The following is a 55,866-nucleotide window of genomic DNA, read 5'->3' as shown; positions in this document are numbered from 1 at the left end:
TGGCCGCATCCGCATCCGACGAGACGAAATCGCCGGTCAGGACGCGAAATTCCTCGACGGCCTTCGACATCGGCACCAGGCGCCCGGCAGACAGGTCGCTCGCACATGCGTCGATGACGCACAAAAGATCGATGAGTTCGAAATTATGCATGGCGGCCTCCGCCTGCGCCATCCCTTCGCTCAATCAACGGTACGAGGCGCGGACTGGTTCCCTCGCCTGCGTTCGGCGGATGGCCTGACGGGCGCAAGCTTGAGATCGAAGCGAGTAGGTAGGCATGGCTCGGCACAGGCCTTGCGCACCGATCTGGTGGCCATCGTGTCGATCGGAAGAAGGACCACCATCTGGGCATGGCGTTGTGGCCAGAGCGGCCTGCCGAAGAGGAGGAAGACGCCGCCGATCAATCCCGCCAAAAGCAGCGCGGCAAACAGGTTCGCGATCACGTTGCCGGGTTGCACGGCCAGCAACTCCAAGAGAGTTTCCAGGGCGAAAGGAATGCCCGCCATATCGCAGGAATGGCGGGCACCCATCGTCAACCGCCGATGAAGGGACTTTGTCCGGCGGCTTGCTAGCCAATGAAATGGGGCCGTTGTTGTTTCCCGGAAATCGGCGCCTCGGGCCTCTGCGTTCGGCGGGTGAGACTTCGGTCCGAACATGACCCGGGACCGTTGCCCGAAGCGCGGCCTTTAGCCAGCCGCGGCCCTTATTACATTAGCAATACCTTATGATAAGGCGTATGAATGAATGGGATAGCGGTCGCCGACGATCGCAACGTCGGGCTCCGCTTTTACAAGGGAGGATGCCATGGCCGAAGCTGCAATGCAGGTGACAAAACTCGAATCCAAATCGCACAACACTCCCGACGAGGTCCGCGCGCCCGCCAAGACGCGCGTCGAAATCGTCCGGCTGCCCGGTTATTCCCTGGCGCGAATGAACATGCAGCCGGGCTGGAAATGGTCCGAATGCGTCAAGCCGGTGGTCAAGACCGACAGCTGCCAGGTCTCGCATGTCGGCTACGTCGTGTCCGGATCGATCACCGTGCGCATGACCGATGGCACGCAAAAGACCTTCGAGGCCGGCACGTCCTATACCATCCCGCCGGGCCATGACGCCTGGGTGGAAGGCAATCAGCCCTTCCAGTGCATCGAGGTGCTGAGCGCCGAGCAATACGCCAAACCAGCATAGGCCGGATCCAGCCGATGGGCGGCTATGAAGCTGCACCAGCCAAGCTGCGGGATCAAGGCGACGTCACCTTGATCCCGTTCGCAGGTGCGATCGCCGCCTCATTCGAATGAATGAGGCAGGCTCATTCATTTGTATGAAGACACAGAAAGCAGGCTCATAGGGGCCTTGACACTAGACTGCTTTTGTTCTCTTTATGTTCCCTAAATCAGCCTTTTCCAACAGAGAAATCTAATACTGCACCGCGGCAAAGCGGGCACTGCAGACGGGAGCGCAGGATGCTCGCTAAGGACGCCGCTGCCGCCACCATCCTGCATGCCGATCTCGATGCCTTCTACGCCTCCGTCGAGCAGTTGCTCGATCCGTCATTGCGCGGCAAGCCGATCGCCGTCGGCGGCGGCGTGGTGCTGGCGGCTTCCTATGAGGCCAAGGTCTTCGGCGTGCGCGGCGGCATGTCCGGCCGCAAGGCGCGCGAGCTCTGCCCGCAGCTCATTTTCGTCGGCGGCCATTTTTCCGAATACCAGCGTCTCGGCGATGCGGCGATCAAGGTGCTCGACGATTTCACGCCGGTGGTCGAACGCATCTCGATCGACGAGGCCTTTGCCGACGTCGCCGGCTGCACGCATCTGTTTGGCCCTCCGCAAGAGATCGCGCGAAAAATCCGCGCGCGGGTGAAGGCCGAGCTCGGCCTGCCGATCTCGATCGGCGTGGCGCGGACAAAACATCTCGCCAAGATCGCCTCGCAGGTCGCCAAGCCAGACGGATTGGTGGTGGTCGAGCCCGGCACCGAGCTCGCCTTCCTGCACGATTTGCCCGTCACGCTGATGTGGGGCGTCGGCCCCGCGACCAAGGCCAGGCTCGCGGAAATCGGCGTCGAGACGATCGGGCAATTGGCGCGCACGCATAGCGGGGCGCTGGAGCGGCTGATCGGCCATGCCGCCGGCCAGAAGCTTGCCGCGCTTGCCTGGAACCGCGACCCGCGCAAGCTCGAGACGCATCGGCGCGCGCATTCGGCCGGCGCGCAATCGGCGCTGGGCAGGAAGCCGGCGCTGCCGCGCGTCTTCGTGCCGACGCTGCTCCATCTGGCCGACCGCGTCGCCAGCCGCTTGCGCGCCAAGGACCGGCCGGGGCGCACGGTCACGGTGCGCGTGCGCTTCGCCGACATGCGCGCGGTGAGCCGCTCGATTACGCTCGAGCAGCCGATCCACGCGACCGCGATGCTGGCCGAGATCGCCGAGGAGCTGGTGCGCGGCGTGCTGGCCGCCCATCCGGGTGAGCGCGACATCTCGCTGCTCGCCATCTCGGTCTCGCATCTGGAGGAGCATACCGAGCTGCAGCTCGAATTGCCGCTCGGCCTGGCGGACGAGAAGCTCAAGCCCGGCAGCCGAAAAGGTCTCGCGCGCTTCGGCGCAGACCGCGCCATCGACAAGATCCGGCAGCGCTTCGGCAAGGAGGCCGTCGGCTACGGCACGGTGGCGCTGGAAGGCGCGCGCTCGGTGCCGGACGGGTTCAGGGAACTGGCGGAGAAGGAGTTGTAAAGGGGCCTGCGCCCAGCTCCACCCAATCCAGCCGCATCGTCACACTCATCGTCGCCCCATCATCGAGCACCGTCAGCCCCTGGCCATGATGCGCATCGACCGGGTGCGACACCGGCTCGAAGCAGAAGAAGCCGGCATCATGCGACGGGGAATAGAGGATGAACACGTCCAGCTCCGGCGAGGCTGCCAGCTCAAGCACAATCCCCTGCGCCGGCTGGACGATGGTAGCGCGACGATCCCAGCCGACAAAGGCGTTGTTTACCCAACCCGCCGGCAAAAGCGAGAGCCGCGAGAAATCCCACCACGGATGCTCAGCAAGCGGCGCGACGCCCGTTGGCAAATGGCGCTCATCCTCCAGCCAAACCCGCCCTGCCTTCGCCTTCAGCGTGGTCCTGGCGCCGCGCGGAAACCAGGGATGGAAACCGAGGCCATAGGGCAAGCGCATGCCGGCACGGTTCTCCACCGTAAGGTGGGCCTCGAGAGCGCCGTCGTGTAGCGAGTACACAACGGAGGCCGCGTAGCGGTAAGGACCGATCGCGCCGTCATCGAGCATCAGCTCGGCTTCGGTGTCGGTATGGCGGGCAAGCCGCCAGGGCTTCTGGAAACCGTCGCCGTGGATCGGAAAGGCTTCACCGGGCACATTCGGCCTGATGGCATGGAAGCGGCCGTCGAAGGTGAAGCCGCCGCCGGAGATGCGGTTCGACCACGGCACGAGGAGTTGGCAACCGGACGCGCCGGCGCCGTCCCCTGCCCGCAAAAGCGGAACCCGCGCACTGCCGACAAGCGCATCATAACGGGCGATCGCGCCACCCTTGTCGGGCGCGAGCACGAGCCGCGCGCGGCCATCGCGAAGCTCAACCATGCCAGCCCTCACCAGCCGCCGTCGACGGCGATGTTCTGGCCGCTGATCATGTCGGAGGCAGGCGAGACGAGGAACAGCACGAGATCGGCGACGTTGCCCGGCTCGATGCGCTTCTTCAGGCTCTGGTTCGCGAGAATCCAGTCATTGTATTCCTTCAGCCGATCGCCGAAGACGCGCTCTTCCGCCTCCGAGACCACCGCGCCCGGCGATACGGCATTCACCCTGATGCCATGCGGCCCAAGCTCGCGCGCCAGCGATTTGGTGAGGCCGAGCATGGCGCCTTTCGACGCGACATAGGGCACGTAGCCGTCCCAGCGGCCGTTGAGCGTGATCGAGCAGAAGTTGACGATCTTGCCGTGACCCTTGGCCTTCATGCCTGGAGCGCAGGCCCGCGCCAGCGCGAAGGCGGCCGAAGAGTTGACGCGGATCTGGTCCTCATACTCGGCGAGCGAGAATTCCTCGAACGGCCGGTTGATGATCAGCGCCGCGTTGTTGATCAGGATGTCGATGCCGCCTTCCTTCGCCGCAAGCGCGGCAACCGCCGCTTCCGCCTCGGCCAGCCGGTTGAGATCGCAGCCTATGAAGGCAATGTCGCCTGCGGCCTCGCCGGCCAACCCGGCGACTATCTCCCCCGCGCCCGTGGCATCAGGGCGGTCGAGCAACAGCACGCGCGCGCCGGCTCGCGCCAGTGCCACCGCCTGGGCCCGGCCGAGCGAGCCCAGCCCGCCCGTCAGAAGCACCTTACGACCAACGAGCGCCTTCATCGCCTATTCCTCACAGCACGGAATGGACTTCGTCGATCGAGGTATCCTCGATACGCTTGTCCAGCACCACCTCGCCGCGCGCCATAGCCACGATGCGGTCGCAGCAGTCGAAGACGTGATGCATGTTGTGGCTGATGAAGACGCCTGTCACCCCCTGCTCCTTCAGGCCGCGCACGAAGCCGATCACCTTGTTTGTCTCCTTGACCGAGAGATGGTTGGTCGGCTCGTCGAGGATCATCACCTTCGACTTGAAATGCATGGCGCGCGCGATGGCGACGCCCTGGCGCTGGCCGCCGGAGAGCTCACCGACCAGCGCCTCGGGCGAGCGCAAATGCAGATCGACATTGGCGATGGCGCGGATGCTTTCCTCTGCCATCTTCTTCTGGTCGAGGATGCCGACGCCGAGGATCGAGAAGCGGGTCGGCTCGCGGCCGATGAACAGGTTCCTGGCGATCGACATGGTGGGGACCATGGAGTTGTACTGGTAGATGGTCTCGATGCCGAGATCCATGGCGTCGCGCGGCGTGGCGATGCTGACCGCCCTGCCCTCGACCTGGATTTCGCCCTGGTCGGCACGGTGGACGCCGGACAGGATGTTGATCAGCGTGGACTTGCCGGCGCCGTTGTCGCCGACAAGGCCGAGCGCCTCGCCGCGCTTGAAGTCGAGCGAGACGCCCTTCAGCGCATGCACGCCGGAATACCATTTGTGCAGGTCGCGCACCGAGATGATCGCGTCGCCCACGGCTCAGCCCTCCATCTTGATCGCCTTAGCGCGTTTTCGCATCCAGGCATTGGCGACGACGGCGAAGATGGTGAGGAAGCCGATGGCGAACTTGAACCAGTTGGCGTCGACGTGGCTGAGCACGAGCCCGTTGTCGATGACGCGGATCAGCGTCGTGCCGATGATGCCGCCCATCACGGTGCCGATGCCGCCGGTGAGCGAGGCGCCGCCGATGACCGCGGCGGCGACCGCCTGCAGCTCCATCCCCTCGCCGATCGATGGCAGCGGCGAGCCCAGCCGCAGCACCTGCAGCATGCCGGCGAAGCCGGAAAGCACCGAGCACAGCATGAAGCAGACGATCTTAACCCTGGCGGTCGGGATGCCCATCGAGGCGGCGGCCGGCAGGAAGCCGCCGGTGGCCTTGATCCAGTTGCCGAAATTGGTGCGCGACAGCATCAGCGAGGTCAGCACCGCGACCGCCACGAACCACAGGAAGGACATGCGGAACATGTTGCCCGGCCCGACGAAGGAGGTGAACAGCCAGTTGGGCAGGTCGGCGGGCAAGAGCGGCGGGAAACCGCCGGAGACCACGACCGTGAGCGAGCGCGCCATGAACAGCATGCCGAGCGTGGTGATGAAGCTGGGGATGGCGAAGCGGATGGTGATATAGCCGTTGATGAAGCCGATCGCCGCCGCGACCGCCAGTCCGGCGAGCAGCGCCAGCGGGAACGGCCAGCCATGCACCATCAGCACCGCCATCGACATCGGCATCAGCGCGAACACCGACCCGACCGAGAGGTCGAACTCGCCGCTGATCATCAGGATGGTGACGCCGATGGCGACGAGGCCGGCCTCCGGCAGGATGCCGAGTATGCCGCGCAGATTGTCGGCGTTCAGAAACACGCCGTGCGAGCGCACCTGGAACAGGACGATGAGCAGCACCAGAAGGATCAGCCCGGCCAGCTCCGGTTTTTCGAGATAGGTCTTGAACAGGCGCTTCAACGAAAGGCTCCGGGGTTCGGGATTAAGACGCATCGGCGACGGCTGGCGCCGCCGACGCGGGTCTCGCTGTTGGGGAGCTTATCTCAGTCCCTGGGCGGACAGCGCCATGATGCTGTCGGCTTCCTTCGGCCGCACGATACCCTGGCCGGTGTCGATATCCGACGGAGCAAGGCCGATCTTCTTGTTCAGATAGGCCTCCATCACCGGCATGAAGCCCTGCATGTAGGGCTGCTGGTCGACCAGCGCCTGGACATAGCCCTTCTGCATCTGCTGCAGCACTTCCGGAACGAGGTCGAAGCCGCCGAGCAGCACCTTGCCGGGCGCCACGCCACGATCGGCCAGCACGCGCGCCACGCCGGCGCACCAGAAGCCGGTGTCGAAATAGGCCGTGGTGTCGGAATGGGCGTTCAGATAGGCGCCGACGCGATCGGAGGTGATGGCGAGATCGGTGCCACTGTCGATGCGCTCCCACGACACGTCACGGTCTTTATGCGCGGCCTTGTACTCATCGAGGAACTGCATGATGCCGGCGCCGCGGCTTTCCGACCAGTTCTGGCCGGGCGCCGAAATGCCGACCAGCACCTTGATCGGGCCGTCCTTCGGGAAGCTCTCGGAAATTGCCTTGGCGAGCGAATAGCCGGCCGGCTTGAAACCCTGGCCGACGAAGGCCTGCCGGGTATTGCCCTTTGCGCCCTCGGTGTCGTCGACATTGACGGCGATCACCAGCACGCCCGCGTCGCGCGCCTCCTTGATGACGTCGTCCAAGGCGTGGTCGTCGACAATGGAGGTCAAAAGCGCGTCGGGCTTGGCGGCAAGCGCGGCGCGCATGTTCGCGACCTGCTGCTCGACCGAGCCCTCGGTCTGGGTGAAGACCATGTTGCAGTTCGCTTCGACCTTGGCGCAGGCATCGTCGAAACCCTTCTTCACCGCCTGCCAGAACGTGTTCGAGGCCGACGAATGGTGGGTGAAGATGATGTTGAGCCCGTCGGCGCGGGCCACGGTCTGGCCGCCGATCAGGGCGACGCCGAGCAATAGCATTGCGGTGAGTTTCTTCATGTCTGTTCCTCCCTTTGGATTTTTCAAATGTTTGTCCCGTCGCTGACGCGACGATGGACGGTGTAGACGCGGCCGAGGTCCGGACTGAGCGCCAACCCCAGCCCCGGCCCGGGCGGCACGGTGATCATGCCGTCCTTCACTTCCGGCAGCGCGGTGACCAGATCGCGGTACCAGGTGCGGTAGAAAGCGCGCACGCTTTCCTGGACGAGCGCATTGGGCGCGTTGAGCGAAAGATGCGTCGAGGCGGTGAGCACGACTGGACCGGTGCAGTCATGCGGCGCCACCGGCAGCCGCCAGGCCTCGGCCATCGAGGCGATCTTGCGCGCTTCCGACAGGCCGCCGCACCAGGAGATGTCGAGCATGACGATGCCGGCCGCTCCCGTCTCCAACAGGTCGCGAAAAGCCCAGCGGCTGCCCAGCGTCTCCGAGGCCGAGATCGGCGCCGGGCTTGCCGCGGCGTAGCGCCTGAGGTCGCCGAGGCTGTCCATGCGGATCGGATCCTCGTGCCAGTAGGTGGCGTAGGGTTTCAGCGCTTCCGCGATCCTGATGGCCGGCAGGAGCTGCCACATGGAGTGGAACTCGACCATGATGTCCATCTTGTCGCCGACGGCTTTGCGAATCTTTTCAAACGGTTCCAGTGCCGCCTTCAGGTCGGCGGCGGAAATGTCGTTGCCACGCGTCTTTTCCGCGGCGTGGTCGAACGGCCATATCTTCATGGCGGTGATGCCGTCCTCCAGCAGTTCCCCGGCCAGGTCGCCGGCGCGGGTGAGGAAGGCGTTGAGGTCGTCATAGTCGCGCCCGGCGCCGATACCGTAATTGGCCGTCGTCTGGCCCTTGGCGTCCTTGATGTATTCGGTGCCGGCGCAGGTGTTGTAGGTGCGGATCGAACGGCGGCTGAAGCCGCCGAGCAGTTGCGCGACCGGCTGGCCGGTGGCTTTGCCGAAAATATCCCACAGCGCGATGTCGAAGGCCGAGTTGCCGCGCACTTCGGCGCCGCTGGAGCGGAAGCCGAGATAGCCGACGAGGTCGGCGGCCAGGAGGTCGATTTGCAACGGGTCGCGGCCGATCACACGCGGCGCGACATATTCGTGCAGATATTCCTCGACGGTGCGCGACAGGAAGAAGGTCTCGCCGAGCCCGGTGATGCCCTCGTCGGTGTGAACCTCGACCCAGAGCAAATTGGGCCGCTCCTCGATGCGGACGGTTTCGATGGCGCGGATCTTCATCAGGCAATCCCCGCGTCGAGCAGCGCCTTGACGCTCTTGTCGAAATGCTCGGCCATGTGCTCGGCCGCCAGCCGTGGATCGCCCTTGAGGATGGCGTCGGCGATGTCCTCATGGCCCTTGATCATCTTGAGCTGGGCCTCGCCGGACGAGCGGGTCCGCCAGCCTATCACCCAGGTGCGGCGCGTGACACCGCTGAATGCGGTGACGATCAGCGAAAAGACCGGGTTGTGCGAGGCCGCCGCGATCGCCTCGTGGAAGGCGATGTCATGTTCCATGACGGTCTCCGGGTTCGTGAAATTCTCGCGCATCAGCCGGGCCGACCGGGCGATCGCCTCGGCCTCCTGGTCGGTACGGCGCAGTGCGGCAAGCGCAACCGTGCGCATCTCGATGGTGCGCCTGACGTCATAGACCTGCTGGACGCTTATCTGCTGGGTGGTGATGCCGTGCTCGATGACCATCGACATGGCGCCGGTATCGAGCTTGGCGACGGTGGCGCGGCGCCCAGCGCTCATGTCGATCAGGCGCATCGCCGACAGCGAGCGGAAAGCCTCGCGCACGACGGTGCGGGAGACGTTGAGCTGGCGCGTCATGGCGGCTTCGCTGGGCAGCGGATCGCCCGGCGCCAGGCCTTGCGAGCGGATGTGCTGGGAGATCGCCTGGATCGCCGTGCTGACCAGTCCGGGATTCGGTTCGCCCGGTGGATCTGTCTGCTCCTGCATGCCGCTCCCTCAAAACCTGTATGACAGGTTGTTATTCAATTGCTCATATTTCATGCAAAAGCTATATGTCAAGCCGATTTCTGGAACCCTGCCCCTGGAGAAGCCTCATGCACGAAACGGAAGCCGGCCTGATCTTCGACGCGCGCGACGTGGTCGGCGAGAGCCTGGTGTGGGATGACCGCTGCGGCAGGCTGGTCTGGGTCGATATCATCGGCCGCCGGATCCATCGGCTGAACCCGTCGACCGGAGCGCATGAGAACTGGCCGACGGACGATCTCGTCACCTCGGTCGGCCTGCGCGCCGATGGCGGCGCCGTCGTCGGGTTGCGCAAGGCGATTGCGCTGTGGGATTTCGGCGGGCCGTTCGGGACGCTGGCGACGATCGAGGCCGACCGGCCGGGCACAAGACTGAACGAAGGCGTGGTGGCGCCGGACGGCTCGTTCTGGGTCGGCACGATGGCCAACAATATCGGACCGGACGACGCGCCCTTGGCCATCGCAAGCGATGAGGGCCGGCTCTACCGGGTCGGTTCCAACGGCAAGGCGGCGTCGCTCAGCGAGGACCGCTTCGGCATCACCAACACCATGGCGTGGCTGCCGGACGGCCGCTTCGTCACCGCCGACACGACGAAGAACGCGCTCTACAGCTATGAGTGGGACGAGAAGGCCGGCCGGCTCGGCGAACGCCTGCCCTTCTTCACCGGTTTCGAGCGCGGCCTGCCGGACGGATCCTGTCTCGATGCCGACGGTTATGTCTGGAACTGCCGGGTGGTCGGCGGGAGCTGCCTCGCCCGCATCACGCCCGACGGCAGGCTGGACCGGATCGTCGAACTGCCCTGCAGCTGGCCGACGAGCTGCGCCTTCGGCGGCGCGGGTCTCGACACGCTGTTCGTGACCTCCGCGCGTTTCACGATGAGCGCGGAGCAGCTTGCCGCCAATCCCTCCGAGGGCGGCCTGTTCGCGCTCAAGCCCGGCGTGCGCGGCGTTGCGGCCAACCGCTTCGGATAATCTCGCATCGGCCGGCGCGTGGCCGTCGAAGATGGCGATGAGCGCCTTTGGGGTGTGAGCCAGCGCGCGAACCGCCAATCGCGGACGCCTTGGCGCAATCCAATCCGGTTCATCCCCCGCGCTCCGCATGCTAACAGGATCGCTTTCAACCTAAACACCCAGGATGGATCAGGACATGGCAGTAGAAAAAGTAGCTCTGGTGACGGCGGGGGGCAGCGGCATGGGGGCTGCGGCGGCCAAGCGGCTGGCGGCGGACGGTTTCAAGGTCGGCGTGCTCTCCTCCTCCGGCAAGGGCGAGGCGCTGGGCAAGGAACTCGGCGGCTTCGGCGTCACCGGCTCCAACCAGTCGAACGAAGACCTGAAGCGCCTTGCCGACGGCGCGCTGGAACGCTGGGGCCGCATCGACGTGTTGGTCAACAGCGCCGGCCACGGACCGCGCGCGGAGATCATCGAGATCAGCGACGAGGACTGGCACAAGGGCATCGACACTTATTTCCTCAACGCCGTGCGCCCGACCCGGCTGGTGACGCCGGTGATGCAGAAGCAGAAGTCAGGCGTCATCATCAACATCTCGACCGCCTGGACATTCGAACCGAGCGCGATGTTCCCGACCTCGGCCGTGGCGCGCGCCGGGCTTGCCGTCTACACCAAGATCTTCGCCGACACCTATGCCGCCGACAACATCCGCATGAACAATGTGCTGCCCGGCTGGATCGACAGCCTGCCGACGACCAATGAGCGTCGCGACAGCGTGCCGATGAAGCGCTACGGCACGTCTGAAGAGATCGCCGCGACGATCTCGTTCCTGGCTTCCGATGGGGCCGCCTACATCACCGGGCAGAACATCCGCGTCGACGGCGGCATCACAAGGGCGCTGTAAGTCCACGCCGCAGCGGCCGGCGCCCGGTATTATTGCCGGGCACAACGTCATTTGCGACGGCGAAGATGCAACAGCCAGAGAAAGCCCAACAAGGCAACGACAGCGGCGACATTGCCGAAAACGTTGCTCCAAAAACGCGCCGGGTCGTCCACACACGAAATCCAGCTGAGCCTGCCCCGGATTTCGCCGGTCTTGAGGCCGTAGGCAAGGTTATAGATGGCGAAGGCGGCGAGTGCCGCCACCAGGACAAAGACGGCGTCGTGCTTGTTGCGGTCCATGGAGCACGTTTAGCCGCGCCCGATGAAATTTTGCTTATCGTCGTGTGAAAGGTATGTCGCCTCGGATCATCCGAGCTTACGGGATTTTAGCACGCACAGAACGCACAGGAAGGCTATCGACGCCACCAGGACAATCGAATTGCCGACCACGATGTTCCAGAATCGAGTCGGATCGTCCGCGAGGGCGACCCAATGCAACTTGCCGCGGACTTCGCCTGTCCTGATGCCGCAGGCGATGTTGTAGATCGCGATGGCGGCGAGCGCGGCCATCAGGACAAACAGGTCGTTGTTCTTGTTGCGATCCATGGAAGCGGCTTTTAACAGCGCTTGGTGAAATTTTACTTACCTTGGGTAAGGCGGCGGCCGTTGCACCGGCCGCCGCCCACCACAACTTTACTGGTTGATCTCGGGCTCGACGAGCTTGGCCAGGTTGCGCAGCGATTCCTGCCAGCCGAGATAGCAGGCCTCGGCGGGGATGGCGTCCGGGATGCCGGCCTGGGTGATGTTGATCTCGGTGCCGACCGACACTTTCTTCAAGGTCACGGTCACTTCGATCCGGCCCGGCAGGTTGGGATCGTCGAAGCGGTCGGTGTAGCGCAGGCGCTCGCCCGGAACGAGCTCGACGAATTCGCCGCCGAAGGCGTGGCTGTCGCCGGTGGTGAAGTTGCGGAAGGACATCTTGTAGCTGCCGCCCACCTTGCCCTCGAACTCGTGGACCGTGCAGGTGAAGCCGTTCGGCGGCAGCCACTTGGCCAGCGCATCGGCCTCGATGAATGCGCGGTAGACCTTTTCCGGCTTGGTCGCCAGGACGCGATGCAGGTGGATGGTGCTCGGCATATCTCGGTATCCTTGCTTTGTTGATCGATGCCCCAAGGACGGGCGGCCCCCAGCCGATCCGACAAAGGCTGTCAAATTTTTTGACTAGAGCATAGTGCCGAAACGTGTGAAGCGGTTTTTCGGATGACATCATGCTCTATCTTTTGATCTAGAGTCGGGCGGCTACCGTGCGCCTTCCAATGGAGGGGAGCAGACATGAACGCTTCGATCAGACTCGGTATCGTCGGCGGCGCGGGCTGGCTGGGCAGCGCCATCGCGGATGCTGCGCTTCAGGCCGGCATCGTTCGCGCACAGGACCTTGCCCTCTCCTATCGGAGCGCCAAGCCGGATCGTTTTGCCGGCGCGTTCTGGACCGACGACAACCAGGCGCTTGCCGACCGCTGCGACATCATCATGCTTTCGGTACGGCCGCAGGACTGGCCCTCGCTCGCCATCGACGCCAAGGGCAAACTGGTGATTTCGGTGATGGCCGGCATCCGCCTTGCCGAGATCGGTGCGAAGCATGGCACGCGCCGGGTAGTGCGCACATTGCCCAACGCCGCGGCCGAGGTCGCGAAATCCTACACGCCTTGGATCGCCAGCAGCGATGCCACCAGCGAGGACCGCGCCATCGTGCGCGCGATATTTTTCGCCTGCGGCAGCCAGGACGAGGTCGGCAGCGAGCGCGACATCGACTATCTCACCGGCCTGACCGGATCCGGCCCGGCCTTCCCTGCCCTTTTGGCCGACGCCATGATGCGCCACGCTGTCGCGTTTGGCCTGAAGCCCGAAGTCGCGCAGCGCGCCGTCAACACGGTGCTGACCGGCGCCGGCCGACTGCTCGAGATGAAGGACGCCGCGCCCGCCGACACGGTGGAAGTCTTTCTCGGCTATCGCGGCACCACCGCCACCGCGATCGAGACGATGCGCGAAGCCGGGTTCGACGATGCCGTCGCCAAGGGGCTCGAGGCGGCGTTCAGGAAGTCGATCGCGATGGGCGAGACGTGAGCGGACGCTCCAATCCTAAAGGCCAAGACTCGATTGGCCACCACCTGTGGCTCCGCTGCGACAAACGCATCCATTCGCAGCTGTCTGCACAATCTTTTAGCAGAAAATCTTGCAAAATTAAGTAAATTGAGAATAACTCACGCCATGATTGTATTAGATACCACTTATTCTATCTTCACAAAATATCGATAAAAATGCTGGCAATTTTCTCTGTACTAATTGCTTGTTTTCGGGAACCATAGTCCACGTTGCAAATTGGTTCGAAGTGGTCGTTTGAACCTGCAATGAACCTCCGGGCGGGGCAGCGCGGAAGGATTCTCCGATGAGCTTCGTCGTCAACGCGGTAGGCGTTCCTCTTTACTATAGCGGCGCTTCCAACCATTGGCTTTCGGCGGCCTCGTCCGGACCTGCCTTGTATGGCACCTCCGGCAACGACTCCATCTGGGGCGCCAGCGGTGTCAACGTCACCATGTATGGCGGCTCCGGCGACGACATCTATTACCTCTATTCGGCGAGCAACAAGGTGTTCGAGAACCCTGGGCAGGGCGTCGACACGATCAACACATGGATGAGCTACATGCTGCCGGACAATGTCGAAAACCTCGTCGTCACCAACGCCCACAACTACGCCTTCGGCAACGCGCTGGATAACATCATCACCGCCACGGCGGGCGGCCAGACCCTGGACGGCGGCGCGGGCAATGATGTCCTGATCGATGGCGGCGGCGGCGCCGACACTTTCATCATCGCGAAGGGCAACGGGAGCGATTCGATCGTCAATTTCGCGTCGAACGATACCGTGCGCCTCGATGGCTACGGATTCACGTCGTTCGCCGCCATCCACGAGAACCTGATCCAGGCGGGACCCAATGTGATGCTGAATCTCGGATCGGGCGAGATTCTCGAATTCAAGAACATGACGATCGACAAGCTGCAGCCCAACCAGTTCGAGCTGCCGATCGACAAGTCCGGCATGACGCTGTCCTTCAGCGACGAGTTCAACACGCTGAATCTTCACAACAGCCAGGGCGGCACCTGGGACACCAACTTCTGGTGGGGCGCGGCGAACGGCAGCACGCTCACCCGCAATGGCGAACTGCAATGGTACATCGACGCCAATTACGGCCCGACCAGCTCGGTGCATCCGTTCAGCGTGCAGAACGGCGTGCTCTCCATCACCGCCGCGCAGGCGCCGGCCGACATCAAGCCGCTGATCAACAATTACGAATACACCTCCGGCATCCTGACCACGCATGACTCGTTCTCGCAGACCTATGGCTATTTCGAAATGAAGGCCGACCTGCCGGAAAATGCCGGCGCCTGGCCAGCCTTCTGGCTGCTGCCGGAGGACGGCTCCTGGCCGCCGGAGCTCGACGTGATCGAAAAGTATGGCCAGAACCCGAATTCGCTGCTGATGACCGCGCATACCAACCAGACGGGCCAGCACACGACTGTCGGATCCACGGTGAACGCCATGGACACCGCCGGCTTCCACACCTATGGCCTGCTGTGGACGCCGGACAAGCTGGTCTGGACCTATGACGGCGTGCAGGTCGCCGAAGCGGCGACGCCGTCGGACATGAACAAGCCGATGTACATGCTGGTCGACCTTGCGATCGGCGGCCAGGCCGGCGCGCCGCCGGACCATCTCGCCACACCGGCCGAGATGAAGATCGACTATATCAGGGCCTATACGCTGAACGACTTGCCAAGCCAGGCGGCGGCGCTGACCAGCCACACCGCAAGCAGCACGCAGCAGCATCTCGGCACGGCAAGCGAGCATTCGGCCTGATTCGGACGTTAGGCGACTGCCCGTGATCCGGGTTGGAGAGGGAGTGCGGGAATGACGGGACAGTCGGGATTGCGGCCAGTCTTACGTCGCGCCATCGCCGATGTCGGGCTGTTCTCGCTGCTCATCAACCTGCTGCTGCTGGTGATCCCGCTTTACCTGCTCCAAATCTATGACCGCGTCCTGCCCTCCTCCAGCCTCGAGACGCTTGTCTATCTGTCGGTCATCGCGATCGCGGCGCTCGGCTTCCTCGGCTTCCTCGACGCCATCCGCGCAGTCTACACGCAACGTGTGGCCGCGACGGTCAATGACAGGCTTGGCGCAAGAATGTTCGCCGCTTCGCTCGGCGGCAGGAACGCGCCGTCGCCGCTCACCGACCTCGCCTCGGTCTGCGCCTTCATCCGCTCGCGCGGCGTGGCGGTGCTGTTCGACCTGCCCTTCGCGCCGGTCTTCCTGGCGCTGCTCTACCTGATCCATCCGCTGTTGTTCTGGGTGACGCTCGGCGGCGCGGCGCTGCTCGTCGTGCTGGTCTTCGCCAACCAGTTCGCCATCGGCAGGAACGATGCGCTCTCGGCGGAGCGTTCGGCCTTGGCCAGCCGCGCCGAGCAGGCCTTTGCCCGCAACGCCGAGACGCTGCGCGCCATGGGCATGGTGGAAAACGCCGCGCGCGCATGGGGACGCCATGTGGCGGAGGCGCTTGTCCTGCATGACCGTTCGGCCAGCGCCAACGCCATCTTCAGCGGCGCTTCGCGGGCACTGCGCATGATGCTGCAGCTGGCGATCCTCGGCACCGGCGCATGGCTGGTGCTCAAGGGCCAGATGACGGCCGGCATGATCTTCGCCTCCTCGCTGGTGTCGTCGCGCGCGCTGCAGCCGCTCGACCAGTTGATCGGTTCCTGGCGGCAGCTCGTCGAGGCGCGGCGCGCCTGGACGCGGCTCGAGGGCGCCCTTTCGGCGCAGCCGGCAGAGGCGCGCAAGCTCGTCTTGCCCGACCCGACCGGCGCGATCTCTGCCCAGGATCTTTTCTTCATCGCGCCGAATGCCACGTTCGGCGCCGAGCCGATCCTCAAGCGGTTGAGCTTTGCGATCAAGCCCGGCGAGGCGGTGGCGATCATCGGCCCGAGCGGCGCCGGCAAGTCGACACTGGCGCGGCTGCTTGTCGGGGCAGCCCAGCCGAGCGGCGGCTCGGTCAGGATCGACGGCGCGGAACTCAGGACCTGGGACGAAAACCAGCTCGGCCGGCATATCGGCTATCTGGCGCAGGAAGTGGAGCTTTTCCCCGGCTCGGTCCGCGAAAACATCGCCCGCTTCGACGCGGACGCGGACGACGCGGCAATCGTCGAGGCGGCAAAACGCGCCGAGGCGCATGAGCTGATCCTTTCGCTGCGCGACGGCTACCAGACGGTGATCGCCGGGACGCTGTCCGGCGGCGAGCGGCAGCGGATCGGGCTCGCGCGCGCCTTCTACGGCAACCCGCGCATCCTGGTGCTGGACGAGCCGAGCACGCATCTCGATGGCGCCGGCGAGACGGCACTCGAGGCAGTGCTTGCCGCCGCGCGCGCCGCCGGCGTCACCACGATCGTGATCACGCATCGTCCTTCCATCGCCGCGGCCTGCAACCGCGTGATGGTTCTGCGCGGCGGCGTCATTGAGGCGTTCGGGCCGAGCGCGGAGGTGCTGCGCCAGCCGGGCAAGGGCACGCGGCAGAGCACAGTGGTGACTGGATCGTTCGCACCGACCATCCGCGCCTCGCAGAGCATCCGCTATGGGTCCTGAACGATGACGCAGAGCCTCACCTTCGACGGCCGCCCGCGCACCGACTTCCGGCGCGCGGCCTTCGCCGGCTATGCGGCAATCGCGTTGATGGTCGGCGGCTTCGGCTATTGGGCGGCCAAAGCGCCGCTGGCCGGCGCGGTGATCACGCAAGGCACGATCGCGGCGACGGGCGGCAACATCCTGATCCAGCATCGCGACGGCGGCATCATCAGGCAGTTGCTGGTGCATGAAGGCGACCGCGTGCGGGAAGGCCAGAACCTCATCCTGCTCGACCGGACCGCCGCGGAAGCCGATCTCAACCGCCTGACAAGGCAGTGGATCGCGCTGAAGGCCAGTGCCGCGCGGCTGGAGGCCGAGCGCGACGGCCTCGCCAGGCTGGCGCCGATCGCCGAGCCCGCGCCAGCGCCGTTCCAGCCGGAATTCGAAAACCTCATCCGCGAACAGCAGAAGGAGTTCGACGCCAGGCTTGCACGGTTCCGCTCGGAGCAATCGATCCTGGCGCAGCGCGTCGCCATGCACCGCGAGTCGGTCAAGGGCTTGAACGCGCAGAAACTCGCCATCGAGCAACAGGCCGAAGTAGTGAAGAAGGAGCTCGGCATCAAGACCGACCTTCTCGATAAGGGCCTCACCAACCGCAGCGAATATTCGCAGCTGCTGCGCTCGGAGGCCGACCTGGTCGGCCAGGCCGGCGCGCTGGAGGCGGACCTCGCCTCGGCCAACACGCAGATCGTGGAGGCGCAGGCGCAGACCGAGCGCGCGACCACGCAGCGCGTCGAGGAAGCGCTGACCAAGCTCGACGATGTGCGCACCAATCTCGCCGACATCGAGGAGCGGATGCGCGCGGCGCAAGCGGTGCTGCAGCGCACGACGATCACCGCGCCGGCGGCGGGCATCGTGGTGTCGTCGACCTACAATTCGCAAGGCAGCGTGGTGTCGCCCGGCGAAAAGATCATGGAGATCCTGCCCACGTCATCCGGCCTTGTGGTGGATGCCAGGCTGCGGCCGAAGGACATCGACCAGGTGCATGTCGGCCAACAGGCGAAGCTCAGGCTCTCCGCGCTCAACGCCCGCCTGACGCCGGAAGTCCCGGCCACGGTGAGCGAGATTTCCGCCGACCGGCTGATCGACGAGGCTACTCACGAACCCTATTTCCGCGCCAGGTTGAAGATCACCGATGCCCTGCCCCAGGACATCAAGAGAGAACAGCTTTATCCCGGCACCCCGGTCGACACCTTCATCAGCACCGGCAACCGGACCTTCTTCGAGTATCTGGTACGCCCGATGATGGACTCGTTCGCAAGGGCATTCAGGGAAAGGTAGCGGCGGCTTTTCGCAGGTTCGCACGCCGCTTCGCAGCGCTATCCTCTGCTTGCCGCGGTAAGCTGGATTTCGACAAGTATTTCGGGCAGCGCGAAGCTTGCTCCGACCGTGGCACGGGCCGGTGGCTCGGCGCCGTCGAGCCAGTCGACCCAGGCCTTGTTCATCGCATCGAAATCCTCGACGTCCTTCAACCATATCTGCGCGAACAGCAGCCGCGATCGATCCGCGCCGACGCTATTCAGAAGCGCATCGGCCTTTCTCAGTATCTGCCTGGTCTGGCCGGTCGTGTCGGCTTCCTTGTCATCGGCGGTCAGGCCCGAAAGATAGATCGTTCCGTTGTGGACGACGATCCGGCTGAGCTTCTCGTTCTTCTGGTATCTTTCAATCTTCGCCATCGTGGGCCTGCGTTCGAAGAGGGATCATGCGTGCGCGGCGGCGGCGCGTTTTGCGCTGGCCTGGAAGAAGCGCTGCGGACGGAATGTCTCCATCTCGTCATGGGTCTTGCCGCGTACGACCTCGTCGGCGACCACCCTGCCCAGTTGCGGACCGATGGTGACGCCGCTGTGCGTCACGGCCATATAGTGGCCGGCGACGTCCGGCATCGCGCCGGCGCAAGTGTAGCCGTCCTCCGGGAAGGGTCGCACGGTGGTGCGGATGGCTTCCACACCGGCGGCGCGAAGCGAAGGCAAGACCTTGCCTGCCGCCTCCAGCAGCGTCTTCGCCTCGTCGCCCGCGGGGCTCAGCGGCTGCGGCTTCTTGAAGGTCAGATCCACCGAGACCTTGTGGATCATGATACGGCCCGCACCGTCCGGCCGTATATCCAGATCGTCGGCATGCAACTGGCTGCGCAGCGTCAACGCCACCGGCGGGGTGAAGGCGAGCACGCCGATCGTCGAGGACAGCGGGATGCCCTGGGCATCGCCGAGCCTCTGGCTGGACCAGCCGCCGGTGCAGTTCACCACGGCATCGGCGGCGTAGCGCTCGCCATCCGCCGTGCGAACCGCCCGGACGCGGCCGCCTTCGGTCTCGATCTCGGTCACGCGCGCGTTGACCCTCACCTTGGCGCCCCAGCGCTCCTTGGCCGCCCGCAAAAGCCAGGCCGAATAAAGGACCGGATCGACCCAGCCCTCCTCCGGATAATAGGAGACCGGACAATCGCCAATGGCAGCGATGTCGATATCGGGCTCCATCTCGGCGACCAACTTCTTGTCGATCCACTCGACGCCGTAGCCCCACTCCTTCATCTGCCGGAAGTTCTCGAAATAATCATCCATCGACTCCGGCACCGTGCGCCAATCGAAACTGCCGGTTTGCGTGAACCAGGGAGCGGCGCCGAAGTCGCGCTTCAGTTCGAGATGGGCGCGCATGCCCGCGACGTTGAGATCGAAATAGGGCCGCGGCCGCTTGGTTGTCGCGTTCGTCCAGGCAAAGCTTACCGCCGACGTTCCTCCCGCTATCCTCTCGGCCTCCAGCACGACAACCTCCGCTCCCGCCTTGGCGCATTCATAAGCAGCAGAGCTGCCGACAATGCCGGAACCGATGACCACGACGAGCATATTGATAACCTCCGATAATATTTTACTCTTCCTGCCAATCAGCTATTTTAATATTGGCTAGGCATTTCATTCCACTCTATGGCCGAATTACCAACATCACGAGTGTATTTCTATCTCTGATATTGCCTATTCCATCGGTACTATTTTTTTCGCGCAGATGATTTGCCGCGGATATCCAGCTCGACATCCGAGTTGGCTGAAAAACATTGCAACGGGCGGGCAATCACGGTCAATTGAACTGGCCGCTGCCGTTGGTGGCCAAAAGTTATGAACCGACGCGTGCCGCGATCCGACGGATGCATTCGTCGGCGCATGATGCCGCATAGGCAGCTTCTCGCACGAAGTTATGAAAGTCGTGGGCAAGAGCTTGCGAAGGCGATGCTAGGCTCGGCGGAGCCTGGCGCACACGCTGGCATATATGAAGGTCGGTGGAATGGAAGAGACCGCAAGGTGAATGCCGAGACCGAATTCCTGCTGATCGACAGGAACGCGATCCGCCAGGCATTGACGCTTCCCCTGGCGCTTGAAGCGACCGAGGCCGCGCTGCTCAAGACCTCGAACGGCGCAGCCCGCCAGCAGATCAGGCGCACGCTCGACCTGCCGGGGGCGGCAGGCAGTTGCCTGTCGCTGATGTATGCCGCGCTTGACGACCGGCCTTTGTTCGGGGCGAAGGTTCTGTCGGTGTTTCCCGGCAATTTCGCCCACGGGCTCGCGTCTCACCGCGGCGGCGTCTTCCTGTTCGATAAGGATCACGGGCGGCCCGTGGCCTTGATCGACGGGGGAGAGTTGACGGCGTGGCGAACCGCGGCCGCCAGCACGGTCGCCACGAGGGCGCTGTCGCGCCCGGGCAGTTCCATGCTGACCGTCCTCGGCTATGGCAAGCAGGCCCGCCGGCACGTCGAGGCCATCTCGCAGGTGCGGCCGATCCGGGCGGTCCATATCTGGGGCCGCGATCTTGCAAAGGCGCGGCGCTTCGCCGAGAGCCTATCGACCGACGGCTTCGAGGCGGAGGCGCATCGCGATGCCGGCGAGGCCGTTCGCCGAGCCGACATCGTCTGCACGACGACATCGTCCGAGCAGCCGGTGCTGTTCGGCAGATGGCTGCCGCCCGGCGTCCACGTCAACGCGGTCGGCGCGAGCGTCGCCTCATGCCGCGAGATCGACCTCGAATGCGTGCGCAGATCGAAGATCTGGGTCGATTACCTGCCCATGGCGCTGGTGGCCGCGGGGGAGCTGGTCGAGGCGATAGAGAGCGGCGAGATCGGCCGCGACCATATTCGCGGCGAGATCGGCGACGTGCTGGCTGGCATCAAGCCGGGCCGTGCCGGCGATGCCGACATCACCCTCTACCGGTCCCTCGGCGTTCCGGCCCAGGACATCGAGCTTGCCAATCTTGTCTATGCTCGCGCCCGCGAGGCCGGGCTGGGCACTTCGATCGATTTCAGGTTGTGACGCCATGCTGAGCTGCCAGCGCGATCTCTTTTCCATACCCCGCGAGACGGCCTATCTCGACGCCGCCTACATGTCTCCGATCCCGAATGCCGCGGTCGCGGCCGGAGAGGCAGGCGTCAGGGTGAAGGCCGAACCCTGGAAGATGACCATCGCATCCTATTACGACGATGTGGAACAGGCGCGGCAGCTCGCCGCCTTGATGGTGGGCGCCGCCACCGACGACATCGCCATCGTCGCCGCCACCAGCTACGGCATGGCGATCGCGGCCGCCAACGTGGCGGTTCCGGCGGGTTCGGCGATCCTTCTCATGGAGAACGAGCACACCTCGCACCGATATGTCTGGTACGATCTGGCGCAGCGCTCGGGCGCTCTTGTCGACATCGTTGCGCAACCGGCCGACGGGGATTGGACCGGCGCGATCATATCGGCAATCCGCAACTCGGCCCGTCCGATCGCGGTCGTTGCCGGCACCCTCGTCCACTGGTTCGAGGGCATGGCGATCGACCTCGAGGCCGTGGCGGAAGCCGCGCGGGCGGCAGGCGCCGCGCTTGTCGTCGACGGCACCCAATGGGTGGGCGCGGTACCCTTCGACGTCCGTCGCGTGCGGCCGGATTTCCTGGTCTTTGCCACCTACAAATTCCTGCTCGGTCCCTATCGCCTGGCCTTCCTCTACGCCGATCCGCGCTGGCACGAAGAGGGCCGCACGCTGGAGCATCATTCATGGAACCGCCTGGGCGGCGACCGGTCCGACTTCTACAAGGTGACGGTGGCGGAGTTTCTGCCGGGCGCGCGGCGCTTCGACATGGGCGAACGCTCCGACTTCGCGGTCCTGCCGGTGGCGATCGCCGCCATGACACTCATCCGCGAATGGACCGTCAGCCGGGTGTTCGAGCGCCTTCGCCACCTCAACGACTGCGTCTGGGCCGAGGCGGAAAATCGGGGGCTCCCGGTCGCGCGTCCGCGCCACCCGACGCCGCATATCTCGATCCTCGATATCGGCGATCGCCTCTCGCCGGATGCGGCGCAGGAACTGAAGCGCGTCAATGTCCATGTCACGCTGCGCGGTACCAGGATGCGCGTGTCGCCGCATGTCTACAATGACGAAGCCGATATCGAGCGCCTGTTCCGCAGCCTGCCGCTCCGTTAGATATCGACGCCAGCTAAGCCGACCTCGACCTCAAGGCACTGATTCCGGCGTCCACGCCGTTCATGAAGCTTCTCGTGGTCTGGATAAGATGCTCGGTGAAGGCGTCCGCCGCCGTCGATGCGATGACGCCCCAGGGCCGGTAGACACTGAGATTCAAATCGAGATGCGGCCGGAAGTCCCTGATCTCGATCGGCAAGTCGCGCGCCAGCCAGGCGGACAGCCGGTCGACGACCGTCACGCCCGCCCCGGCGGCGACGAGCGCGATGCAGGCGCTGGAAAGGCTCGCCTCCACCTTCAGCAGGCGCTTGACGCCGCGTTCCTCGCACAAGGCATCGAGCTGCCGCCGCATGGGATCAGCGGAACCCATCGAGATGAAGTCGAGACCGTCGAGATCGTCCGCCTGGATGACGTCGAGCTCAGACAACCGATGCCCCGCCGGCATGACGCATACAGGCGGCGTCGCGGTCAGCGCGCGCCTGACGATGGAGGGGTTCTCATCCGACGCGGTGACGCCGATGCCGATGTCGAGCTGGTTGCGGCTTGCCCTCTGCACCACCGTCGCGGAGCTGCGGATATCGAGCGAAATGGATACGGACGGGTGCTGTTTCGAGAAACTGGTTATGATGGACGGCAGCAGCGTGGAGCCGAAGGCCGGCAGCGCGCAGATATTCAGCCTGCCGCTGCGCAGCTCACGGATTTCCCTGGCGGCGCGGGAGATGCCGCGCGCGGATTCGAAAACCCGCTGCACCTCGGCATAGAGCATGTGTGCTTCAGGGGTCGGGATCAGCCGCTGGCGGCTTTTCCTGAACAGCTGGAAATCCGCCTTGTCGGTGAGCTGCTGAAGCATCTTGCTGACGGCGGGCTGCGTTATGTCCAGCGCATCGGCCGCCTTCGTCGTCGTGCCATGCAGCATCACGGAAGCGAAAATCTCGATCTCGCGGGGCGTGAACTCCGCGTCTTTCGCAATCGTGTCCTTTTCAGTGAACTTCATGGCCGCTGACCACCCGTCGATCGATACGCCGCCGAAGCAAACCACGGCGAGACCGATGTTAACGAAGCATAGCCGTCGTTCCAATAGCCCCACGAATGAAGTTTATTCCTGCAGGTTATGAACTGTGGCTGCTCGCGAGACGCGGGTCAGCTTCCGGTCAACGCCTCGACCAGATCGAGCAAGGCTGCGTCCCGGCCGGGAAGAGCGGCAAGCTGTACCGATACCGGAAGGCCGCCCGGCACATCTAGGGGCACAGCCAAAGCCGGCATGGCGAGCATGTTCGCCCAGCGGCGGAACCGGCCGCCGGCCATGCCCCACGGCACCAATTCCCCATTCACCTGCGTGAGCTCGTCCGCAAGCCGCGGCGCCGATCCGGGCGCCGTCGGGACGGCCAGCGCATCCAGGCCCGCCATCCTTGCCATGACCCGCCTGCGCGCTTCCTCGCGAACCTCTACGGCTCTGTCGTAGACGTCCGCGCCGATGCCGATGCCATCCTGCAGGAAAGCGCGAACCGCCTCGCCGACCAGATCAGGATTCCGCTCGATCGGCTCCCGGTAGATCTGCGCAAATTCGTATTGCAGGATCGTCAGGCCCGCGGCAACGAACTCCTCCCTGTCGCCGAAGGCGACTTCCACCGTGCGAACGTTTGAACGATCAAACAGCGCGGCCAATGCGGTCTCGACAGTGCTGTCGACGGGAGCGCCGGTCAGCTCAGGGCAAACGCCGATGGTCAACCCGGTTCCCGATGCGCTTTGCTTCCCATCCTGAACGCTGAGCCGCGTTCCCGCCAGCGCCTCGGTCATCAGGCGAACATCCCTCGCCGACCGCGCCAGCACGCCGACGCAGTCCAGCGAAGGCGCGATGCCCATCACGCCGTTCGTATCGATCAAGCCGTTGCTCGGCTTATAACCAAACAGTCCCGTTGCGGCGGCCGGCGATCGGTTCGACCCGCCCGTATCGGTGCCGATCGCCGCCGCGCAGAAGCCCGCGGCGACCGCGGCGGTCGATCCGCTGCTGGTGCCGCCCGTGCCACGGCTTCTGTCGAGCGGATTGACGACCTTGCCGAACCACGGATTGTCGTGACCGCCGGCGCAGAGTTCGTGAAGGTTGGTCTTGCCGATGACGATCGCGCCCGCCGCCTGAAGGTTGGCGACGCAGGCCGCGGTGTTTTGGGCGACCCGGTCGCCGAACAATCGGGAACCCCCGGTGGTCGGCCAGTGCTTCACATCGACAACGTCCTTGATCGCGATAGGCACGCCGTGCAGCGGACCGCGCCGGCGGCCCGATCGGATTTCGCGCTCTGCCTGAAGCGCGGCATCGAGGGCTTCGGTTTCGCTCACGAAGATCATCGCCCTGATCTGCCCATTCAGATCGTGGATCCTACCCAGGCAGCCTTCCACGACCTTCACCGGCGACAGGCCGGAAGCGATCTTCTCGCTCAGCTCCTCGATGGACCCGCAAGCATCGCTTTTCATCTGGCAAGCTCAAGTCGCACGAGATCTCGCTACCGTCATTTCCGTCGCCATGGGAAGGAGCCGATCGACGATGCCATAATCGAGATTTGGCGGACAGGGCCGAGCCCATTTCCTTCGAAACGAGGCTAGCGGGGAAAACTTATGGTTGGACCGATCGCAGCACTCCGACGACGGCTTCGATCGCGGTCGAGGCTTGGGCCTGACTGCACCATCCAAAGCCTCATCACTGTCATAACTATTGGTGATGAACCCAGCCGCACAGGGCATTAGATCGCCTTGATTTGACCTGTTAGCGTTTTCGAACATCGCCTGAGAAATCATCATCGCGAAAAGATAATCCAACAGAGACAATAAAGGGGAACCATCATGAAAAAGCTTGCAGTCATCGCATCGCTGATAGCGGCGGCCCTCGGCGCCGCCAGCGCTCCCTCGGCAGCCGACGACGTCATCCGTTTCGGCGTCGCGGCCGAGCCCTACGCGCCTTTCTCGGTCAAGGACGCCAGCGGCAAATGGCAAGGCTGGGAAATCGACCTGATGAATGCCGTGTGCACGCAAATGAAGGCGAAATGCGAGATCGTCGATATCGCCTGGGACGGCATCATTCCCGCGCTGTTGGCCAAGAAATTCGACGTGATCTGGAGCTCCATGTCGATCACCGACAAGCGCAAGGAGGTTATCGACTTCACCGACAAGTACTACTATTCGCCCAACGTGCTTGTCGGCGCAAAGGCCGACACCCGACAATTCGACGTAGCAAAGCCGGACACTTTCAAGGGCGTTGCCGTGGCGGCGCAGAGTGCGAGCCTGCAGGCGACTTACATGCAGGACAAGTTGAACGGCATTGGCGACGTGAAGATCTATCCAACACTCGACGATGAAATCGCCGACATGACAGCCGGTCGCGTGGACCTGATGGCGGCGGCGGGAATCCAGATCCAGGACTTCCTGAAAAAGCCGGAAGGCCAGGCCTATGAAATCAAGGTCACCCTGCCGCATGAGAAGATGTTCGGCTACGGAGACGGCGGCGGCGTGCGCAAGGAAGACACAGCCCTCAGGGACCGCCTCAATGCGGCGCTCAAGGCGGTGAAGGCCAGCGGCGAATACGACACGATAACCAAGCGCTATTTCGACTTCGACATCTACGGCGATTGATCATCGGATGCACGGAGCCGGATGATTTCAGGTCGTATCGACCTGAAATCTGAATCCGTCTCCAAATCCGAGAACTAGAGCATGATGTCGTCCGACAGCCGCTTCGCACCTTTCGGCATCATGCCCTAGTGCCGGTCACCCGTTCTGGCCGGCACCATCCTCATGGGAACCTGCCGTATGGATTCGATCGTGTCTTGGCTGACCTTGCTCGGTTTCGGTGACAAGGGCTGGGGCGACGAATTGCTTCGCGGCGCTTTGCTAAGCGTCGAAATTTCGATCAGCGCCTATATCGTCGGCCTGGCGCTTGGCCTTGCGGGCGCCTTGGCCAAGCTTTCGAAGCGCCGGACAGCCGTCTTCGTCACAGTCGCCTACACGACGATCATCCGCTCCATCCCGGACATCCTCATCATCTTTCTCGTCTACTATACCGCGACCGATGCAGTGCGTTCGGTCGTGACCTTTACCGGGCTCGCTTCCGAATTTCAGATCAACGGCTTCGTCGCGGCGACGCTGTCGCTCGGGATCGTTCAGGGCGGCTACAGCACGGAAGTCCTTCGCGGCGCGATCGCCGCCGTCCCGCGAGGCCAGGCCGAGGCGGCCCATGCGCTTGGCCTGACCCGCCGCCAGACCTTCTTCCTGGTGACCCTTCCGCAGATGATCCCGCTGGCATTGCCGGGGCTCGGTAATCTGTGGCTGGTCGTCCTGAAGGAAAGCTCGCTGGTCAGCCTCATCGGTTTCACGGAGTTGGTTCTCGCCGGCAAGATGGCTGCCGGCGCGACGCGCGCCTATTTCCTGTTCTATTGCGCGATCGCCTTCGTGTTCCTGGTGATGTCGAGCCTGTCGGCGATGCTCTTCCACGCCTTGGAGACATCCACCGCCAATACCGGGAGGCGCAGATAGCGTGACAGAGTTCGGGCAATACCTCGCCAGCCAGCTCCTGGCCGGCATCCAGACCACCGTCATCCTGTTTGTCGGCTGCGCCCTCGTCGGCAATCTGCTGGCCATTCCGGTGGCGCTTGCCCGCTTGTCGGCCAAGGCATGGCTTCGCTATCCGGCGGTCGCCTTCATCCTTGCCTTCCGGGGCACGCCGCTGCTCGTCCAGCTCTACCTTTGCTACTTCGGCGTCGGCCAGCTTCTCGCCGGCGTGCCTTCGATCCGCTACAGCCCGTTGTGGCCCATGTTGCGGGGTGCCTATTGCTATGCGTTCCTCACCCTGTCTTTGAACACCGCGGCTTATTGCGGCGAGATATGGAGAGGCGCGATACAGTCGATACCGGACGGGCAGCGCGAGGCCGGCCAGTCGCTCGGCCTGTCGAAAACGCGGATCATGATTTCCGTGCTTCTGCCCCAGGCTTTCCGGTTGGCGCTGCCGGCGATCGGCGGCCAGAATATCCTGCTCCTGAAGGGGACGGCGCTGGCCTCCACAATCACGGTCTTCGAACTCATGGGCGCGGCGAACCTCGTCCGCGCGCAGACCTTCCGCGTCTACGAGCCGTTGTTTGCCGCGGCGCTCGGATATTTCCTGCTGGCGGTGTTGGTGACGACCGGCTTCGGTTTCTTCGAGCGACGGTTGGCCCTGCGGTATTGAGTGGCGCCGATATGGCATCACCAGAGTCTTCGACAGCCTTGCCGGGCCGGAGATTTGCCACGTTCAGAACCTCTAGTTCAGGCCGGCCCGAACCAGGTGGAATGCGACGTCGTTCTCAAGAAGGATATCGGGGCTGACGGTCGATTTGCCGAAATCGGTGTAGAGATATTCAGACTTGAACGTCCAGTTCGCATCGAGCGCGTATTCGGCGCCGGTGCCATAGACCGCCTTGTCGGACTGCTAGTTATAGTCAGCCTGGCCACCCCCCAGGTCCACATGTTTCTATCGGCGCGCGACGCCCTGGCTGAATCGAATTTGGGCCACCGCCTGTAGACATCGCGGCGGCAATGAAACAATCTTCACTGCGGGAACATAAGCGCGCCTCGAAGAAGGCGCCTACCTTCGGGTGCGCATGAACAATCGCTGGACCTTGTACGATCCACGCCTGGCCTGGATGCTGGTTGCACCGGTGCTTCTGCTGCTGATCTTCTTCCTGGTGCTGCCGATCGCGGTGATGGCGGCCTATACCTTCTTCACCTTCGTCACCGCCGGCGTCGAGACCAGCGCGCTGACCACCGCCAACTGGCAGGAATTCTTCACCGACAGCTATTATTCCGGCTTCCTTCTGAAGACGCTGAGGGTCGGCGCGATCACCGCGCTGCTGTGCGGCGTGCTCGGCTATTTCCCGGCCTATTTCATCTGGGCGACGAGCTTCAGGCACAAATGGCTGCTCTTGCTCCTGCTCATCGTGCCGTTCTGGATCAGCTTCACCATCCGCACCTTTTCCTGGATCAACATCCTGGGCGAACAGGGCGTCATCAACGTCGCTCTGCTCAAGATGGGCATCATCAACGAGCCGCTGCAGATGCTCTACAACGAGGGCGCGGTGATCCTGGGACTGCTGCACTTCCTCCTGCCCTACATGATCCTCAACGTCTATGTCAGCCTCGAGGGTATCGACCGCACACTGATCTCGGCCGCGCGCTCGATGGGCTGCACCAGCGCGCAGGCGTTCCGCGAGGTGACCTTGCCGCTGTCGCTGCCGGGCCTGGCGGCGGGCCTGCTGCTCTGCTTCGTGCTGGCGGCCGGCAGCTATGTGACGCCGCAACTGCTCGGCTCGGGCCGCGACGCGCTGTTCGGCAATTTGATCTACGACACCATCATGGGCGAATTGAACTGGCCGATGGGCGCCACCTTGTCGATCGTGCTGTTCGTCGTGCTCGGCTTCTTCGCCGCAATCTACACCCGCTACATGGGCATGTCGCAGATTGTGAAGGGGTTGGCCGGATGAAGGCTGCGCGACCGACCAGGGAAGGTAAATGGACCTGGCGGCTGACCGGCTTCGTCACGCTCTGCGTCTACATCTTCATGTTCGCGCCGATCGTGGCGACCGTCATCCTGTCGTTCAACGCCTCGATGTTCGGCGGCTTCCCGATGACCGGCTTTTCGCTGCAATGGTACGCCAAGCTGATGAACAATGACGCGGTGCTGACCGCCTTCCGCACCTCGCTGTGGATCGCGTTGGTCACCGCTGTCGCCACCACGGCGATCGGCGTCGTCACGGCCTTCGCGCTGGTGCGCTTCGAGTTCCCAGGCAAGCAGACGCTGAGCACGCTGGTGATCCTGCCGGCGCTGGTGCCGGAAACCATTCTCGGCGTCGGCCTTCTGGTGCTGATCAAGGCGATCGACCAGCCGCGCACGATGCTGCTTCTGGTGCTCGGCCATATCCTGCTTGCGGTGCCCTATGTGGTGCTGATCGCGCAGGCGCGCATGGTGGGCATAAGGCGGGTCTATGAGGAGGCGGCGCTGTCGCTCGGCGCCTCGCGCTTCTCGTCCTTTCGCGAGATCACGCTGCCGCTGCTGATCCCGGCGGTCGTCGGCGGCGCCCTGCTCGCCTTCACCATCTCGTTCGACAACACCTCGGCCAGCCTGTTCTGGCGGCCGGCAGGCGTCGAGACCATGCCCACCCAGATCCTTTCCATGCTGAAAATCTCGATCAGCCCCGAGATTAACGCGCTCGGCACTGTGATGATCCTGGTTACCGTCGGCATCCCGTTGATCGGCGGCCTGATCCTAAACAGCCTGACGAAGTTGAAGAGACGCGGCGAACCAAAGGAGGAAGTACGATGAAACTGACGACGACCAAGCGGCTGGAACGGCTGCACGACCGGTATGCCAATGGCGATCTGAGCCGCCGCACTTTCCTGACGCTGACGGCGGCCGCAGCCGCATCGGCCGGGCTTTCCATGCCGTGGATGGGCCGGGCGCTCGCCGCGGTCGAGGAAGTCCGCTTCGACGGCTGGGGCGGCACGGTGCAGGACGCGATCGACAAATTCGCCTTCCAGCCCTACACGGCCAAGACCAAGATCAAGGTGGTGCAGGGCACGTTCGGCGACGAGGACGAGATCATCACCAAGATCAAGACCGCGAAGCCCGGCGACTACCAGGTCATTCATTCCTCGGGCGTCAACTACTACATCAAATACGTCAATGGCGGCCTGACCTCGGAGATCAACGAGGCCAACATTCCCAACATGGCGAATGTGCTGCAGCCGATGATCGAGCCCTTCCGCAAGCTGACGCCGAAGCTGTCGGCCGTGCCTTACGACTACGGCACCACCGGCATCGCCTACAACACCAAGGTGATCTCGCCGGAGGAAGCCAAGGAAAAGGGCGCAGCACTTCTGCTCGACAAGAAATATGCCGGCAAGGTCGGCGGCTATTCCGACATGACGACGCGTGTCTGGTACGCGGCTTTGGCCACCGGACAGGATCCCAACAACCTCAAGGACATGGACACGATCTGGGCCAAGGTGCGCGAGACGCGCGACCTCGCCAAGAAGTTCTGGAGCTCCGGCGCGGAACTTATGGACCTGCTTTCCAAGGGCGAGATCGTGGTGACCGACGCCTGGTCAGGCCGCGTCGCGGCGCTGCAGGACCAGGGCCATCCGATCGGCTATCTCGATCCGGCCGGCTCCTATGCGTGGATGGAGGACATGCTGATCCTGAAGGGCTCGCCGATGGCCGAATGCGAGGAGCTGATCAACTTCATGCTCGACCCGGCGACCTCGATCGCGGTGGCCGAGGGCCAAAGCTACCCGCCGTCGCTCGACCCGACCAAGGTCAAGCTGACCGACAAGATCGCGAAGCTGCCGGCCTTCGACCCCACCGGCACGATGAAGGCGTTGACCTTCGCCGATCCGACCTACTGGGCGACCAACGAGGACGCCTGGACCAAGCAGTGGAACAGGATTTCGAAAGGTGCCTGACGGCCAGGATACGACACTCAATCCCCGGCCGACCTCGGCCGGGGCGGAACGCGCGAGCGCGGCCGCCGGGGCGAACAGCCCGGCGGTCGAGTTCCGCAACATCGACATCGTCTATGGCAAGTTCGTCGCGGTACGCGATTTCTCTTTGTCGATCCGCAAGGGCAGCTTCGTCACGCTGCTCGGGCCGTCTGGCTGCGGCAAGACGACGATCCTGCGCTCCATCGCCGGGCTGGTCGACATTTCGGCCGGCCAGATCATGATCGGCGGCCGGCGTGTCGACGACGTGCCTATCTACAAGCGCAACATCGGGCTGGTGTTCCAGAGCTATGCGCTCTTTCCCCACAAAACCGTGTTCGACAATGTCGCCTTCGGCCTGAAATACCGCAACGTCGCCAAGCCTGAGATCAGGCGCAAGGTCGGCCAGGCGCTCGATATGGTGCGGCTGCCCGGCAGCGAGAAGAAACTGCCCTCGCAGCTGTCGGGCGGCCAGCAGCAGCGCATCGCGCTGGCGCGCGCCATCGTCTTCGAGCCGCAGGTGCTTCTGCTCGACGAGCCGCTCTCGGCGCTCGACGCCAACATGCGCGAGGAGATGCGCGTCGAGATCAAGAAGATCCAGAAGGAAACCGGCATCACCGCCATCTTCGTCACGCACGACCAGGAAGAAGCGCTGTCGATGTCGGACCGCATCGTGGTGATGAATGCCGGCTCGGCCGAGCAGATCGGCACGCCGGAAGAGGTCTATGAGCGGCCGGCCACCGCCTTCGTCGCCGACTTCCTCGGCAAGGCCAACATGCTTTCGGGCACGGTGAGCAGATCGGACGGACCGACGACAGTCAAGCTGGCCAGCGGCCAGACGGTCAATGTGCTTTCGCCCAAGGCGCTGCCGCAGGGCAGTGCCGTAACCGTCGTGGTGCGGCCGCAGAAACTCGCGGTCGGTGCCAAGGCGGGCGCCAACCGGTTGCCTGGCCGGGTCGTGTCGGCCTCCTATCTCGGCGGCAGCGCCATCTACGAGGTCGACATAGGCGGCAAGACGAACATCCGCGCCAACGCCCCGATCGATGGCCGCGTTCTGCGCGAAGGCGAAGCGATCGAACTCGGCTTCGACGCGGACGATTGCGTCTTGCTGGACGAGGCCGGGCGGCGGATTTCCTGAAGACCGCCGCCGCCCTGTAATCAGTACGACCCTTGATGGCTATTACAGTTCATTGCTTGGAGAGAAACGCTTTGCAAGCAGGAGTGAGCTCACTGATATGCTGTTTAAGACAGCTCAACCCCTTTGCATTGTCGACCATCTTGCACAGTCGCTGGGCATCCGCCCTGCATGGTGTTTTGTAGGCATCTTTCGCTAAAGCGACGTCGGCGAGGAAAAGCGAACTAGAAGCCAGAAGCGCCAGTCCAAGCGTTTTCTGTTTGCGCATAATTTAATTCCCCTCTGAACATGAGCATAGTAACGCAGCCATATATACGCTAGCCCTGATATAATAAGAAGGCCAAGGACTTCGCGACGAAGCGCTCCGTGCCGCATTGGCAAGGCACGATATTTTCAAACTGAGATACCACCAGATTCCCACGGCAATTTCGACGCCCGCTCCAACGCTCGCTCCCCCGGTCGTCGGCGACAAGTCCTCCCATTGGTGACGTGAATGATCACGCCGCAAAGAGATGGAGACGACAATGACGAGTTTGGAGCACACCGCCTGTGAACCCAGCCGCGCGGACCTCAGCCTGATTGGCTTTGCCAGCCGTGCGCTGCGGCTTGCCTATCGTGCGATGAGGATGCGCAGCGACCGCGCCGCCATGCAGGCCATGCCCGATCATCTGCTCAAGGACTTGGGTATCGCCCGTTCGGAAATCGACCATTACACCTCGATGCGCTACGTCTCCGACGCCGACGGGATGGACTTCCGCAACGCCGGATGACCCCCGATGGCAGGCGTCACCACGCTCTCGACAAGCCCCGGGGCTTCCCCACGCCGGGGGCTTTTGCGTTCCGGCGCATTCGGGCGTCGACATTCGTTTCAAACGATACATCCAACGCAATTTCCAACGGTAGACGTATGAAAAATTCCACGGTCGCACCCACTCTCGTTCAAACGCTCCATCGGCAAACAGAGGCCGTCACGGCAACCAAGCCGCAAACGAACCTTTGGAGATGAAGATGCAACCCAACACCAAACCTGCACGGCTTCCGCTCAATGGCGTCGACACGCCGAACCTTCTGGCGACGATCAATTTCGTCGCCGGGCAGCCGGAGCTGGCAAAATTCCAGTTCCGCGCCCACAACGAGTGGATCGAGGGCACGCACAGCAAGACCGTCATGAATGGCTTCTTCGGCGCTGGCCAGGAGCAGAAGCACGAGAAGCCGCATTATGCCGACGCCGACCATCCGGCGATCCTGTGCGGCGCCGACAATGCGCCGACCCCGGTCGAATGGCTGCTGCACGGGCTGGCGGGCTGCCTGATGGCTGGCGTCGCCAACATTGCCGCCGCGCGCGGGATCAAGCTCACCAAGGTGAAGTGCTCGGTCGACGGCGACATCGACCTGCGCGGCATCCTCGGCATTTCCGACGAGGTCCGCAACGGCTTCCAGAACATTCAGGTGTCGTTCGAGATCGAAGGCGACGCGCCGGCCGAGAAGCTGCAGCAGCTGGTCGAGCAGTCGCGCGCCCGTTCGGCCGTGTTCGACGTGCTGACCAAGGGCGTGCCGGTCACCGTCGGCATCAAGACCATCCAGTGAGCCGAAGCCGGCAGGCGATCCGGACCGATCCGGGCCGCCTGCCTCCTCCCAAACGGACTAGAGCCATGAGACGCGCGGTTGTCATCATCGGCGCGGGCCAGGCTGGCCTTGCGCTCAGCCATTGCCTCGGCCAGGCCGGTATCGACCATGCCGTGCTGGAGCGCGGCCGCATCGGCGAGCGCTGGCGCTCGCAGAGCTGGCGCTCGCTCAGGCTGCTCACGCCGAACTGGCTGAACGCCCTGCCCGGCTCGCCCTATGAGGGCGGCGATCCCGACGGCTTCATGAGCAAAGGGGCTTTCGTGGAAAGCCTGGAGCGCTACGCCTGGCAGTGGCATGCGCCCGTCGAGACCAATGTCGAGGTCACATCTGTCAAGCGGACCGGCGACGGCTTTGCCTTGCGCACCAGCGCCGGCGAGTGGTCGGCGCGCGCGGTCGTCGTCGCGACAGGACATTGCGACCGGCCGGTCATCCCTTTTTCGGCTGAGACCCTTCGTGGACCGCTCAGCATTCACGCCTCGCAATATCGCTCGCCCGGCGAGCTGCCGAGCGGCGGCGTGCTGGTCGTCGGCGCCTCATCCTCCGGCGTGCAGATCGCCGACGAGCTCGCCCGCGATGGGCGGCGCGTGGTGCTTTCGGTCGGCAAGCATACGCGCCTGCCCAGAACATGGCGCGGCCAGGATATCTTCTTCTGGCTGTGCGCAATGGGCCTGATGGCGCAGCGCCGGGAAGACCTCGCCAATCTGGAAGGCGCGCGACGCCAGCCGTCGCTGCAGCTCGCCGGCCGGCCCGACAGGGCCGATGTCGATCTCGCCACGCTGCAGGCGCTCGGCGTGGAGCTGACCGGGCGGGTGCGCGGCGTCGGCGACCGCGAGATCGCCTTCGCCGGCGACCTTGGCCAGCACATCGCTGCGGCGGAAGCGAAGCAGGCGCGCCTGCTCGACCAGATCGACCGCTTCACGGGCGCGGCGACACCAAACCGGCCCGAGCCGGTTGCGATGCCGGCGGCGTCCGCAGAACAGCTGTCGCTCACCGACGGATCCATCCGCACCATCATCTGGGCCACCGGCTATGCGCGCTCGCTCGGCTGGCTGGAGCCGCTGGCGCTCGGCGCCGACGGCGAGCTCGCGCATCAGGGCGGCGTCACCTGCGTGCCCGGCCTCTACGCGCTCGGCTTCCGCTTCCTGCGCAAGCGCGATTCCAACTTCATCGGCGGCGTCGGCGCGGACGCCGAGGCGATCGCCGCCGAAATCTCGCGTCGTCTCGACTGCAACGGCCGCAAGGCGGCCTGAGGATCACGACCACCATGGCAACCAATCCCATCTCCCTCATGGCCACCCCCAGGCGCGGCCACTACGACGCCATCATCGTCGGCGCGCGCTGCGCGGGTGCGGCGACCGCGATGCTGCTCGCCCGCGCGGGTCTCAAGGCGCTTGCGATCGACCGCAAGCCGTACGGCTCCGACACGCTGTCGACGCATGCGCTGATGCGGCCGGCCGTGTTGCAGCTTTGGCGCTGGGGCCTGCTCGAGCCGCTGCTCAAGGCCGGGACGCCGCCGATCGAGACGACGACCTTCCACTATGGCGAGGAGGAGATCGCCATCCCGCTCGCCGCCGGTTCGGACCTTCCCGGGCTGATCGCGCCGCGGCGCACGGTGCTCGACCGCATCCTGGTCGATGCGGCGCGCAAGGCCGGCGCGGAGGTCCTGCACGAGGTGGCGGTCGGCGACCTCTTCGCCGACACGCGCGGGCGCGTGCGCGGCATCGAAATCCGCGCCGCCGGCCGCGCATCCGTGAGGGTCAGCGCCGATATCGTGGTCGGCGCCGACGGCATCGGCTCGCTGGTGGCGAAATGCGTGGACGCCCAGCCATTGCGGCGCGGCGCGGTATCGGCCGCCCATGTCTATGGCTATGCGCCGGTCGAGCCGGGCGCCGGCTATCACTGGTATTTCCGCGACGGGATCGCCGGCTCGTTCATCCCGACCAATGACGGCCTCGCCTGCATCGTCGCCTCGGTGCCGACGAGCCTGTTCGACCAGCGCTTCCGCCTCGGCCACGCCCGCGCCCGCATGGACGTGCTCGAAGCGCTTTCGCCGGCGCTGGCAGCACAAGCGGCCCAGGCGCCGAAGGACGCCCGCCTGCAGGCGTTCCGGGGCGTGCCGGGCTATATCCGTCAGGCGCACGGCCCCGGATGGGCGCTGGTGGGTGACGCCGGCTTCTTCCGCGACCCGATCACCTCGCACGGCATTTCCGATGCGCTGCGCGACGCCGAGAGCCTCGCGCGCGCCATCCTCGACGGGTCCGACGCGGCATTCGCGATCTGGCAGCGGCAGCGCGACCTGATCGCCAACCAGATCCTGGACACCACGGACGCCGTCGCCGGCTTCGACTGGACGCTCGACGATATCGGCGAGCGGCATCGCCGCTTCAGCGCCGTGCTGAAGGCCGAGGTGCAGGCGCTGGCCGGGCAGTCCATGCCGGCCCGCCGCGCCCCTTCGTCTGCATCGCGGCCGACGGCCCACCGGGCGCCGGCCAACCAGGACGAGCCGCCGGCCTCGGCCGGCTCGAACCTCAATCGCAACCGAACCGGAGCAAGACCATGACTGTGCATGTGATGAAGGACGGGTGGGTCGGTGTCATCAAAGGGCGACCACAATTGGGCGCTTTCGCCGAGCGCTCGCGGCGCACGCAGCCTCAGGATATCGACGCCTTCGCCGAGATGACCGGCGACCGCAATCCGCTGCATTACGACAAGGCGCTGGCCGAGGCTTCGGTGTTCGGCAAGCTCATCGTGCAGGGCGGCGTCACCTCAGGCATCCTGAACGCGGTGGTGGCGGAAGATCTGCCCGGCCCCGGCTCGGTGTTCCTCGAAGTCTCGTGGAAATTCGTCAAGGCGGTCGGCGTCGGCGAATTGATCACCGGCCGCGTCGAGGTCAAGGACGTGCGCGCCGACAAGCCGATCACAAAGCTGGAGACATCGGTGCGCAACGAAGCCGGCGAGCTTTGCCTCACCGGCACCGCCACGGTGTTCACCGTGCCATTGGCCGGGGGCTGAGAGCTTCTGGACCGCTTGGCTACGCGCCTGCCGTCTCGGCGATGAAGGCGCGGACGTGGTCGATGAACTCCTCGAAGGCGGGCTCGCCTTCGAGGAGGATGTGGTTCTGGCTCTCGAGCTCGATGAAGCGCGCGCCGGGAATGCCGGCGGCCATGGTGCGCCCGGATTCGACGGGAGCGACGTTGTCGTCCCGCGCGTGCAGCACCAGCGTCGGCACGCGCACCTTCTCCAGCAAGTCGCTGACATCGATCACGGAAAAGGCGCTCTGCAGGCGCCAGGCATCGTCGGGCGAGACGGTGCGCAGCATCAGATCGTCCATCCAGGCGAAATGCTCGTGCGTGGCGCCGGGGATGAACATGGAGCAGAAGGCCTGGCGGAACATCGGGTTCGGCTTGCCCCAGCTCTCGCGCATCAGCGTCGCGGCGGCCTCGCGCGTCGCGATCTCGCCCGCGTCGCCACGCGCCCGCCAGCCTTTGACGTAGCCGCCATAAAGGATCATGCCCGAGACGCGCTCGGGATGCCGGATGGCGTAGGCGATCGAAACCGCGCAGCTCTGCGACAGGCCGAGCAAGGTGAAGCGGTCGAGCCCCGTTGCCTCGACCACGCATTCGAGGTCCGACAGCATGGTCTCGAACGAGATATCGACGACATGCCTTTGCGACAGGCCGTTGCAGCGCTCGTCATAGCGCACCAGCCGGTTCCGGCGCGACAGTTCCCGCATCCAGTGCCGCCAGATCGGGCTGTCCCAGTCGAAGGTGAGATGCGACATCCAGTGCGCGGCGCGCAGGATCGCAGGGCCGCTGCCGGTGCTGGCATGGGCGAGCCTGGTGCCGTCGAGAGCACGGCAGAATTGCACGGCGCGGCCGGGATCCTGCGATGACGCGGATTTCAACGGGGCTTGCGGCGGCCGGGCGGAACCGGACTGCGATGCGCGACCCGTGGCTTGAGCAGCGGCCGACCGGACCCTGTCCTCCAGCGCCTCGGTCTCGGCGGCGAGCCTCGCATCGTCGGGCACGAGGCTGCGCAGGCGCTGGGCGAAGGGCAGCGCCCGCCGCGGCTGGTCCGCCAGGCGCTCGACCAGCTCGCGCAGGATGCCGAGCTCGACGATCTCCACCTCGCTGGCGATGGCCTGCCGCCAGGCTTCATAGTCGAAGCAGCGCTCGAGCGAGAGGTCGGCGAGAAAGCCGCCACGGATCGAGGCCAGGACGGCTTCGAGTTCCTCGGTCGAGCGGGAGGAAAGGTCGGCCTTCACCAGCGGCGCCAGCCGCGCGTAATCCGTCGCGACATTGAGCGCGACGGCGTTGCGATCGGCGGCAAGGGCTGTTTCAACACCGCCCAGGACCTGGCGGATCTTGGACAAGCTCCAGCGCAAGGCACCGCGCGGATCGTCGGGGACGTCCCAGAATATCTCGCACAACCGTTCGCGCTGGTGCTGCCTGGCGGTGACGGCAAGGTAGGCGAGCAGCGCCCGCGTCTTGCGCGACGGCGGCAGGTCAAGCGGCTGGCCGTCGCGCATAACCTGAAAATCGCCAAGCACGCGCAGTTCCAGCATGTGCTGATCGCCGTTCATGCGTCCACGCGCTTGTCGATCGCCATGATCCCCCTTCGGCCTTGGCCGGCGCCGCCAAAGGCAGCCGCTCGCCATAGCAAAATCGGCTAATTTAGGGAAGCGTGGTCCGGACGGCGCACGGCCCGAGGAACCAAATCTACTTGGCGGCGCGGACAGCCGATCGACGATATTTGCCGTTCCCTCACGCCTTTGCCGCAAGCGCCCTCGGCTTGATGACCGTCGCCAACACGACCCCGACTACGATGAAGGCCGCGCCGAGCAGATCGTAGTCGTGCAGGCTCTCGCCGAGCAGCAGATAGGCAAGCACGGCGACGAACAGCGTCTGCAGGTAGAGCAGCATGCTTGCCCGGCTTGCGCCCAGCGCCTCCACGCTTTTGTTGTAGAGATAATACATCAGCGCCCCGCCTGGCCCCGCCAGATAGGCGAGCGCGAGCAGGCCATTGCCGTTCAGGGCAGAGCGCTCGTCGTTGAAGATTTCCCACAGGTGGAACGGCAGCGCGACCAGCGCGCCGGCGCCAAGCAGAAGCACGACCAGCGGCAAGAGCTCGAGGCCGAACTTGGAGCGGCGCAGCAGCACCGTATAGAGCGCCCAGCAGAAGGCGCTGCCGACGATCCACAATTCGCCGATGTTGAACCGCAGTTGCACCAGCGCATCCAGCTTGCCATGCGCGACGATCACCAGCATGCCGGCAAGTGCCGCAACCGCGCCGAGCGACTTCCAGAGTCCGAGCGGCTCGCCAAGCACCAAGCGCGCGAGCACCATGGTCATGATCGGCGACATCGCCATGATGATGCCGGCCGTGGTGGCGTCGGTGTCGTTCAGGCCATGGTAGATCATGCCCTGGCAGAGCGTGAGGCCGATCGCCCCCACGGCGACGATCTCCAGCGGCCGCGAGCGCAGCAGCGCCAGCATGGCGCCGTGATGGCGGTGCACGATCGGCAACAGGATGGCGCAGGCCAGCAAGAGCCGCCAGAAGCACAGCCCCCAGGGCGGCATTTCCGGCGCCACCCATTTGGCCGCGATATAGACGCCGGCCGAGAGCAGCCAGCACAGCACGGCGGTGGGATAGCCGCCCAGGGATGATACCGCGGCGATGGCCGGCGGTTCCGGCTGATGGACTATCGGTATCGCCTGCATCGCATGCCCCCCGTTTCAATGAAACGTCAGCCCAGACGTAGCCGGTAGTCTACCTCATCCCGCGGGGTGTTACATATGGCTCCGACAAAGCCGTCCGGCAGAGATCAATGCGGCGTGTCGCTGGCCATATGCAGGTGCTCCCAGGCCGAGCCGACGCGACCATGGAACTGTGATGCAAATCGTTCGGCTTCGATGTCTTCGAGGCCGTCGTCGACAAGGGCCTCGATGCTCCGCCGCAGCAAGGCGAGCTGCATCTGCCGCGCATGCCTTGCGTCGGTTTCACGCATGATGGCCGTGACGTGATAGGCCACGACCGGCTGGCCAAGGCAGGACAGAAGCGCGCTCGACCCGGCTGTCGCCGCAGTGACCGCTTCCTCGATGTTCATTCCGGCGCTCCCTCATCTAAGATGCTGGGCGCCTCCCCGGCAGACGGCGACGGTATCCGCCGCTCTTTTCTAATTTTTGGCAGTCGCGAGATCATCGCTCGCGGCCAAAATCAGTATCCTCCAGAACCCTATTAAAGGCGACCGGATAGTTAATTGATGGTTAATGGCAAAGCTCGCATCTTAGGCATCCGAGCCGGGCTTGGCGCATCGGTCAGTGACCGGGGATGTTTCGCCCGGCCGATGGCGCGAGGCTTTGCGAACCAGGGACCGAAACCGGCGCGCCGTGAAGCACCCAGTCCGCCGCGATTTGCCCTATCACAGGGGCGAGCTGGATGCCGTAGCCGCCGGCGCCGGCAGCGGTGATCAATGTCGGCTCCGAAAGATCTATCGGCCCGACGAAGGGGCGATGGTCGGCTGTCACGGGATAAAGGCCCGCCCAGCCCCGGCCGAGCCGCGCGCCAGGCAGATCGGGCACGCGCTCCAGAAGCAGCTCCGCCAGATCGACCTTCGACTGCTCCTCGCACTGGTCGTTGTAGTTGTCGGGATCCTCGGGCGCGATCGACTTCACCTTGTGGATTTCGGCGATCAGTTCGTCCGGCTTTTCGTGGCGGAAGTTGAGCCCGCTGCCTTCGCCATTCACGAGGTCCATGACCATCGGCATGGTGTAGCCGAGCGGCTCGTCGAGATGGATGACGACGGCTTCGTGGCGCTCGGGCCAGATGTGCAGACGCTGGCCGAAAAGCGCGGCCACCTGCGGCGCCCAGGCACCGCCCGCATTGACCACGACATCGCAATCGATCAGCCGTCGCTTCTTGCTATCGATCGGGTCGCCGCTGGTTTCCAGCGTATAGCCGCCCGGCCGTCGTTGCACGCCGAGCAGCTTGCGGTACTGGCGGATCTCGCCGCCCTTGGCGCGGACGATGCCCGCCAGGAAATTGCACATTTCGTGCGGGTCGAGGAAGCCGTTGTCTGGCCCGAACAACCCGCCTTCGAGCCCGTCAGGATTGATGTGCGGCACGAGGTTCCTGAGTTCGGTGGCGCGGAGCAGGCGCGACCTCAGCCCCGCTTCGCCCTGGATCTCGACCGATCTCGCGAACAGCGCCATCTGCGCCGGCGTGCGCGCCAGCCGCAGATAGCCGATATGGTTGAAGCGAAGCCCCTCGCCCTCCCATTGGCGGAACCGGCGCAGCGAATGGACCCGCAGCATGATCTCGAACGGATCGGTCAGTTGCGAGCCGACGACGCCGACCGACCGGCCGCTCGACCCAGAAGCGATCGACTGGGCTTCGAGCACCGTGACGCGCGCGCCCTGCTCGACAAGGTCGAGCGCCGTGCACATGCCTAGCGTGCCCGCGCCGATCACCACGACATGAGGAGCAACTGTCATCTGTGGCTCGTCTGCTTTCACGATTGCGCGGCGATGTCGCCCAAGGTCTCGTCGATCGCTTGAAGAATGGCGCCGGCATCCGCTTCGGTCATCGGCGTCGATAGCGCGAACAGGCCGTAGCTGGCGGAGAGCACGCCACGGCCAAGCAGGCCCTTGTGGCAGGCGTCGAATTTTTTCCGCTCAGCCTGGCCCGGATAGATGGAGCGGTAATCCGTGACCGGATGCAACGTGAAATGAACCTTGAACAGCGAGCCCAGGCCGACGCATTGGCCGGCAAGCCCATGCTTTTCAAACGAGGCGGTGACCCCTTCGCGCAGAAATGCGCCCAACCGGTCGAGATGGGCGAAGCTCTCTTTCGTCAGCGCCCGCATCGAGGCAAGGCCGGCGCGCATGGTGACCGGATTGGCGGTGAAGGTGCCGCCATGCGGAAGCGCTGGTTTGCCGGCGGTCGGATCGAACACCGCCATGACATCGGCGCGCCCGCCCACGGCGCCGACAGGAAAACCGCCGCCGATGATTTTTCCGAGCGCCGTCAGGTCGGGTTCGATGCCCCACAGCCCTTGCGCGCCCGACCATCCAAGGCGAAACGAGATGACCTCGTCGAAGATGACCAGCGCGCCCGCTGCGTGGGCGATCTCCACCATGGCGTGAAGGTAGTCCCGGCGCGCCGGGATCAATCCCGCGCGGTTGGGCATCGGGTCGATCAGCACCGCCGCGATGGTGTCGCCCCCGGCGGCGAAGACGGCGCGCAGCGCCTCGCTGTCGTTGAAGGGCACGGCGATCACGTCGTCCAGCACGCCGCGCGGCGTGCCCCTGGCATAGGGCGTCGACCTCGGCAGGTCGCCCCAGTTGGCGGGCGACGAGTCGAGGCTGACCTCGGCGAAATCGTAGGAACCGTGATAGGCGCCCTCGATCTTGACGATCTTCGGCCGCCCGGTGAAGGCGCGTGCGGCCTTGATCGCCATCATCACGCCTTCGGTGCCGGAATTGGTGAAGCGGACCTGGTCGACCGAGGGCAGCCGCTCGACCAGGAGTTCGGCGAGCTCGATCTCGCTCAGCGTCGGGGCGCCGAAAGCGGTGCCGGAGGGCAGTTGCTTGGCCACGGCCGCGGTGACATCGGGATGCGCATAGCCGTGGATCATCGAGGTGAAATTGTTGATGCAGTCGTAATAGGAATTGCCGTCGACATCCCAGACCCTGCAGCCCTCGCCGCGCGCGGCGTAGATCGGAAACGGATCGACGAAGACCGTGGTGCGCGTGTTGCCGCCCGGCATCACCTTCCTGGCGCGCTCGAACAGGGTTTTCGATCCGGGCATGGCGTCGGGATAATGCGGCATGGCTCTCCGAAGGCGAATTCGACTTGTTGAAACAGCGGCGCAACCGACGCTCGTCACGAAGCTACGGTTCGTTTCCGCGCCTGCGCAATCGGCCAGGCCGGGCATGCGACCCGACCAGGGGCATCCCGATCATTTCGCGGCGGCTGCAGCCGCGCGGTTCGGGTGCCTGAGATTGGTCGGCGTGATGCCGGTCTGCTGGCGGAAGACGCGGCTGAAATGGCCGGCATTGGCAAAGCCGCAGCGATAGGCGATCTCGCCGATCGCCAGGTCGCTGCCTTCCAGCAGTGACCTGGCGTAATGAACCCGCAGCGCCAGATAGGCGGCCATCGGGCCGATGCCGAGCTCGGCGCCGAACAGGCGCTCGAGCTGGCGGCGCGAGCAGTTCTGCCTGGCGGCGATCTCGGCCACGGGGATCGGCTCCTGCAGATTGCTTTCCATCAGGAGCAGCGCCCGCTTCACCGCGCGGCTCGCGGCGGCGGGGAAAAGGTCGCCGACCGGCTGCACGTCGCGGCTGGAGCGGATGCGGTCGAGCACCAGGATCTTGGCCGCCTTCTCCGCCGCCTTCTGGCCGATGAATTGCGAGACGAAATAGCCGGCGAGGTCGGCCGCTCCCGTGCCGCCGGCGCAGGTGGCGCGGCCCCTGTCGACGGAATAGAGGCTGTCGGCATGCGCGCTCACATCGGGGAACTCGGCGCGGAAATCCTTGATGTGGAACCAGCTGACCGCGGCGCTGTAGCCGTCGAGCAGGCCATAGCGCGCCAGCACGAAGCTGCCGGTGCAGAGCGCGGTGAGCGGCACGCCTTTCGCGGCGGCGCGCAGCAGGAACGCTTCCTTTTCCGAACTCAGCTTGCGGTTGGTGTCGAGCAGGCCGCCGACCACCACGACATTGTCGAAATCCTCCGGATTGCCCATCGCCCTGGTCGGCAGCAATTCGACGCCGCAGCTGGCGCGGATCGGCAGGCCGCGCTCGCCGACGATCTCCCAGTCGAACTCGATCCTGCGGCTGCGGTCGCCCTCGTCGCCGGCCAGCCTCAGCGTATCGATGAACAGCGACAGCGGCGACAAGGTGAAATCGCGCACCAGGAGAAATGCGAACTTCTTGGCCATTCGCGAGCCGACCTCTCATTCGAGCCAGGCGCCATCCTTGACCGCCAGCCGCGACGTTTATCAACCGGCGAGCGGACTGGATAGCGCGTGGCCTTGAATAGCGGTTTGGACCGTTGCATGATTCCTCGCGCGCGCTCTCGGCGACCGCCGGGCGTCGCAATCCGGCACGGCGCCGTCATCGCCGGACCTTCATCGAAAGCCGCGGAGCCATCGGGCGATGACGACCATCCATCAGTTCGCTGTGTCGGAAGGGCAGGAATGGGTGCTGCCGGTCGATGACGAGACCCACGAGGAGTTCTTCGGCCTCGACGGGCGCTCGCTCGAGGGCTGGCAGCCGCCGTTGATGCGGCGCGTCGAGGAAGGCGAGCGGCTCTATTCCGATTTTCCCTGGCTCGGCGAGCACGCGCCGCTTTTGCGCCAGCCGGCCGTCGACGCGCTGGCGGCGGCGCTGCGGCCCTATGGCGAGCTCGTCGCGCTGCGCGGCGAGAAGGTCTGGCTGCTCAACGTCACCAATGTGATCGACGCGCTGGACGAGGCGCGCTCGCAGATCGTCCGCTTCGAGGACGGCGACATATTGGCGATTGAGCGCTACGCCTTCGACGCGGAAAAGATCGGGACGGCGGAAGTGTTCAAGCTGCCGATGCGGGCCTCCCCGGTCTTCGTCAATGAGGTGTTCGTCGAACGGGTCCGCAAGGCCGGGTTGCACAACGTGTCGTTCGAGCCGCTATGGACATCGGGAACGGCAATCGCTTGACGAATAACAGTTATTCCAATCATTGAGGTGGCGTCGTCCCCCATCCGCCTGCCCGCACCTGGGCAATCGCATGGGTGGTTCCCCCGCTCCGTCGCTGCTTCGCAGCGCCGAGACGGAGTGGGGGGAACCCCCTAGGCGATTTGCCGCATCCGCTGTGCCGCCGCCCCTGGCCCGCCCGCTGGGCGCATCTGGAGCATCGCTCTGGCCCAACCCGGACATGCACGAACGGGATGGCCATTATAACCAGACGCATTATAACGGTCGCTGACATAGCGACGACCAAGGGGAGACGATGCGTTACATACGTCCGCTTTCAATCGAAGATGCCGTTGGCGAACTCGCAAAGGCGGTAGGACCGGCCGCGATCCTGGCCGGGGGCAGCGACCTTTTGGTGAGGATGAAGGGCGGCTTCATCGAGCCCGAACTGATCGTCGACATCAAGGCGATCGGTGGCCTGGCCGACGTCACCGAAACGGCTGACGGTTTTCGGATCGGCGCCGCGGTGCCCTGCGCGGTGCTGGGCGAGAACAAGGCGCTGCGCAAGGCATGGCCGGGCGTGGTCGAGGCGGCCAATCTGATCGGCTCCAAGCAGGTGCAGGGACGCTGCACCATCACCGGCAATCTGTGCAATGCCTCGCCCGCCGCCGACAGCGTGCCGGCGCTGGTCGCGGCCGCGGCACAAGCGGTCGTCGCCGGGCCTTCGGGCAAGCGCACCATTGCGGTGGAGAGCGTGCCGACCGGACCGGGCCGAACGTCTCTCGCCAAGGGCGAGATCATCGAGGCGATCCTGCTGGAGAAGCGGCCTGACCATGCGGGCGACGCCTATCTGCGCTTCATTCCGCGCACCGAGATGGACATCGCGGTGGTGAGCGCCGGCGTCAACCTGACGCTGGACGATCACGGCGCGATCAAGACCGCCCGCGTGGCGCTGGGCGCCGCCGCCCCCACGGTGCTTCTGGTCGAGGAAGCAGGCCAGGTGCTAATCGGCTCGAAGCTCGACGAAGCCACGCTGGAGCGGCTGGCGAAGATCTGTTCCGGCGCCTGCCGCCCCATCGACGACAAGCGCGGCACCATCGAATTCAGACGGAAAGTCGCGGGCGTGCTGGCGCAGCGTGCCGCGGCAATCGCCTACAAGCGTGCGGGAGGCAAATAATGGCCGGTGTAGCTGTATCAACCACGATCAACGGCGACGCCGTCGAATATCTGTGCCAGCCCGACGAGACGCTGCTGGACGTGCTGCGCGACCGGCTGGGGCTGACCGGCGCCAAGGAAGGCTGCGGCACCGGCGACTGCGGCGCCTGCAGCGTCATCGTCGATGGCCGCCTGGTCTGCTCCTGCCTGGTGCTGGGCGCGGAAGCCGAGGGCCGCAGGGTCGAGACCATCGAAGGCATGGCGCATGGCGACCAGTTGCACCCGCTGCAGCAGAAATTCCTGGAGCACGCGGCCTTGCAATGCGGCATCTGCACGCCAGGTTTCCTGATTGCGGCCAAGGATCTGCTGGAGAACAACCCCTCGCCCACCGAGGAGGAAATCCGCTTTGGCCTCGCCGGCAATCTCTGCCGCTGCACCGGCTATGACAAGATCGTGCGCGCCGTCCAGGACGCGGCCAACGTGATGAAGGGAGCCTGATCATGAACTTCGATCCGCGCTACTCCGGACGCAACTTCTCCTCGGTCGGCACGCGGCCGATCCGCCCCGACGGCATCGACAAGGTGACCGGACGCGCCCGCTACGGCGCCGACTTCAACATGGCCGGCCAGTTGGTGGGCCGCGTGTTGCGCAGCCCGCACGCGCACGCCATCATCAAGAAGATCGACACCTCGAAGGCGGAAAAGCTCGCCGGCGTGAAGGCGGTGATCACGGCGAAGGACCTGCCCGACCTCACCGATGGCGATGCCGCCATGTATGACATCCTCGACAATTCGATGGCGCGCAAGAAGGCGCTCTATGACGGCCATGCGGTGGCCGCGGTGGCGGCGATCGACGCCCGCATCGCCCGCCAGGCGCTGAAGCTGATCGAGGTCGATTATGAGGTGCTGCCGCATGTGACCGACGTCGACGAGGCCGCGCAGCACCACGCGCCGCTGATCAACGACCAGGTCTTCACCGAGGGGCTGGAGGAAAAGCCGGCAAAACCCTCCAACGTCACCAAGCGCACGCAGTTCGGCCATGGCGATGTGCACAAGGGTTTTGCCGAGGCCGATTTCATCATCGAGCGCTCCTTCAAGACCGAGCAGACGCACCAGGGCTACATCGAGCCGCATGCCTGCGTGGCGAGCGTCAACCCGGACGGCACGGCCGACCTGTGGGTCTGCACGCAGGGCCATTTCGTCTACCGCCAGCATTGCGCCCAGTTGCTTGGGCTGGAGGCCTCGAAGCTGCGCGTCACCTCGTCGGAGATCGGCGGCGGTTTTGGCGGCAAGACCCATGTCTGGGCCGAGCCGGTGGCGCTTGCGCTGTCGCGCAAGGCCGGCCGTCCGGTAAAACTGGTGATGACCCGCGACGAGGTGTTTCGCGCCTCGGGCCCGACCAGCGCCACCTCGATCGACGTCAGGATCGGCGCGAAGAAGGACGGCACCATCACCGCCGCGGAAGCGACGCTACGCTATAGCTGCGGCCCCTATGCCGGCTCCTGGGCCGAGATCGGCGCGATGACGGCGTTCGCCTGCTACAAGCTCGAAAACGTCAAGACCGTCGGCTTCGAGGTGCTGGTCAACAGGCCGAAGACGGCGGCCTATCGCGCGCCGTCCGCGCCGATGGCGGCCTTCGCGGTGGAAAGCTCGATCGACGAGCTTGCCCGCGAGATCGGCATGGACGCGGTGGACTTCCGCATCAAGAACGCCGCGCAGGAAGGCACCCGCGCCTCCTACGGCCCGGTCTACGGGCCGATCGGCATCGGGCCGACGCTGGAGGCGGTGAAGAAGCATCCGCACATGAAGGCGCCGCTGAAAGCCAACCAGGGGCGCGGCATGGCCTGCGGCTTCTGGTTCAATTTCGGCGGCCAGACCTGCACGGACTTGAACATCGGCATGGACGGCTCGGTGTCGCTGGCCGTGGGCACGGTGGATGTCGGCGGTTCCCGCGCCTCGCTGTCGCTGGTGGCGGCGGAAGAGCTCGGCATCGACTACTCCAACGTCAAGGCGATCGTCGCCGACACGTCATCGCTGGGCTACAACGACATGACCGACGGCAGCCGCGGCACCTTCTCCTCCTCGATGGCGACGATCTCGGCCGCCCGCAACGCGATCAAGATTCTGCGCGATCGCGCCGCGCAGATGTGGGATATCCCGGTCGACGACGTAGTCTGGGAAAAGGGCCATGCCATCGCCAAGGGCGAGAAATACGGCAATTTGTCGCCGCTGTCGCTGAAGGACATCGCGGCCAAGTCGGGCACGACCGGCGGCCCGATCGCCGGCCATAGCGAGCTCGTCGCCGACGGCGCCGGCGTCTCCTTCGCCACCCATATCTGCGACATCGAGGTAGACCCCGAGACGGGTGCTGCCCGGGTGATCCGCTACACGGTGGTGCAGGATGCCGGCAAGGCGGTGCACCCGACCTATGTCGAGGGCCAGTACCAGGGGGGTGCCGCGCAAGGCATCGGCTGGGCGCTCAACGAGGAGTATATCTACGGCAAGGACGGGCGGCTGCAGAATGCCGGCTTCCTCGACTACCGCATCCCGGTCTGTTCCGACCTGCCGATGATCGACACGCAGATCCTGGAAATCCCCAACCCCAACCACCCCTATGGCGTGCGCGGCGTGGGCGAAACCTCGATCGTGCCGCCGCTGGCGGCGATCGCCAACGCGGTGTCGAACGCGGTGGGCGTGCGCATGACCCACATCCCGATGTCGCCGCCGCGCATCCTCGCGGCGCTGGAGGCGGAGCGGGAAGGCTGATGCCGAAAAGCGCGAAGCGGTTTTCGGCTCCCACCCGATGAGGACCTAATGGTCGCCGTCACGCTCTGGGGCTCGCTCAGCGCCGTCGCCGGCGGCAAGGCCAAGCACGACATCGAGGCCAAGGACATCAGGGAGCTGTTCCGCAAGCTGGCGGAACAGTATCCCGGGATAGAGCCGTGGATCGACCGCGGGATCGCAGTGGCGATCGACGGGGTGATTTATCGGGATACGTGGGGGAAGGAGCTGCCGGAGGGGGCAGAGATTTTTCTGCTGCCGAGGCTGGCGGGGGGATGAGTGGGGGCGCTCCAGCAACTCTTCGCGCCTTGCGGCACTAGCAGCTAGCCTTTGTCGCTTCGTTGCTACGTCAGAAAGATTTTTGTTCCCTTTTTGTTCCATAGATGATATAGTGGTAGGCATATTTTTGGCGCCCGCCGTATCGCGAACAGAGCGTCTCGCAGCTTTTTTGGTGAATTACGACTGGAAAGTTGCGAGAATTTCGACGAGGGTTTGCGAGTAGTTTGGCGGGAGGCTCAAATGGTAGACACAGTTTTCCATGTTGCAATACATCATCTTCAACGAGTTAGCGATGTTTACCAAGTTATACCCGGCAATGGCGCGATCCCAGTATCACGAACAGCCAAACGCCTCGTTGATGAATTGCAAAAATTATATGGACGCCGCCCGTCGAAAGCCCACGGCAAATTTTCGACGGATTCAATCAACTATCCTACCTCGGCGAACCTGCAGAATTACCTCGATGGAAAATTGACCTTTGGAGAGGTCACTTTAGCTCTTATGGCGACGCTGCAGAAGCAAGCGCAAGCGAAGTCAGCATCTACGGGTGGTCATGTATTTTTCGCGCATTTTGAGCGAGAGGGATCACAATATTTTCTTGTTGCGATCGTAACCGACAAACTGAGCGCCGCGTTAACGCAAGGTGACAATCTGGAGGACGTAACGCATCTTGACATTGAAGGCTTTCGTTTTGCGGGGCGAGTGAACCTGTCGGGCTGGGCAAGTGCTGAGGAACGATACATTGGATTTCTCAAAGGAAAGGGCTCCGTTTCTGAATACTTCAAGGAATTCCTGGGGTGCGATACGACGATCTCAAACCGCGTTGAGACAACTTCGCTCGTAGAGGCGTTGAAGGCATTTGCTGATAAGCAGAATTTTGACTTGAGTCGAAGGGACGATTTTATGGAGCGTGCCTTAGATATCTGCGACCGCGATGCCCGCGCCGGCAAACCTATCGAATTCACGACTCTTGCAAATGAGCTTTATCCCGAAGACCCCGAAACCTTGACGGAGGTTCTTTCCGATCGGAAGGTGAATGATGGATTTGTTGCGGACCGGCGTGCCCTGAAAGGCTTGGTGAATTTCAAGAAAAAGACGCCCAATTGGTCGGTTGAGTTCGATCGTCGAGCATTGCACTCGGGCAAGGTTCGGTACAACCCAAAGGACAATGCAATTACGCTGCTCGATGTACCGGACGACTTCAAACGAGAACTGACCGAAGAGTTGGCCGGTGACTAGAGCTCTCACATGGAATGATTTGCTCGATATTTACCGAGAGACGACGTGGCTCGGCGGCGAGAGCGCACGTGTTAGAATAGCTAACGACGGTATCTTAGATACATTCCAACTGGTCGAAGTATCCGACAGAGCAGAAGCCGATGCGAACCTCGCAGCGCTGGTTGACCTTGCAAAGGTTAAGGTCGGGGACACCATTCAATGTCGAGTAGGATCGCCACGGCTATCGCTAGGCGTACTGGCTGATGACTGGGACACCTTTCTTTCTGCGCCGGATGCAAGGATTAGAGAGCCGAACGCATACTTCATCAAAGAGGACGAATCCTACAAGGATATGGCTCCGCCTTCCCCGCGAGTAGCCAACTACCGATCGATGCTGGATTTCATTAAGCTACTCGCCAACGCAGCTCTGTTTCTGGACGTCGAGCGTCAGACGCTAGTTTATTTCAAGGATAAAAAGGTTGAGATACCCATCCGGTTCTCGGCCGCAAATCTTTCGCTCCTGGATGGCAATAGCCTGAATGCTCTTCGAGAGGCACTTGACGGGAAGGTCCACAGCGAACAGCGCTTAGCTATTTTTTCAGACGCTATTCTCACACTTGCCACCTCGCAGGCCATGGACAACCGCTTTCTTTATCTGACACGGAATGTGGACGAGCTAAGCCGTCGCGTCACAGATGGTTATCGCCTATTCGCTTCTAGCTTCTCTTATACAAAAATTCGTGGTGATGTTGAAGCGGCACAGTCTGATTATATTGGGCGAATACACAAAACGTTCGTCGATATTCAGAGCCAGCTTCTTGGACTTCCGGTCGCAACAGTGGTCGTCGCAACGCAACTTAAAGACGTGTCCGGATGCGGCGTGGCAGCATGGGCCAACTTTGCAGTGATAGGAGGAGCATGGCTCTTTGCCCTGCTGCTCATTGGCTCTTGCATCAATCAATGGTTCACGCTTGCAGCCATTAAGTCTGATCTGAAGCGCCAACGACTCAAGTTGACCCGAGACTTTTACGAGATTAGCGCTCAATTCAATGATATTTTTGACGGGTTAGCGCGGCGTATTAGCTGGTATATAGCGGTTTTAACGGTGATAGGTTGCGTGGCGATTGGTGGTGCCGCCTTTGCCACACTTGTTTTTGAAAAAGTTACGGACGTAGACCTGTTTTCCACCTGCATGCCTTGAGGTCGCGTACTGCTGTGGCAAGAAGTCTCACAAGCATTTTCTACTACTACTGATTTATCTATCTTCCGTTGACACTCCGCTGGCTGCTGGTTGCTCAAGGAGTTTGACATCTTCAAGGTCTTTTGGCTCCCCAACCGTTCTTTTGTGCTCAATCAGTAACAGGCGATTTAATATCGGGATGGAGATGCCATCGACCTCGTATACTTCCGCCGTGCAATATGCGTCTTGAAAATTAAGCCCCGGCGCGAAGCTAAGCACGTCAATATTATGTTCTCCCGTAACTTTGAAGTGACCAACCCTATGATCCAACAGCTTCGCCTTGCCGTTCGGGTCCGCCCCCAAGGCCGGTATCGCAGCCATCAACCGGTCGATCATCAGGGGATCCGCGCCGACGAATAGATCGACGTCTCCAGTTTTCCGCGCTGGGCGATGATACTTAACTGCTACCCCTCCGATCACAACGAACGGAACTTCGTTGTCCGTCAAGTTGTGTTCCATCCATCGCAATTGGTGTGGGTGAAATAAAGCCATCGATTACCTTAAGCGCGAGAGTCAAAGCGACAGTTACATTACGATTGTGTCGGCCAATTCCGCCGAAGCCCCCCCTCACACCCCCAGCGTAGGCTCGGTATTCACCTCCAGCGCTTCTTCCGCCTCGTCCTCCTCGCCGAGCACCTCGCCATGCACGCCGAGCGCGCGGCCGATCCAGATCGGGTCGATCAGGTGGTCGCGCTTGGGGTTGGTGGTGTTGGGGTGGATGAGGATGCTCAGGCCGCCGTGGTTCAGCATCAGCCAGGGAACCAGCGAGGCGAAGATTTCGGTGGCAAAGGAGACCTGGTACATGGCCTGCTCGTGCGGGCCAACCGGTTCGTCGCGCCAGTTGCCGAGCCGCACGCGAAAACGCTCGCCGATGCGCTGGCGCAGCCATTCGGCCTGCCGGCGCTGCGCCGCATCGCCGTAATAGATGTGGGCGTGATAGCTGGCGATCTCCGCAAGCGGTCTCGGATCGTGCGGCGTGGCTTCGGTCATCGCTGCTCCCTCCCCGGTGGTTCCGGTCTGTCGTGCGCAGCGGAACTCTATGCGGTTCTTCGTTGCCTGGAAACGGCGAGCCGCTCTACAGACTGTTTAGCATCGGCGCGTTTGGCGCGTGATCGCAGACGCCGGCGCTGCCCCCACTCCGTCTCGGCGCTGCGCGCCGAGCCACCTCTACCCCCACTTTGTCTACGCTATGGACACATCTTCTGTGACTGGCGCGACTGATCAGGCCGAGGCTTGATTGCCACGTGGTTCCCCCAATCCGTCGCTGCTTCGCAGCGCCACCTTTCCCCCCTCCGGAGGGAAAGGAAGGGAACGTTGCTGGACGAGCGTTGACGGCAAAAAGCTTGGCGCCCTTCCTCTACCCCGTCGATCGGGGGAGAGGTGGCTCGGCGAAGCCGAGACGGAGTGGGGGTCGACCAGCGCTACATTAGACAATGCATGCGCCAAGCTGCCATGTACGCTATCGCCAAAGGCCAGCCGCGTGGAATGTGTGCATGCCGTAGGGGGCGAGGAACGCTAACCGCCAAGGCCGCGACCTCGGCCGGCCTTCTTGCCGCTCAGCCGCTCGACCGCGTCGACGATCAGGTCGCAGAATTTTTGATGGTCGAGCTTCATCGCCACGCTGTGGCGGAAGTTCACCTGCTCGCTCGCCGTGCCGCCGAAATGGCGCATGCCGCCCATCTTCTCGAAATTGCAGACCGTCATGCCCCTGGTCCAGCGTCCGGCGGTCTCGACGCGGATGTCGGCCTTCTGCGTGGTGAAGACGCTTGCGTCGATCATGGCCGCCACGCAGCAGGCGTCATGCACGGCGGGATATTCGATCTGCAGGAGGCCGCCATGCGTGGTGGCGATGAATTCCCAGATATCGAGGATGAACTTGGCGATCGAGCCGCCGGCGGCGCGCACCCTGTCCTGCAGCTCAGGCGTGGCCAAAGCCTGGTGCGTGAGGTCAAGCCCCACCATGGTGACGTCCCAGTCGGCGCGGAACACCACGTCGGCCGCCTCCGGGTCGGCATAGACGTTGAACTCGGCCGCCGGTGTGATGTTGCCGCGCGTGAAGCTGCCGCCCATCGCCACCACCTTCTTCACCCGGCCGACGATACGCGGGTCCTTGCGGGCCGCGAGCGCGATGTTGGTGTAGGGTCCGACCGGCACCAGCGTGACGGTCTTCGGCTCATGCGCCATGACGGTGTCGATGATGAAGTCGACGGCATGCCGTCTGTCGAGCTCGAAGGACGCCGGCGGCAGTTCGGGGCCGTCGAGCCCGGTCTCGCCATGGATCTCGATCGCCAGCACCTGGTCGCCGACCAAAGGGCCGGGCGAGCCCTTCGCCACCGGCACCTCGATGCCATAGGCCGTGCAGGTGGCCAGCGCGTTGCGCGTGGTGTTCTCGACATTGTGGTTGCCCGAAACCGTGGTGATGCCGAGCAGGTCGATGTTCGGGTTGCCGGCCGCAAGCAGGATGGCGATGGCGTCGTCGTGCCCCGGGTCGCAGTCCAGGATGATCTTTTCCATGGTTCCTCCCTGCGGCGATTACAGACTGGGGTGTGTTGCGGCGTCAAGGTTCGTCGGTTGGCACAAAGGCGGGTGCAACATCGCGGATGCCGGCGCTGCCCCCCGCTTCGTCTCGGCTTCGCCGAGCCACCTCTCCCGCACCTTGTCGGGCGAGGAAATGCTAATCGGCAAGGGCGCGGCCTTTGCAAGCTTGGGTTCCTCGCCCCCGCCAAAGGTGCGGGAGAGGTGGCTCGGTGCGCAGCGCCGAGACGGAGCGGGGGAGCGCCGCTGGCGATTACGCGCCACGTTAGAGTGCCCCCTACCCCTTGCTGCCATTCCCGCCGCTGCCCCACAGCGCGCGCTGCAGTAGGCCTCGCCCGCGCTTCCTCGGCGCGAGCTCGACGTCGCTGACCAGCCGCGCCCCGTCCTGGCGCCGTTCCAGCGTGATCTTTCGCGTGTGGAAGGCTTCCAGCTCGGCGCGGTGCGCGACGCTGATGATGGTGACCTGGGGCAGCACCTTGATCACCGTCCGCATCATCTTGTCCTGGCTCTTCTCGTCCAGCGCCGAGGTCGCTTCATCGAGCACCACGATATCCGGCGCGTGCAGCAGCAGGCGGGCGAAGGCCAGGCGTTGCTTCTCGCCGCCCGACAGCGTCTGGTCCCAGGGCGCCTCTTCCTCCAGCCGGTCCTTCAAATAGGAGAGGCCGACCTTGTCGAGGGCCGCATTGATCTCTTTCGTCTTCCAGTTGTCGGCGGCGGCGGGATAGGCGGTGGCGCGGCGCAGCGTGCCGGACGGGATGTAGGGGCGCTGCGGCAGCATGAACAGCCGCTTGCCCGGGTGGAAATCGACGCTGCCGCTGCCCCAGGGCCAGAGACCTGCAATGGCGCGCACCAGCGTCGACTTGCCCGAGCCGGATTCGCCCGAGACCAGCACGCGCTCGCCGGGCTCGATCATCACCTCGGTTTCCTTGACCACGGCGGTGCCGTCGTCGAGCGTCACGGAAAGATCGTTGAGGCTGAGCATCGCCCCGTCTTCGGTCTCGCCGCGTTGGATGCGGCCGAGCGTGTCGTTCTCTTCGGCGCGCTCCAGCCCGTCCAGCGACATCATCAACGAGGCGATGCGGTGGGCCGACGCGTTCCAGTCGGCCAGGCGCGGATAATTGTCGACCAGCCAGCCGAAGGCGCCCTGCACGATGGCGAAGGCGGAGGCCGCCTGCATCACCTGGCCCAGCGACATCGAGCCGTCGAGGAATTTCGGCGCGCACAGAAGCACCGGCACCACCGGCGCGAACAGGCTGGAGCCTTGCGAGACCAGTGCCGTGCGCATGTGCTGGCCGGTGAGCCGCGCCCAGCGGCCGAGCACGCCGGCGAAGGTGCGGTCGATGCCGGCGTTCTCCTCCTCCTCGCCGCCGAGCAGCGCGATGCTCTCGCCGTTTTCGCGCACGCGCGTCAGCACGTAGCGGAACTCGGCCTCGGCCTGGTTCTTGTCCTCGGAAAGCTGGACGAAGCGGCGACCGATGGCGAACATCGAGGTCGAGGTGATCGCCGCGTAGATGACCGCGGTGACGACGAGGAAGCCGGGCACGGTGATGGTGGAGCCGCCCAGCGTAAAACTCAGCGCGCCGCCGATGGTCCACAGCACCACGATGAAGGTCGAGGCCGACAGGAAGGCGTTGAGGACGCCGGCGATGAAATCGACCGGCGATTCGGTGGCGATGCGCAGGTCCTCGGTCAGGCGGGCCTCGGGATTGGCATGGTCGCCCTTGACGAGGTTGAGCTGGTAGTAGCGGCCGCTGGCCAGCCAGCGCTGGATGACGGCCGTGGTCAGCCAGGAGCGCCAGCGCCGCTGCATGGTCATGCGCAGGTAGACTTGCGCGACCACCAGGCTGATGCTGCCGGCGACCAGCGGCAGGAAGATGCCGCTCAGCCAATAGACGGTGTGGGCGTCGCGCTGCTCGATGGCGTCGAAGATCGCGCGGTTCCAGCGATTGATGCCGTATTGGAACCCGACATTGACGCAGATCAGCGTGAGCAGCCCGATCGTCAGGGGCCAGGCGAGCCTGTCGCCGTGCAAACCCCAATAGCCGCGACCGCTGATCCAGAAGCGCCGCAAAAGGTATTTCTTGCGCGCCCGCTCGGCTTCCTCCGGCGAAAGCGCGGGACCCGGCTCGGCGGCCTCCGGCGGCGGCGACCCGGCATGGCCGATGGCTTCCGGTGCTGCTTCGGCGGGCGCCTTTTGCCCAGGCGGGTTCTCGTCGGCCTGTGGCTTGCGTTGCCGGACTTCGTCGTCCTTCAGCTGGTCTTCTTGAAGTCTGTCTTGCCGCGCCTTCTGCGCGCGCGGCTTCGGGGCGCCACGCGGTTTCGACTGGCGCGGCTTGTCCTGGCGCAGCGGCGCCGAACGCGGCTTGCTTGCACCGCGCTGCGTGGCGCTGTCGGCCGGTTTCGGTTTGTGCTTGGCCGGGGGCATCGCGCGACAACGGCCCAAAAATCAAAAGGTTTCATGCGGGCCGCCCAGGCCAATCGCCGAGGGCGCTCCCCCTCTCCGTCTCGGCTCCGCCGAGCCACCCCGCCCTTGGCGGGGGCGAGGAACCGCATGCATTGTCTAATGTAGCGCTGGTCGACCCCCACTCCGTCTCGGCTTCGCCGAGCCACCTCTCCCCCGATCGACGGGGTAGAGGAAGGGCGC

56 protein-coding genes (1 of these 56 only partly in view) are annotated in these 55,866 nt (G+C 64.2%); 29 read left to right on the top strand and 27 right to left on the bottom strand.

Features of this window, described 5'->3' with window-relative positions:
- Positions 1–151, bottom strand: partial view of a hypothetical protein gene (locus tag FJ417_RS28165; protein WP_140644856.1) — the 5' portion only. It extends 86 nt beyond the left edge of the window; only the first 151 of its 237 coding nucleotides appear in the window; it begins with the start codon at positions 149–151; its stop codon lies beyond the left edge, outside the window.
- Positions 152–180: 29 nt separating this feature from the next.
- Positions 181–528, bottom strand: a complete 348-nt coding sequence (locus FJ417_RS28160; RefSeq protein WP_246680667.1) for a hypothetical protein — start codon at positions 526–528, stop codon at positions 181–183.
- Positions 529–802: 274 nt separating this feature from the next.
- On the opposite strand from FJ417_RS28160, the gene FJ417_RS28155 reads away from it, so the two are divergent.
- Together FJ417_RS28155 and dinB are read left to right on the top strand one after the other, a co-directional pair.
- Entirely contained in the window at positions 803–1,183 is a 381-nt protein-coding gene (locus tag FJ417_RS28155) for a cupin domain-containing protein (protein WP_140644857.1), read from the top strand.
- Positions 1,184–1,458: 275 nt separating this feature from the next.
- Positions 1,459–2,718, top strand: coding sequence for a DNA polymerase IV (dinB, locus tag FJ417_RS28150; RefSeq protein ID WP_140785699.1), 1,260 nt, complete (start codon positions 1,459–1,461; stop codon positions 2,716–2,718).
- On the opposite strand, the gene FJ417_RS28145 is transcribed toward dinB, so the two are convergent.
- The 7 genes from FJ417_RS28145 to FJ417_RS28115 form a co-directional block, all read right to left on the bottom strand.
- On the bottom strand, positions 2,690–3,580 hold the full coding sequence (locus tag FJ417_RS28145) for an aldose 1-epimerase (protein ID WP_140785698.1): 891 nt from the start codon (positions 3,578–3,580) through the stop codon (positions 2,690–2,692). The genes dinB and FJ417_RS28145 overlap by 29 nt on opposite strands.
- An 8-nt stretch (positions 3,581–3,588) precedes the next feature.
- On the bottom strand, positions 3,589–4,344 hold the full coding sequence (locus FJ417_RS28140; protein WP_140785697.1) for an SDR family oxidoreductase: 756 nt from the start codon (positions 4,342–4,344) through the stop codon (positions 3,589–3,591).
- Between the two features lie 10 nt (positions 4,345–4,354).
- Positions 4,355–5,086: an ATP-binding cassette domain-containing protein gene (locus tag FJ417_RS28135; protein WP_140644860.1), complete on the bottom strand. Its 732-nt coding sequence runs from the start codon at positions 5,084–5,086 to the stop codon at positions 4,355–4,357.
- A gap of 3 nt (positions 5,087–5,089) precedes the next feature.
- Positions 5,090–6,067 carry an ABC transporter permease gene (locus FJ417_RS28130; RefSeq protein ID WP_140785696.1) on the bottom strand — a complete coding sequence of 326 codons (978 nt, stop codon included), beginning with the start codon at positions 6,065–6,067 and terminating at the stop codon, positions 5,090–5,092.
- A gap of 78 nt (positions 6,068–6,145) precedes the next feature.
- The gene (locus tag FJ417_RS28125; RefSeq protein ID WP_140785695.1) at positions 6,146–7,123 is read right to left on the bottom strand and encodes a sugar ABC transporter substrate-binding protein; all 978 of its coding nucleotides are present in this window, start codon (positions 7,121–7,123) and stop codon (positions 6,146–6,148) included.
- 23 nt (positions 7,124–7,146) lie between these two features.
- Positions 7,147–8,349 (bottom strand): mandelate racemase/muconate lactonizing enzyme family protein, encoded by a 1,203-nt coding sequence (locus tag FJ417_RS28120; protein WP_140785694.1) that lies wholly within the window; start codon positions 8,347–8,349, stop codon positions 7,147–7,149.
- On the bottom strand, positions 8,349–9,068 hold the full coding sequence (locus FJ417_RS28115) for a FadR/GntR family transcriptional regulator (RefSeq protein ID WP_140785693.1): 720 nt from the start codon (positions 9,066–9,068) through the stop codon (positions 8,349–8,351). Before FJ417_RS28115 ends, FJ417_RS28120 begins: the two co-directional genes overlap by 1 nt.
- A 107-nt stretch (positions 9,069–9,175) precedes the next feature.
- Between FJ417_RS28115 and FJ417_RS28110 the strand changes: the two genes are divergently transcribed.
- Positions 9,176–10,075 (top strand): SMP-30/gluconolactonase/LRE family protein, encoded by a 900-nt coding sequence (locus tag FJ417_RS28110; protein WP_140785692.1) that lies wholly within the window; start codon positions 9,176–9,178, stop codon positions 10,073–10,075.
- A 175-nt stretch (positions 10,076–10,250) separates the two neighbouring features.
- A complete protein-coding gene (locus FJ417_RS28105) occupies positions 10,251–10,955 on the top strand; it encodes an SDR family oxidoreductase (protein WP_140644866.1) in 705 nt (234 codons plus the stop codon).
- A 47-nt stretch (positions 10,956–11,002) separates the two neighbouring features.
- On the opposite strand, the gene FJ417_RS28100 is transcribed toward FJ417_RS28105, so the two are convergent.
- From FJ417_RS28100 to FJ417_RS28090, 3 genes are all read right to left on the bottom strand, one after another.
- On the bottom strand, positions 11,003–11,233 hold the full coding sequence (locus tag FJ417_RS28100; RefSeq protein ID WP_140644867.1) for a hypothetical protein: 231 nt from the start codon (positions 11,231–11,233) through the stop codon (positions 11,003–11,005).
- 66 nt (positions 11,234–11,299) lie between these two features.
- Positions 11,300–11,539 (bottom strand): hypothetical protein, encoded by a 240-nt coding sequence (locus FJ417_RS28095; RefSeq protein ID WP_140644868.1) that lies wholly within the window; start codon positions 11,537–11,539, stop codon positions 11,300–11,302.
- 87 nt (positions 11,540–11,626) lie between these two features.
- The gene (locus FJ417_RS28090; protein WP_140785691.1) at positions 11,627–12,070 is read right to left on the bottom strand and encodes an SRPBCC family protein; all 444 of its coding nucleotides are present in this window, start codon (positions 12,068–12,070) and stop codon (positions 11,627–11,629) included.
- Between the two features lie 195 nt (positions 12,071–12,265).
- On the opposite strand from FJ417_RS28090, the gene FJ417_RS28085 reads away from it, so the two are divergent.
- From FJ417_RS28085 to FJ417_RS28070, 4 genes are all read left to right on the top strand, one after another.
- Positions 12,266–13,057 (top strand): pyrroline-5-carboxylate reductase dimerization domain-containing protein, encoded by a 792-nt coding sequence (locus FJ417_RS28085; RefSeq protein ID WP_140785690.1) that lies wholly within the window; start codon positions 12,266–12,268, stop codon positions 13,055–13,057.
- 322 nt (positions 13,058–13,379) lie between these two features.
- Positions 13,380–14,849 carry a family 16 glycosylhydrolase gene (locus tag FJ417_RS28080; protein WP_140652245.1) on the top strand — a complete coding sequence of 490 codons (1,470 nt, stop codon included), beginning with the start codon at positions 13,380–13,382 and terminating at the stop codon, positions 14,847–14,849.
- Between the two features lie 51 nt (positions 14,850–14,900).
- Positions 14,901–16,622: a type I secretion system permease/ATPase gene (locus tag FJ417_RS28075; RefSeq protein WP_140785689.1), complete on the top strand. Its 1,722-nt coding sequence runs from the start codon at positions 14,901–14,903 to the stop codon at positions 16,620–16,622.
- Between the two features lie 3 nt (positions 16,623–16,625).
- Complete coding sequence (locus FJ417_RS28070; RefSeq protein WP_140785688.1) at positions 16,626–17,942, top strand: HlyD family type I secretion periplasmic adaptor subunit; 1,317 nt, start codon at positions 16,626–16,628, stop codon at positions 17,940–17,942.
- 38 nt (positions 17,943–17,980) lie between these two features.
- Here FJ417_RS28070 and FJ417_RS28065 read toward each other — a convergent pair whose 3' ends face one another.
- Entirely contained in the window at positions 17,981–18,337 is a 357-nt protein-coding gene (locus FJ417_RS28065; protein ID WP_140785687.1) for a RidA family protein, read from the bottom strand.
- Positions 18,338–18,361: 24 nt separating this feature from the next.
- Positions 18,362–19,498 carry an FAD-dependent oxidoreductase gene (locus tag FJ417_RS28060; RefSeq protein WP_140785686.1) on the bottom strand — a complete coding sequence of 379 codons (1,137 nt, stop codon included), beginning with the start codon at positions 19,496–19,498 and terminating at the stop codon, positions 18,362–18,364.
- Between the two features lie 450 nt (positions 19,499–19,948).
- Between FJ417_RS28060 and FJ417_RS28055 the strand changes: the two genes are divergently transcribed.
- Positions 19,949–20,950, top strand: a complete 1,002-nt coding sequence (locus tag FJ417_RS28055; RefSeq protein WP_181183321.1) for an ornithine cyclodeaminase family protein — start codon at positions 19,949–19,951, stop codon at positions 20,948–20,950.
- A 4-nt stretch (positions 20,951–20,954) separates the two neighbouring features.
- Complete coding sequence (locus tag FJ417_RS28050; RefSeq protein WP_140785684.1) at positions 20,955–22,097, top strand: aminotransferase class V-fold PLP-dependent enzyme; 1,143 nt, start codon at positions 20,955–20,957, stop codon at positions 22,095–22,097.
- Positions 22,098–22,110: 13 nt separating this feature from the next.
- Here the strand turns inward: FJ417_RS28050 and FJ417_RS28045 are convergent, their stop codons facing one another.
- Positions 22,111–23,088: a LysR substrate-binding domain-containing protein gene (locus FJ417_RS28045; protein ID WP_140785683.1), complete on the bottom strand. Its 978-nt coding sequence runs from the start codon at positions 23,086–23,088 to the stop codon at positions 22,111–22,113.
- A 146-nt stretch (positions 23,089–23,234) separates the two neighbouring features.
- On the bottom strand, positions 23,235–24,563 hold the full coding sequence (locus FJ417_RS28040) for an amidase (protein WP_140785682.1): 1,329 nt from the start codon (positions 24,561–24,563) through the stop codon (positions 23,235–23,237).
- Between the two features lie 366 nt (positions 24,564–24,929).
- Between FJ417_RS28040 and FJ417_RS28035 the strand changes: the two genes are divergently transcribed.
- The 7 genes from FJ417_RS28035 to FJ417_RS28005 all read left to right on the top strand — a co-directional run bounded on the left by FJ417_RS28035 (position 24,930) and on the right by FJ417_RS28005 (position 31,725).
- A complete protein-coding gene (locus FJ417_RS28035) occupies positions 24,930–25,715 on the top strand; it encodes a transporter substrate-binding domain-containing protein (RefSeq protein WP_140644880.1) in 786 nt (261 codons plus the stop codon).
- 177 nt (positions 25,716–25,892) lie between these two features.
- Positions 25,893–26,615 (top strand): ABC transporter permease subunit, encoded by a 723-nt coding sequence (locus FJ417_RS28030; protein WP_140785681.1) that lies wholly within the window; start codon positions 25,893–25,895, stop codon positions 26,613–26,615.
- A 1-nt stretch (position 26,616) separates the two neighbouring features.
- Positions 26,617–27,303, top strand: coding sequence for an ABC transporter permease subunit (locus tag FJ417_RS28025; RefSeq protein ID WP_140785680.1), 687 nt, complete (start codon positions 26,617–26,619; stop codon positions 27,301–27,303).
- Between the two features lie 412 nt (positions 27,304–27,715).
- Positions 27,716–28,594: an ABC transporter permease gene (locus tag FJ417_RS28020; protein WP_140644883.1), complete on the top strand. Its 879-nt coding sequence runs from the start codon at positions 27,716–27,718 to the stop codon at positions 28,592–28,594.
- Positions 28,591–29,433 carry an ABC transporter permease gene (locus FJ417_RS28015; protein ID WP_140785679.1) on the top strand — a complete coding sequence of 281 codons (843 nt, stop codon included), beginning with the start codon at positions 28,591–28,593 and terminating at the stop codon, positions 29,431–29,433. The genes FJ417_RS28020 and FJ417_RS28015 overlap by 4 nt, the downstream gene beginning before the upstream one ends.
- A complete protein-coding gene (locus FJ417_RS28010) occupies positions 29,430–30,572 on the top strand; it encodes an ABC transporter substrate-binding protein (protein ID WP_140785678.1) in 1,143 nt (380 codons plus the stop codon). The genes FJ417_RS28015 and FJ417_RS28010 overlap by 4 nt, the downstream gene beginning before the upstream one ends.
- On the top strand, positions 30,565–31,725 hold the full coding sequence (locus FJ417_RS28005) for an ABC transporter ATP-binding protein (protein ID WP_140785677.1): 1,161 nt from the start codon (positions 30,565–30,567) through the stop codon (positions 31,723–31,725). The genes FJ417_RS28010 and FJ417_RS28005 overlap by 8 nt, the downstream gene beginning before the upstream one ends.
- 49 nt (positions 31,726–31,774) lie before the next feature.
- On the opposite strand, the gene FJ417_RS28000 is transcribed toward FJ417_RS28005, so the two are convergent.
- On the bottom strand, positions 31,775–31,990 hold the full coding sequence (locus FJ417_RS28000; RefSeq protein ID WP_140703521.1) for a hypothetical protein: 216 nt from the start codon (positions 31,988–31,990) through the stop codon (positions 31,775–31,777).
- A gap of 256 nt (positions 31,991–32,246) precedes the next feature.
- Between FJ417_RS28000 and FJ417_RS27995 the strand changes: the two genes are divergently transcribed.
- From FJ417_RS27995 to FJ417_RS27975, 5 genes are all read left to right on the top strand, one after another.
- Positions 32,247–32,492 (top strand): DUF1127 domain-containing protein, encoded by a 246-nt coding sequence (locus tag FJ417_RS27995; RefSeq protein ID WP_140785676.1) that lies wholly within the window; start codon positions 32,247–32,249, stop codon positions 32,490–32,492.
- A gap of 238 nt (positions 32,493–32,730) precedes the next feature.
- Complete coding sequence (locus FJ417_RS27990) at positions 32,731–33,309, top strand: OsmC family protein (RefSeq protein WP_224529713.1); 579 nt, start codon at positions 32,731–32,733, stop codon at positions 33,307–33,309.
- 65 nt (positions 33,310–33,374) lie between these two features.
- Complete coding sequence (locus tag FJ417_RS27985; protein WP_140785675.1) at positions 33,375–34,598, top strand: NAD(P)/FAD-dependent oxidoreductase; 1,224 nt, start codon at positions 33,375–33,377, stop codon at positions 34,596–34,598.
- Positions 34,599–34,612: 14 nt separating this feature from the next.
- A complete protein-coding gene (locus FJ417_RS27980; RefSeq protein ID WP_140785674.1) occupies positions 34,613–35,908 on the top strand; it encodes an NAD(P)/FAD-dependent oxidoreductase in 1,296 nt (431 codons plus the stop codon).
- Positions 35,905–36,360 carry a MaoC family dehydratase gene (locus tag FJ417_RS27975; protein ID WP_140785673.1) on the top strand — a complete coding sequence of 152 codons (456 nt, stop codon included), beginning with the start codon at positions 35,905–35,907 and terminating at the stop codon, positions 36,358–36,360. Before FJ417_RS27980 ends, FJ417_RS27975 begins: the two co-directional genes overlap by 4 nt.
- Before the next feature lie 19 nt (positions 36,361–36,379).
- Here FJ417_RS27975 and FJ417_RS33705 read toward each other — a convergent pair whose 3' ends face one another.
- From FJ417_RS33705 to FJ417_RS27945, 6 genes are all read right to left on the bottom strand, one after another.
- Positions 36,380–37,930, bottom strand: coding sequence for an alpha/beta fold hydrolase (locus tag FJ417_RS33705; protein WP_246687570.1), 1,551 nt, complete (start codon positions 37,928–37,930; stop codon positions 36,380–36,382).
- Positions 37,931–38,111: 181 nt separating this feature from the next.
- Positions 38,112–39,068, bottom strand: coding sequence for an EamA family transporter (locus FJ417_RS27965; RefSeq protein ID WP_140652284.1), 957 nt, complete (start codon positions 39,066–39,068; stop codon positions 38,112–38,114).
- Between the two features lie 104 nt (positions 39,069–39,172).
- Positions 39,173–39,454, bottom strand: a complete 282-nt coding sequence (locus tag FJ417_RS27960; RefSeq protein WP_140785672.1) for a hypothetical protein — start codon at positions 39,452–39,454, stop codon at positions 39,173–39,175.
- A gap of 211 nt (positions 39,455–39,665) precedes the next feature.
- A complete protein-coding gene (locus FJ417_RS27955) occupies positions 39,666–40,841 on the bottom strand; it encodes an FAD-dependent oxidoreductase (protein WP_140785671.1) in 1,176 nt (391 codons plus the stop codon).
- Positions 40,842–40,858: 17 nt separating this feature from the next.
- A complete protein-coding gene (locus tag FJ417_RS27950) occupies positions 40,859–42,178 on the bottom strand; it encodes an aspartate aminotransferase family protein (protein ID WP_140785670.1) in 1,320 nt (439 codons plus the stop codon).
- A gap of 129 nt (positions 42,179–42,307) precedes the next feature.
- Positions 42,308–43,285 carry a GlxA family transcriptional regulator gene (locus FJ417_RS27945; RefSeq protein ID WP_140785669.1) on the bottom strand — a complete coding sequence of 326 codons (978 nt, stop codon included), beginning with the start codon at positions 43,283–43,285 and terminating at the stop codon, positions 42,308–42,310.
- 217 nt (positions 43,286–43,502) lie between these two features.
- On the opposite strand from FJ417_RS27945, the gene FJ417_RS27940 reads away from it, so the two are divergent.
- The 7 genes from FJ417_RS27940 to FJ417_RS27910 all read left to right on the top strand — a co-directional run bounded on the left by FJ417_RS27940 (position 43,503) and on the right by FJ417_RS27910 (position 50,648).
- Positions 43,503–44,039 (top strand): DUF1629 domain-containing protein, encoded by a 537-nt coding sequence (locus FJ417_RS27940; protein WP_140785668.1) that lies wholly within the window; start codon positions 43,503–43,505, stop codon positions 44,037–44,039.
- Between the two features lie 292 nt (positions 44,040–44,331).
- Positions 44,332–45,192 carry a xanthine dehydrogenase family protein subunit M gene (locus FJ417_RS27935; protein WP_140785667.1) on the top strand — a complete coding sequence of 287 codons (861 nt, stop codon included), beginning with the start codon at positions 44,332–44,334 and terminating at the stop codon, positions 45,190–45,192.
- Entirely contained in the window at positions 45,192–45,668 is a 477-nt protein-coding gene (locus FJ417_RS27930; protein WP_140785666.1) for a (2Fe-2S)-binding protein, read from the top strand. Before FJ417_RS27935 ends, FJ417_RS27930 begins: the two co-directional genes overlap by 1 nt.
- Positions 45,669–45,670: 2 nt before the next feature.
- The gene (locus FJ417_RS27925; protein WP_140785665.1) at positions 45,671–47,935 is read left to right on the top strand and encodes a xanthine dehydrogenase family protein molybdopterin-binding subunit; all 2,265 of its coding nucleotides are present in this window, start codon (positions 45,671–45,673) and stop codon (positions 47,933–47,935) included.
- Positions 47,936–47,983: 48 nt separating this feature from the next.
- Positions 47,984–48,229 (top strand): MoaD/ThiS family protein, encoded by a 246-nt coding sequence (locus tag FJ417_RS27920; protein WP_140785664.1) that lies wholly within the window; start codon positions 47,984–47,986, stop codon positions 48,227–48,229.
- Positions 48,230–48,469: 240 nt separating this feature from the next.
- The gene (locus FJ417_RS27915) at positions 48,470–49,468 is read left to right on the top strand and encodes a nucleoid-associated protein (RefSeq protein ID WP_140785663.1); all 999 of its coding nucleotides are present in this window, start codon (positions 48,470–48,472) and stop codon (positions 49,466–49,468) included.
- A gap of 19 nt (positions 49,469–49,487) precedes the next feature.
- Positions 49,488–50,648 (top strand): hypothetical protein, encoded by a 1,161-nt coding sequence (locus tag FJ417_RS27910; protein WP_181183320.1) that lies wholly within the window; start codon positions 49,488–49,490, stop codon positions 50,646–50,648.
- Positions 50,649–50,702: 54 nt separating this feature from the next.
- Here FJ417_RS27910 and FJ417_RS27905 read toward each other — a convergent pair whose 3' ends face one another.
- The 4 genes from FJ417_RS27905 to FJ417_RS27890 all read right to left on the bottom strand — a co-directional run bounded on the left by FJ417_RS27905 (position 50,703) and on the right by FJ417_RS27890 (position 55,647).
- Positions 50,703–51,146, bottom strand: a complete 444-nt coding sequence (locus FJ417_RS27905; protein ID WP_281405932.1) for a hypothetical protein — start codon at positions 51,144–51,146, stop codon at positions 50,703–50,705.
- Positions 51,147–51,254: 108 nt separating this feature from the next.
- Complete coding sequence (locus FJ417_RS27900) at positions 51,255–51,677, bottom strand: DOPA 4,5-dioxygenase family protein (protein WP_140785660.1); 423 nt, start codon at positions 51,675–51,677, stop codon at positions 51,255–51,257.
- 525 nt (positions 51,678–52,202) lie between these two features.
- Entirely contained in the window at positions 52,203–53,201 is a 999-nt protein-coding gene (locus FJ417_RS27895; RefSeq protein WP_140785659.1) for a nucleoside hydrolase, read from the bottom strand.
- A 298-nt stretch (positions 53,202–53,499) separates the two neighbouring features.
- Positions 53,500–55,647: an ABC transporter ATP-binding protein/permease gene (locus FJ417_RS27890; RefSeq protein ID WP_246680662.1), complete on the bottom strand. Its 2,148-nt coding sequence runs from the start codon at positions 55,645–55,647 to the stop codon at positions 53,500–53,502.
- Positions 55,648–55,866 lie beyond the last annotated feature (219 nt).

Source organism: Mesorhizobium sp. B3-1-7 (assembly GCF_006439385.1).
Taxonomy (GTDB): Bacteria; Pseudomonadota; Alphaproteobacteria; order Rhizobiales; family Rhizobiaceae; genus Mesorhizobium.
This window is presented reverse-complemented; position numbering and strand designations above follow the sequence as displayed.

Bases quoted from the DNA above. Each gene is read 5' to 3' on its own strand.
- FJ417_RS27990 (WP_224529713.1), top strand. From the start codon at position 32,731: ATGCAACCCAACACCAAACCTGCACGGCTTCCGCTCAATGGCGTCGAC.
- FJ417_RS28095 (WP_140644868.1), bottom strand. From the start codon at position 11,539: ATGGATCGCAACAAGAACAACGACCTGTTTGTCCTGATGGCCGCGCTC.
- FJ417_RS27940 (WP_140785668.1), top strand. From the start codon at position 43,503: ATGACGACCATCCATCAGTTCGCTGTGTCGGAAGGGCAGGAATGGGTG.
- FJ417_RS28120 (WP_140785694.1), bottom strand. From the start codon at position 8,349: ATGAAGATCCGCGCCATCGAAACCGTCCGCATCGAGGAGCGGCCCAAT.
- FJ417_RS28085 (WP_140785690.1), top strand. From the start codon at position 12,266: ATGAACGCTTCGATCAGACTCGGTATCGTCGGCGGCGCGGGCTGGCTG.
- FJ417_RS27925 (WP_140785665.1), top strand. From the start codon at position 45,671: ATGAACTTCGATCCGCGCTACTCCGGACGCAACTTCTCCTCGGTCGGC.
- FJ417_RS27995 (WP_140785676.1), top strand. From the start codon at position 32,247: ATGACGAGTTTGGAGCACACCGCCTGTGAACCCAGCCGCGCGGACCTC.
- FJ417_RS28050 (WP_140785684.1), top strand. From the start codon at position 20,955: ATGCTGAGCTGCCAGCGCGATCTCTTTTCCATACCCCGCGAGACGGCC.
- dinB (WP_140785699.1), top strand. From the start codon at position 1,459: ATGCTCGCTAAGGACGCCGCTGCCGCCACCATCCTGCATGCCGATCTC.
- FJ417_RS27930 (WP_140785666.1), top strand. From the start codon at position 45,192: ATGGCCGGTGTAGCTGTATCAACCACGATCAACGGCGACGCCGTCGAA.
- FJ417_RS28155 (WP_140644857.1), top strand. From the start codon at position 803: ATGGCCGAAGCTGCAATGCAGGTGACAAAACTCGAATCCAAATCGCAC.
- FJ417_RS27950 (WP_140785670.1), bottom strand. From the start codon at position 42,178: ATGCCGCATTATCCCGACGCCATGCCCGGATCGAAAACCCTGTTCGAG.
- FJ417_RS27915 (WP_140785663.1), top strand. From the start codon at position 48,470: ATGGTAGACACAGTTTTCCATGTTGCAATACATCATCTTCAACGAGTT.
- FJ417_RS28000 (WP_140703521.1), bottom strand. From the start codon at position 31,990: ATGCGCAAACAGAAAACGCTTGGACTGGCGCTTCTGGCTTCTAGTTCG.
- FJ417_RS27945 (WP_140785669.1), bottom strand. From the start codon at position 43,285: ATGGCCAAGAAGTTCGCATTTCTCCTGGTGCGCGATTTCACCTTGTCG.
- FJ417_RS28110 (WP_140785692.1), top strand. From the start codon at position 9,176: ATGCACGAAACGGAAGCCGGCCTGATCTTCGACGCGCGCGACGTGGTC.
- FJ417_RS27895 (WP_140785659.1), bottom strand. From the start codon at position 53,201: ATGGAAAAGATCATCCTGGACTGCGACCCGGGGCACGACGACGCCATC.
- FJ417_RS27960 (WP_140785672.1), bottom strand. From the start codon at position 39,454: ATGAACATCGAGGAAGCGGTCACTGCGGCGACAGCCGGGTCGAGCGCG.
- FJ417_RS27975 (WP_140785673.1), top strand. From the start codon at position 35,905: ATGACTGTGCATGTGATGAAGGACGGGTGGGTCGGTGTCATCAAAGGG.
- FJ417_RS28075 (WP_140785689.1), top strand. From the start codon at position 14,901: ATGACGGGACAGTCGGGATTGCGGCCAGTCTTACGTCGCGCCATCGCC.
- FJ417_RS28145 (WP_140785698.1), bottom strand. From the start codon at position 3,580: ATGGTTGAGCTTCGCGATGGCCGCGCGCGGCTCGTGCTCGCGCCCGAC.
- FJ417_RS27985 (WP_140785675.1), top strand. From the start codon at position 33,375: ATGAGACGCGCGGTTGTCATCATCGGCGCGGGCCAGGCTGGCCTTGCG.
- FJ417_RS27905 (WP_281405932.1), bottom strand. From the start codon at position 51,146: ATGGAACACAACTTGACGGACAACGAAGTTCCGTTCGTTGTGATCGGA.
- FJ417_RS28115 (WP_140785693.1), bottom strand. From the start codon at position 9,068: ATGCAGGAGCAGACAGATCCACCGGGCGAACCGAATCCCGGACTGGTC.
- FJ417_RS28030 (WP_140785681.1), top strand. From the start codon at position 25,893: ATGGATTCGATCGTGTCTTGGCTGACCTTGCTCGGTTTCGGTGACAAG.
- FJ417_RS28100 (WP_140644867.1), bottom strand. From the start codon at position 11,233: ATGGACCGCAACAAGCACGACGCCGTCTTTGTCCTGGTGGCGGCACTC.
- FJ417_RS28045 (WP_140785683.1), bottom strand. From the start codon at position 23,088: ATGAAGTTCACTGAAAAGGACACGATTGCGAAAGACGCGGAGTTCACG.
- FJ417_RS28060 (WP_140785686.1), bottom strand. From the start codon at position 19,498: ATGCTCGTCGTGGTCATCGGTTCCGGCATTGTCGGCAGCTCTGCTGCT.
- FJ417_RS27980 (WP_140785674.1), top strand. From the start codon at position 34,613: ATGGCAACCAATCCCATCTCCCTCATGGCCACCCCCAGGCGCGGCCAC.
- FJ417_RS28090 (WP_140785691.1), bottom strand. From the start codon at position 12,070: ATGCCGAGCACCATCCACCTGCATCGCGTCCTGGCGACCAAGCCGGAA.
- FJ417_RS28160 (WP_246680667.1), bottom strand. From the start codon at position 528: ATGGGTGCCCGCCATTCCTGCGATATGGCGGGCATTCCTTTCGCCCTG.
- FJ417_RS27955 (WP_140785671.1), bottom strand. From the start codon at position 40,841: ATGACAGTTGCTCCTCATGTCGTGGTGATCGGCGCGGGCACGCTAGGC.
- FJ417_RS28125 (WP_140785695.1), bottom strand. From the start codon at position 7,123: ATGAAGAAACTCACCGCAATGCTATTGCTCGGCGTCGCCCTGATCGGC.
- FJ417_RS28140 (WP_140785697.1), bottom strand. From the start codon at position 4,344: ATGAAGGCGCTCGTTGGTCGTAAGGTGCTTCTGACGGGCGGGCTGGGC.
- FJ417_RS28065 (WP_140785687.1), bottom strand. From the start codon at position 18,337: ATGGCGAAGATTGAAAGATACCAGAAGAACGAGAAGCTCAGCCGGATC.
- FJ417_RS27920 (WP_140785664.1), top strand. From the start codon at position 47,984: ATGGTCGCCGTCACGCTCTGGGGCTCGCTCAGCGCCGTCGCCGGCGGC.
- FJ417_RS28010 (WP_140785678.1), top strand. From the start codon at position 29,430: ATGAAACTGACGACGACCAAGCGGCTGGAACGGCTGCACGACCGGTAT.
- FJ417_RS27935 (WP_140785667.1), top strand. From the start codon at position 44,332: ATGCGTTACATACGTCCGCTTTCAATCGAAGATGCCGTTGGCGAACTC.
- FJ417_RS27900 (WP_140785660.1), bottom strand. From the start codon at position 51,677: ATGACCGAAGCCACGCCGCACGATCCGAGACCGCTTGCGGAGATCGCC.
- FJ417_RS33705 (WP_246687570.1), bottom strand. From the start codon at position 37,930: ATGAACGGCGATCAGCACATGCTGGAACTGCGCGTGCTTGGCGATTTT.
- FJ417_RS28105 (WP_140644866.1), top strand. From the start codon at position 10,251: ATGGCAGTAGAAAAAGTAGCTCTGGTGACGGCGGGGGGCAGCGGCATG.
- FJ417_RS28070 (WP_140785688.1), top strand. From the start codon at position 16,626: ATGACGCAGAGCCTCACCTTCGACGGCCGCCCGCGCACCGACTTCCGG.
- FJ417_RS28020 (WP_140644883.1), top strand. From the start codon at position 27,716: ATGAACAATCGCTGGACCTTGTACGATCCACGCCTGGCCTGGATGCTG.
- FJ417_RS27890 (WP_246680662.1), bottom strand. From the start codon at position 55,647: ATGCCCCCGGCCAAGCACAAACCGAAACCGGCCGACAGCGCCACGCAG.
- FJ417_RS27965 (WP_140652284.1), bottom strand. From the start codon at position 39,068: ATGCAGGCGATACCGATAGTCCATCAGCCGGAACCGCCGGCCATCGCC.
- FJ417_RS28035 (WP_140644880.1), top strand. From the start codon at position 24,930: ATGAAAAAGCTTGCAGTCATCGCATCGCTGATAGCGGCGGCCCTCGGC.
- FJ417_RS28040 (WP_140785682.1), bottom strand. From the start codon at position 24,563: ATGAAAAGCGATGCTTGCGGGTCCATCGAGGAGCTGAGCGAGAAGATC.
- FJ417_RS28015 (WP_140785679.1), top strand. From the start codon at position 28,591: ATGAAGGCTGCGCGACCGACCAGGGAAGGTAAATGGACCTGGCGGCTG.
- FJ417_RS28080 (WP_140652245.1), top strand. From the start codon at position 13,380: ATGAGCTTCGTCGTCAACGCGGTAGGCGTTCCTCTTTACTATAGCGGC.